The 57,127-nt window shown below is 42.1% G+C and carries 64 protein-coding genes and 1 riboswitch (2 of these 65 running past the window's edge); of the genes, 53 read left to right on the top strand and 11 right to left on the bottom strand.

Features of this window, described 5'->3' with window-relative positions; genetic code table 11:
- The 23 genes from AAHB15_RS10255 to AAHB15_RS10145 all read left to right on the top strand — a co-directional run.
- Positions 1–912: the 3' portion of an acyl-CoA dehydrogenase family protein gene (locus AAHB15_RS10255; protein WP_335573236.1), read on the top strand. It extends 267 nt beyond the left edge of the window; only the last 912 of its 1,179 coding nucleotides appear in the window; the start codon falls outside the window, past its left edge; its stop codon occupies positions 910–912.
- 51 nt (positions 913–963) lie between these two features.
- Positions 964–1,728: a 3-oxoacyl-ACP reductase FabG gene (fabG, locus tag AAHB15_RS10250; protein WP_342042333.1), complete on the top strand. Its 765-nt coding sequence runs from the start codon at positions 964–966 to the stop codon at positions 1,726–1,728.
- Positions 1,729–1,747: 19 nt separating this feature from the next.
- The gene (locus AAHB15_RS10245; protein WP_342042332.1) at positions 1,748–2,197 is read left to right on the top strand and encodes a MaoC family dehydratase N-terminal domain-containing protein; all 450 of its coding nucleotides are present in this window, start codon (positions 1,748–1,750) and stop codon (positions 2,195–2,197) included.
- Positions 2,194–2,601, top strand: a complete 408-nt coding sequence (locus AAHB15_RS10240; RefSeq protein WP_335573233.1) for a MaoC/PaaZ C-terminal domain-containing protein — start codon at positions 2,194–2,196, stop codon at positions 2,599–2,601. The genes AAHB15_RS10245 and AAHB15_RS10240 overlap by 4 nt, the downstream gene beginning before the upstream one ends.
- A gap of 126 nt (positions 2,602–2,727) precedes the next feature.
- On the top strand, positions 2,728–3,495 hold the full coding sequence (locus AAHB15_RS10235; RefSeq protein WP_342042330.1) for a class II aldolase/adducin family protein: 768 nt from the start codon (positions 2,728–2,730) through the stop codon (positions 3,493–3,495).
- A 59-nt stretch (positions 3,496–3,554) separates the two neighbouring features.
- Positions 3,555–3,806 (top strand): ketopantoate reductase family protein, encoded by a 252-nt coding sequence (locus AAHB15_RS10230; RefSeq protein WP_342042328.1) that lies wholly within the window; start codon positions 3,555–3,557, stop codon positions 3,804–3,806.
- 204 nt (positions 3,807–4,010) lie between these two features.
- Positions 4,011–5,216, top strand: coding sequence for an acyl-CoA dehydrogenase (locus AAHB15_RS10225; RefSeq protein ID WP_335573230.1), 1,206 nt, complete (start codon positions 4,011–4,013; stop codon positions 5,214–5,216).
- A gap of 22 nt (positions 5,217–5,238) precedes the next feature.
- Positions 5,239–6,012: an SDR family oxidoreductase gene (locus tag AAHB15_RS10220; protein ID WP_335573229.1), complete on the top strand. Its 774-nt coding sequence runs from the start codon at positions 5,239–5,241 to the stop codon at positions 6,010–6,012.
- A gap of 247 nt (positions 6,013–6,259) precedes the next feature.
- Complete coding sequence (locus AAHB15_RS10215; RefSeq protein ID WP_335573228.1) at positions 6,260–7,429, top strand: thiolase family protein; 1,170 nt, start codon at positions 6,260–6,262, stop codon at positions 7,427–7,429.
- Between the two features lie 87 nt (positions 7,430–7,516).
- Positions 7,517–7,684, top strand: a complete 168-nt coding sequence (locus tag AAHB15_RS10210) for a TetR/AcrR family transcriptional regulator (protein ID WP_335573227.1) — start codon at positions 7,517–7,519, stop codon at positions 7,682–7,684.
- Positions 7,632–8,102, top strand: a complete 471-nt coding sequence (locus tag AAHB15_RS10205) for a TetR family transcriptional regulator C-terminal domain-containing protein (RefSeq protein ID WP_335573256.1) — start codon at positions 7,632–7,634, stop codon at positions 8,100–8,102. Before AAHB15_RS10210 ends, AAHB15_RS10205 begins: the two co-directional genes overlap by 53 nt.
- A gap of 12 nt (positions 8,103–8,114) precedes the next feature.
- Positions 8,115–9,782, top strand: a complete 1,668-nt coding sequence (locus AAHB15_RS10200; RefSeq protein ID WP_335573255.1) for a long-chain fatty acid--CoA ligase — start codon at positions 8,115–8,117, stop codon at positions 9,780–9,782.
- 86 nt (positions 9,783–9,868) lie between these two features.
- The gene (locus AAHB15_RS10195; RefSeq protein ID WP_144562020.1) at positions 9,869–10,735 is read left to right on the top strand and encodes a branched-chain amino acid ABC transporter permease; all 867 of its coding nucleotides are present in this window, start codon (positions 9,869–9,871) and stop codon (positions 10,733–10,735) included.
- Positions 10,732–11,751 (top strand): branched-chain amino acid ABC transporter permease, encoded by a 1,020-nt coding sequence (locus AAHB15_RS10190; RefSeq protein WP_335573226.1) that lies wholly within the window; start codon positions 10,732–10,734, stop codon positions 11,749–11,751. Before AAHB15_RS10195 ends, AAHB15_RS10190 begins: the two co-directional genes overlap by 4 nt.
- A gap of 1 nt (position 11,752) precedes the next feature.
- Positions 11,753–12,520, top strand: a complete 768-nt coding sequence (locus AAHB15_RS10185; RefSeq protein WP_335573225.1) for an ABC transporter ATP-binding protein — start codon at positions 11,753–11,755, stop codon at positions 12,518–12,520.
- Entirely contained in the window at positions 12,513–13,220 is a 708-nt protein-coding gene (locus AAHB15_RS10180; RefSeq protein ID WP_335573224.1) for an ABC transporter ATP-binding protein, read from the top strand. Before AAHB15_RS10185 ends, AAHB15_RS10180 begins: the two co-directional genes overlap by 8 nt.
- 113 nt (positions 13,221–13,333) lie before the next feature.
- A complete protein-coding gene (locus AAHB15_RS10175) occupies positions 13,334–14,548 on the top strand; it encodes an ABC transporter substrate-binding protein (RefSeq protein ID WP_335573223.1) in 1,215 nt (404 codons plus the stop codon).
- 182 nt (positions 14,549–14,730) lie between these two features.
- Positions 14,731–15,675 carry an MBL fold metallo-hydrolase gene (locus AAHB15_RS10170; protein ID WP_335573222.1) on the top strand — a complete coding sequence of 315 codons (945 nt, stop codon included), beginning with the start codon at positions 14,731–14,733 and terminating at the stop codon, positions 15,673–15,675.
- A gap of 26 nt (positions 15,676–15,701) precedes the next feature.
- Positions 15,702–17,219 carry a long-chain-fatty-acid--CoA ligase gene (locus AAHB15_RS10165; protein WP_342042327.1) on the top strand — a complete coding sequence of 506 codons (1,518 nt, stop codon included), beginning with the start codon at positions 15,702–15,704 and terminating at the stop codon, positions 17,217–17,219.
- A 24-nt stretch (positions 17,220–17,243) separates the two neighbouring features.
- Entirely contained in the window at positions 17,244–18,137 is an 894-nt protein-coding gene (locus AAHB15_RS10160) for a R2-like ligand-binding oxidase (protein WP_335573220.1), read from the top strand.
- Between the two features lie 246 nt (positions 18,138–18,383).
- Positions 18,384–19,832 carry an aldehyde dehydrogenase family protein gene (locus AAHB15_RS10155; RefSeq protein ID WP_335573219.1) on the top strand — a complete coding sequence of 483 codons (1,449 nt, stop codon included), beginning with the start codon at positions 18,384–18,386 and terminating at the stop codon, positions 19,830–19,832.
- A 93-nt stretch (positions 19,833–19,925) separates the two neighbouring features.
- Entirely contained in the window at positions 19,926–21,134 is a 1,209-nt protein-coding gene (locus tag AAHB15_RS10150; RefSeq protein WP_335573218.1) for an iron-containing alcohol dehydrogenase, read from the top strand.
- A 158-nt stretch (positions 21,135–21,292) separates the two neighbouring features.
- Entirely contained in the window at positions 21,293–22,228 is a 936-nt protein-coding gene (locus tag AAHB15_RS10145; RefSeq protein ID WP_335573217.1) for a manganese-dependent inorganic pyrophosphatase, read from the top strand.
- 73 nt (positions 22,229–22,301) lie between these two features.
- Here the strand turns inward: AAHB15_RS10145 and AAHB15_RS10140 are convergent, their stop codons facing one another.
- The 4 genes from AAHB15_RS10140 to AAHB15_RS10125 all read right to left on the bottom strand — a co-directional run bounded on the left by AAHB15_RS10140 (position 22,302) and on the right by AAHB15_RS10125 (position 26,250).
- Complete coding sequence (locus AAHB15_RS10140; RefSeq protein ID WP_335573216.1) at positions 22,302–23,057, bottom strand: hypothetical protein; 756 nt, start codon at positions 23,055–23,057, stop codon at positions 22,302–22,304.
- A 142-nt stretch (positions 23,058–23,199) separates the two neighbouring features.
- Positions 23,200–24,021, bottom strand: coding sequence for a Cof-type HAD-IIB family hydrolase (locus tag AAHB15_RS10135; RefSeq protein WP_342042325.1), 822 nt, complete (start codon positions 24,019–24,021; stop codon positions 23,200–23,202).
- A 477-nt stretch (positions 24,022–24,498) separates the two neighbouring features.
- Positions 24,499–25,434 (bottom strand): amidohydrolase family protein, encoded by a 936-nt coding sequence (locus AAHB15_RS10130; protein WP_342042324.1) that lies wholly within the window; start codon positions 25,432–25,434, stop codon positions 24,499–24,501.
- Positions 25,435–25,473: 39 nt separating this feature from the next.
- The gene (locus AAHB15_RS10125; RefSeq protein ID WP_335573213.1) at positions 25,474–26,250 is read right to left on the bottom strand and encodes an IclR family transcriptional regulator; all 777 of its coding nucleotides are present in this window, start codon (positions 26,248–26,250) and stop codon (positions 25,474–25,476) included.
- 236 nt (positions 26,251–26,486) lie between these two features.
- Here AAHB15_RS10125 and AAHB15_RS10120 point away from each other — a divergent pair, with 236 nt between their 5' ends.
- The 6 genes from AAHB15_RS10120 to AAHB15_RS10095 all read left to right on the top strand — a co-directional run bounded on the left by AAHB15_RS10120 (position 26,487) and on the right by AAHB15_RS10095 (position 31,425).
- Positions 26,487–27,950 (top strand): aldehyde dehydrogenase, encoded by a 1,464-nt coding sequence (locus AAHB15_RS10120; protein WP_098531587.1) that lies wholly within the window; start codon positions 26,487–26,489, stop codon positions 27,948–27,950.
- Between the two features lie 17 nt (positions 27,951–27,967).
- The gene (locus AAHB15_RS10115; RefSeq protein ID WP_335573211.1) at positions 27,968–28,744 is read left to right on the top strand and encodes a 2-keto-4-pentenoate hydratase; all 777 of its coding nucleotides are present in this window, start codon (positions 27,968–27,970) and stop codon (positions 28,742–28,744) included.
- Positions 28,745–28,768: 24 nt separating this feature from the next.
- A complete protein-coding gene (locus AAHB15_RS10110) occupies positions 28,769–29,551 on the top strand; it encodes a 2-keto-4-pentenoate hydratase (protein WP_335573210.1) in 783 nt (260 codons plus the stop codon).
- 22 nt (positions 29,552–29,573) lie between these two features.
- The gene (locus AAHB15_RS10105) at positions 29,574–29,768 is read left to right on the top strand and encodes a 4-oxalocrotonate tautomerase (protein ID WP_144562003.1); all 195 of its coding nucleotides are present in this window, start codon (positions 29,574–29,576) and stop codon (positions 29,766–29,768) included.
- Positions 29,769–29,866: 98 nt separating this feature from the next.
- Positions 29,867–30,715: a DODA-type extradiol aromatic ring-opening family dioxygenase gene (locus tag AAHB15_RS10100; protein WP_335573209.1), complete on the top strand. Its 849-nt coding sequence runs from the start codon at positions 29,867–29,869 to the stop codon at positions 30,713–30,715.
- 122 nt (positions 30,716–30,837) lie between these two features.
- Entirely contained in the window at positions 30,838–31,425 is a 588-nt protein-coding gene (locus AAHB15_RS10095; RefSeq protein WP_342042320.1) for a DNA-3-methyladenine glycosylase I, read from the top strand.
- A gap of 44 nt (positions 31,426–31,469) precedes the next feature.
- Here AAHB15_RS10095 and AAHB15_RS10090 read toward each other — a convergent pair whose 3' ends face one another.
- A complete protein-coding gene (locus AAHB15_RS10090; RefSeq protein ID WP_176541287.1) occupies positions 31,470–31,631 on the bottom strand; it encodes a hypothetical protein in 162 nt (53 codons plus the stop codon).
- Positions 31,632–31,883: 252 nt separating this feature from the next.
- Between AAHB15_RS10090 and AAHB15_RS10085 the strand changes: the two genes are divergently transcribed.
- The 4 genes from AAHB15_RS10085 (at position 31,884) to copZ (ending at position 33,871) form a co-directional block, all read left to right on the top strand.
- A complete protein-coding gene (locus AAHB15_RS10085; RefSeq protein ID WP_335573207.1) occupies positions 31,884–32,534 on the top strand; it encodes a TetR/AcrR family transcriptional regulator in 651 nt (216 codons plus the stop codon).
- Positions 32,535–32,643: 109 nt separating this feature from the next.
- Complete coding sequence (locus AAHB15_RS10080; protein WP_261380533.1) at positions 32,644–33,150, top strand: CBS domain-containing protein; 507 nt, start codon at positions 32,644–32,646, stop codon at positions 33,148–33,150.
- A gap of 162 nt (positions 33,151–33,312) precedes the next feature.
- Positions 33,313–33,654, top strand: a complete 342-nt coding sequence (locus tag AAHB15_RS10075) for a metal-sensitive transcriptional regulator (RefSeq protein WP_335573205.1) — start codon at positions 33,313–33,315, stop codon at positions 33,652–33,654.
- A 10-nt stretch (positions 33,655–33,664) separates the two neighbouring features.
- The gene (copZ, locus tag AAHB15_RS10070; RefSeq protein WP_335573204.1) at positions 33,665–33,871 is read left to right on the top strand and encodes a copper chaperone CopZ; all 207 of its coding nucleotides are present in this window, start codon (positions 33,665–33,667) and stop codon (positions 33,869–33,871) included.
- A 39-nt stretch (positions 33,872–33,910) separates the two neighbouring features.
- Here copZ and AAHB15_RS10065 read toward each other — a convergent pair whose 3' ends face one another.
- A complete protein-coding gene (locus AAHB15_RS10065; protein WP_342042318.1) occupies positions 33,911–34,315 on the bottom strand; it encodes a VOC family protein in 405 nt (134 codons plus the stop codon).
- Between the two features lie 173 nt (positions 34,316–34,488).
- Between AAHB15_RS10065 and AAHB15_RS10060 the strand changes: the two genes are divergently transcribed.
- Positions 34,489–34,929 carry an SgcJ/EcaC family oxidoreductase gene (locus tag AAHB15_RS10060; protein WP_342042317.1) on the top strand — a complete coding sequence of 147 codons (441 nt, stop codon included), beginning with the start codon at positions 34,489–34,491 and terminating at the stop codon, positions 34,927–34,929.
- A 73-nt stretch (positions 34,930–35,002) separates the two neighbouring features.
- On the opposite strand, the gene AAHB15_RS10055 is transcribed toward AAHB15_RS10060, so the two are convergent.
- Both AAHB15_RS10055 and AAHB15_RS10050 read right to left on the bottom strand, forming a co-directional pair.
- On the bottom strand, positions 35,003–36,277 hold the full coding sequence (locus AAHB15_RS10055) for an MFS transporter (protein ID WP_342042316.1): 1,275 nt from the start codon (positions 36,275–36,277) through the stop codon (positions 35,003–35,005).
- Entirely contained in the window at positions 36,274–37,596 is a 1,323-nt protein-coding gene (locus AAHB15_RS10050; RefSeq protein ID WP_342042315.1) for an alkaline phosphatase family protein, read from the bottom strand. Before AAHB15_RS10050 ends, AAHB15_RS10055 begins: the two co-directional genes overlap by 4 nt.
- Positions 37,597–37,762: 166 nt before the next feature.
- Here AAHB15_RS10050 and AAHB15_RS10045 point away from each other — a divergent pair, with 166 nt between their 5' ends.
- The 3 genes from AAHB15_RS10045 to AAHB15_RS10035 all read left to right on the top strand — a co-directional run bounded on the left by AAHB15_RS10045 (position 37,763) and on the right by AAHB15_RS10035 (position 40,596).
- A complete protein-coding gene (locus AAHB15_RS10045) occupies positions 37,763–38,677 on the top strand; it encodes an alpha/beta hydrolase (RefSeq protein ID WP_342042314.1) in 915 nt (304 codons plus the stop codon).
- Between the two features lie 261 nt (positions 38,678–38,938).
- A complete protein-coding gene (locus tag AAHB15_RS10040) occupies positions 38,939–39,433 on the top strand; it encodes a flavodoxin domain-containing protein (protein WP_335573198.1) in 495 nt (164 codons plus the stop codon).
- Positions 39,434–39,567: 134 nt separating this feature from the next.
- Entirely contained in the window at positions 39,568–40,596 is a 1,029-nt protein-coding gene (locus AAHB15_RS10035) for an ATP-grasp domain-containing protein (RefSeq protein WP_342042312.1), read from the top strand.
- 47 nt (positions 40,597–40,643) lie between these two features.
- Here the strand turns inward: AAHB15_RS10035 and AAHB15_RS10030 are convergent, their stop codons facing one another.
- Positions 40,644–41,018 carry a nucleotide excision repair endonuclease gene (locus AAHB15_RS10030; RefSeq protein ID WP_144561991.1) on the bottom strand — a complete coding sequence of 125 codons (375 nt, stop codon included), beginning with the start codon at positions 41,016–41,018 and terminating at the stop codon, positions 40,644–40,646.
- Between the two features lie 267 nt (positions 41,019–41,285).
- On the opposite strand from AAHB15_RS10030, the gene AAHB15_RS10025 reads away from it, so the two are divergent.
- The 16 genes from AAHB15_RS10025 (at position 41,286) to AAHB15_RS09950 (ending at position 55,734) form a co-directional block, all read left to right on the top strand.
- Positions 41,286–41,867: a TerD family protein gene (locus tag AAHB15_RS10025; RefSeq protein ID WP_098527522.1), complete on the top strand. Its 582-nt coding sequence runs from the start codon at positions 41,286–41,288 to the stop codon at positions 41,865–41,867.
- Positions 41,868–42,380: 513 nt separating this feature from the next.
- Complete coding sequence (locus AAHB15_RS10020; RefSeq protein ID WP_335573195.1) at positions 42,381–42,776, top strand: hypothetical protein; 396 nt, start codon at positions 42,381–42,383, stop codon at positions 42,774–42,776.
- A 217-nt stretch (positions 42,777–42,993) separates the two neighbouring features.
- Complete coding sequence (gene hutU, locus AAHB15_RS10015) at positions 42,994–44,667, top strand: urocanate hydratase (protein WP_342042311.1); 1,674 nt, start codon at positions 42,994–42,996, stop codon at positions 44,665–44,667.
- Positions 44,668–44,689: 22 nt separating this feature from the next.
- Complete coding sequence (hutI, locus tag AAHB15_RS10010; RefSeq protein WP_335573193.1) at positions 44,690–45,982, top strand: imidazolonepropionase; 1,293 nt, start codon at positions 44,690–44,692, stop codon at positions 45,980–45,982.
- Positions 45,960–46,997: an agmatinase family protein gene (locus AAHB15_RS10005; protein ID WP_342042309.1), complete on the top strand. Its 1,038-nt coding sequence runs from the start codon at positions 45,960–45,962 to the stop codon at positions 46,995–46,997. Before hutI ends, AAHB15_RS10005 begins: the two co-directional genes overlap by 23 nt.
- A 253-nt stretch (positions 46,998–47,250) precedes the next feature.
- Complete coding sequence (locus tag AAHB15_RS10000; RefSeq protein WP_335573254.1) at positions 47,251–47,751, top strand: metallophosphoesterase family protein; 501 nt, start codon at positions 47,251–47,253, stop codon at positions 47,749–47,751.
- Positions 47,744–47,983: a glutaredoxin family protein gene (locus tag AAHB15_RS09995; RefSeq protein WP_342042308.1), complete on the top strand. Its 240-nt coding sequence runs from the start codon at positions 47,744–47,746 to the stop codon at positions 47,981–47,983. Before AAHB15_RS10000 ends, AAHB15_RS09995 begins: the two co-directional genes overlap by 8 nt.
- 65 nt (positions 47,984–48,048) lie before the next feature.
- A riboswitch (TPP riboswitch) is annotated at positions 48,049–48,159 on the top strand.
- Between the two features lie 280 nt (positions 48,160–48,439).
- Entirely contained in the window at positions 48,440–49,246 is an 807-nt protein-coding gene (thiM, locus tag AAHB15_RS09990) for a hydroxyethylthiazole kinase (RefSeq protein WP_342042307.1), read from the top strand.
- A 14-nt stretch (positions 49,247–49,260) separates the two neighbouring features.
- Positions 49,261–50,070 carry a bifunctional hydroxymethylpyrimidine kinase/phosphomethylpyrimidine kinase gene (gene thiD / locus AAHB15_RS09985; protein WP_342042306.1) on the top strand — a complete coding sequence of 270 codons (810 nt, stop codon included), beginning with the start codon at positions 49,261–49,263 and terminating at the stop codon, positions 50,068–50,070.
- Complete coding sequence (gene thiE, locus AAHB15_RS09980) at positions 50,067–50,711, top strand: thiamine phosphate synthase (protein WP_335573188.1); 645 nt, start codon at positions 50,067–50,069, stop codon at positions 50,709–50,711. The genes thiD and thiE overlap by 4 nt, the downstream gene beginning before the upstream one ends.
- Before the next feature lies 1 nt (position 50,712).
- Positions 50,713–51,228, top strand: coding sequence for an energy coupling factor transporter S component ThiW (gene thiW / locus AAHB15_RS09975; protein ID WP_098527540.1), 516 nt, complete (start codon positions 50,713–50,715; stop codon positions 51,226–51,228).
- A gap of 12 nt (positions 51,229–51,240) precedes the next feature.
- On the top strand, positions 51,241–52,542 hold the full coding sequence (locus tag AAHB15_RS09970; protein ID WP_335573187.1) for an acetylornithine deacetylase: 1,302 nt from the start codon (positions 51,241–51,243) through the stop codon (positions 52,540–52,542).
- Entirely contained in the window at positions 52,529–53,200 is a 672-nt protein-coding gene (tenA, locus tag AAHB15_RS09965; RefSeq protein ID WP_342042305.1) for a thiaminase II, read from the top strand. Before AAHB15_RS09970 ends, tenA begins: the two co-directional genes overlap by 14 nt.
- Positions 53,201–53,207: 7 nt before the next feature.
- Positions 53,208–53,948: an ABC transporter ATP-binding protein gene (locus tag AAHB15_RS09960; RefSeq protein ID WP_335573185.1), complete on the top strand. Its 741-nt coding sequence runs from the start codon at positions 53,208–53,210 to the stop codon at positions 53,946–53,948.
- Positions 53,935–54,708 carry an ABC transporter permease gene (locus tag AAHB15_RS09955; protein ID WP_335573184.1) on the top strand — a complete coding sequence of 258 codons (774 nt, stop codon included), beginning with the start codon at positions 53,935–53,937 and terminating at the stop codon, positions 54,706–54,708. The genes AAHB15_RS09960 and AAHB15_RS09955 overlap by 14 nt, the downstream gene beginning before the upstream one ends.
- Positions 54,709–54,726: 18 nt before the next feature.
- Complete coding sequence (locus AAHB15_RS09950) at positions 54,727–55,734, top strand: ABC transporter substrate-binding protein (RefSeq protein ID WP_342042302.1); 1,008 nt, start codon at positions 54,727–54,729, stop codon at positions 55,732–55,734.
- A gap of 91 nt (positions 55,735–55,825) precedes the next feature.
- Here AAHB15_RS09950 and AAHB15_RS09945 read toward each other — a convergent pair whose 3' ends face one another.
- Entirely contained in the window at positions 55,826–56,554 is a 729-nt protein-coding gene (locus AAHB15_RS09945; protein ID WP_342042300.1) for a protein-glutamine gamma-glutamyltransferase, read from the bottom strand.
- 127 nt (positions 56,555–56,681) lie between these two features.
- On the bottom strand, positions 56,682–57,127 hold the 3' end of the coding sequence (locus AAHB15_RS09940; protein WP_342042299.1) for an MFS transporter. Its footprint extends 793 nt past the window's final position; only the last 446 of its 1,239 coding nucleotides appear in the window; its start codon lies beyond the right edge, outside the window; the stop codon is at positions 56,682–56,684.

Here is a 57,127-nt window from a genome sequence, read left to right as displayed (position 1 = left end):
GTGCCATTTTCATTTGGAGGCTCAGCAGATAATATTCTCTACTATGGCAATGAAGAACAAAAACAAAAATATTTAATTCCAACAATAAATGGCGAGAAAAAATCCTGCTTTGCGATGACAGAGCCAGGGGCTGGCTCTGATACGAGAAATATCAAAATGACGGCGGTAAAAGACGGAAATGACTGGGTGCTAAATGGAGAGAAAACCTTCATAACTGGTGGAAACGAAGCCGATTTTGTTATGGTAATCGCAATTACCGATAAGGAGAGGCATCAAGCCACACAAGGCCGTGAAGGTGTGACTTGTTTTATTGCTGACCGGGATATGGGCTGGAAATCCGAGTATATACATACGATGGGTGATTGGGGTCCAGCCGGGTTAGTATTCGATAATGTTCGTGTCCCTGAGGAAAACATTCTAGGTGAATTACACAAAGGATACAATCTTGGGTTGGAATGGATTGGTTTTGCAAGATGGATCGTCGGAGCCAGAGCAGTGGGGTCTGCCGAACGCTTATTACAAATGGCGATTGATTATTCCAGAGAACGGATTACATTTGGTAAACCGATTGCCGAACGGCAAGCCATTCAATGGCAAATTGCCGATTCTGCGGTTGAAATTGAGGCTGCCAGATGGCTTGTCTTGAACGCTGCGTTTACGCTCGACGAAGGTGAAGATAACCGGCATCTTGCATCCATGGCTAAATTATATGGTTCTAATATGGGCAATCGAGTGGTCGACCGGGTTCTGCAAATTCATGGCGGGATGGGGTATACAAAGGAATTGCCAATTGAACGTTGGTACCGTGAAGCAAGATTATGGAGAATTTACGACGGAACAGATGAAATTCAACGTATGATTATTGCCCGAAATTTAATCAAAGGTCATGTCAAGGTTGGTCAATACGTATAGAAAAAATGTAAGCGTTATCCATTAAACTTTTTAAAAATAGGAGGAAGAGGGATGGCAGGAAGATTTTCAGGACGAGTCGTATTTGTAACAGGTGGAAGCAGGGGGATTGGCAAAGGAATTGTCGAACTTTTTGCTGAAGAGGGCGCAAAAGTTGCATTAATTGATTTAAATGAAGAAGCATTGAATGAAACAACCAGTGAATTAAGAGAAAAAGGGTATGAAGTGTATTCAAAAGTTGCGAATGTAGTGGATGCTGAACAAGTAGAGAATGCTTTTAAAGAGGTTTATGAAACGTTTGGATCGGTGGATATTTTAGTCAATAACGCCGGGGTTATCCGAGATAATTTGTTATTTAAAATGACAGATTCCGATTGGCAAACGGTCATGGATGTCCATTTAAAAGGATCGTTTAATGCCGCACGTGCAGCGCAAAAATACATGGTTGAGCAAAAATATGGGCGGATTATCAATATTTCGTCTACTTCTGCGCTCGGCAATCGCGGCCAGGCCAATTATGCTGCTGCCAAAGCCGGCTTGCAAGGCTTTACCAAAACACTAGCCATTGAGTTAGGAAGATACGGCATCACCGCTAATTCCGTAGCACCGGGCTTTATTGAGACAGAAATGACGAAAGAAACAGCGGCTCGAATTGGAATCACATTCGATCAGATAATTCAAGCAAGTGTGGCCAATATTCCGGTTGGCCGAAGCGGAAAACCTGCCGATATTGCCAATGCCGTAGCTTTCTTTGCTGATGAAAAATCTTCGTTTGTTAATGGCCAGGTGATCTATGTCGCAGGCGGACCAAAATGCTAAAAAGGTGAGGTGAAGATCGTTGTTTAACGACCAAATCGGTAAGCAATCAAACAAAGTGAAAAATGCGGTGGAAAGAGGAGCCGTTAAGAAATTTGCGGAAGCCATCGGTGACCTTCATCCGATTTATTTTGATGAAGAAACAGGGCGGCTTTCCCGATACAGAAACAATATTGCTCCGCCAACCTTCCCAAGGGTATTTGATTATGGTGTGATTGAAGGGTTAAATTTGCCCAATAAAGGCTTGATACACGGGGAACAAACCTTCCATTACCAGCGGCCGTTATTAGTGGGTGAAGAGGTTTACTGTTACTCAAAGGTAAAAAATTACTTTGAGAAAAAAGGGAGCTTTGGTCAGATGGGGTTCTTGGTATTGGAAAGCTTTGGGGAGGATAAAGCCGGAAATATCATTTTCAGCTCAACCTCTACGATTGTGATTTCCGAAGCAGTAAGGAAGGTGTTGGTAAAATGAGTACACTAACACAATTACAAGTAGGAGAGTCACTGCCAGAGGTGCAGCTTGAACCTGTATCTAGGATGGACCTGATTAAATATTCAGGAGCTTCCGGTGATTTTAACCCGATTCATACCATTGACGATGAGGCGAAAAAAGCAGGGCTGACTGGGATTATTGCTCATGGGATGTGGACAATGGGCAACTTGGCAAAGCTGTTTACTGCTTACTATGAAGAAGGGTTTATTCAGGATTACTCGATTCGTTTTAAAGGGATGGTTTTTTTAAATGATGTAGTGACCCTGAGAGCAACCTTGACTGAAAAGCAGGAGCCACTTCTTCGTTTTAAGGTTCAAGCGGTGAATCAGCAGGGAAATGAAGTACTAAAGGGTGAAGTGGTCTATCACCAATATGGTAATTAACAATTGAAATATGCCCGGCGTGTGGGAAGATTCCGTTCTTCATGCTGGGTTATTTCTATCAGTATGTTAGAAACCTCGAAATGAAGTTCGATATAAATACTTTAAGCATTAAAGAAGGGTGATGCCATGTCCACGAAATTGAAAGCCAGCTATAATCCGCCCGTTTTTTCTTCATTTGAGGAGGAAAGGCGCCATTTAAAACAAAAATTAGCTGCATCCTTTCGCTTGTTTTCTAAGTTTGGCTTTGATGAGGGAGTGGCAGGTCACATCACTGCACGTGATCCAAAGTTGAAGAACCACTTCTGGGTGAATCCGTTTGGTGTACACTTCAGTCAAATTTCTGCCTCCGATTTAATACTTTGTAACCATGACGGGATGGTCGTGGAAGGGAAGTATCCTGTTAACCGAGCTGCCTTTGCCATCCATTCCCAAGTTCACGCTGCACGTCCTGATGTTATCGCCGCAGCTCATTCACATTCTGTTTATGGAAAATCATGGTCCGCCCTTGGCCGCCTCCTTGATCCCATCACCCAAGATGCTTGTGCGTTTTATCAAGATCATTCTCTATATGATGATTTTACCGGTGTCGTTTTAGAAATTGAGGAAGGAAAACGGATAGGTAAAGCTCTCGGGAACAATAAAGCATGTATCTTAAGAAATCATGGCTTGCTGACAGTTGGAAAGTCTGTGGACGAAGCAGCTTGGTGGTTTATTACGATGGAGCGTTCATGTCAGGCACAGCTTCTGGCTGAAGCAGCAGGGAAGCCTGTTTTAATCGATGCTGAAAATGCACGAACAACCTATGAAACCGTGGGAGTTTCAAATGCGGGCTGGTTTCAATTCCAGCCATTATGGAATCGGATTGTGAAAGAACAGCCGGACCTTTTGGATTAATAGAGCTGTATGGAAGGATGAGGGATTCCTCTTATCAGATTCATACATAACCGGGAGGAATGGGAAAGAAAAATGGTGTCGCAGGTACCGGAGCAGTCGGCGGTTATTTTGGTGCCTTATTGGATAAGGCAGGAAATGAGGTCACCTTTCTAGCAGGGGGTAAGAGGCTGGAAAGAATGCGGGCAGAAGGACTAACAGTTGAAAGTGAAGCAGGGAATTTTACGGTAAGTGGGACTTTCACGGAATATTACGAGTCATTTCAAGATATTGACCTGCTTTTGTTTTGTGTGAAATCAACCGATACAACCTAGGTTGCAGAGAGATTTACACCATTTCTAAAAGAATCATGTCTCTATGTGTCGGAGGCAGCAAAGGTATGGCCATGATGATAGAGTTAATTTAAATAGCTTAAGTGAGGAAATTGTCGGAAAGTTGCCTGTTGAGTATTCTGAAAATTTACATTATGATGAGGTTAACAACATACTGACTAGTAGGTATGTGTAGGAGGGATATGGATGAATTTTAGTTATTCCGAAAAGGTCCAAGCGCTTCAAAATAAGCTGACAGAATTTATGGATGAGTATGTGTACCCAAATGAAAAGCTCTATCACGAGCAAATCGATAAAAATGACCCTTTTTCGAAAATACCGCCAATCATGGAGGAGCTCAAGGAAAAGGCGAAACAATACGGATTATGGAATTTATTTTTACCAGAAAGTGAATTTGGCGCCGGTCTTACAAACTTGGAATACGCACCGCTTTGTGAAATTATGGGACGTTCAGCGATTGCCCCGGAAGTGTTCAATTGTGCCGCACCAGACACCGGTAATATGGAGGTCCTTGTTCGCTATGGGACCGAAGCCCATAAAGAACAATGGCTTAAGCCGCTTTTAGCCGGAGAAATCCGTTCCTGTTTTTCGATGACGGAACCTGACGTCGCTTCATCTGATGCGACCAATATTCAAGCAAGCATTGTACGTGATGGGGATGATTATGTCATCAACGGAACGAAATGGTGGTCATCAGGTGCAGGAGATCCCCGCTGTAAGATCGCGATTGTCATGGGAAAAAATGATCCATCAGCGCCGACCCATGAACAGCAATCGATGATTTTAGTTCCTTTAGATGCTCCAGGTGTAACGATTAAAAGAATTTTACCAGTGTTTGGATATGACCACGCTCCACATGGTCATGCCGAAATCGAATACAAAAATGTCCGGGTACCAGCTTCTAATATGCTTTGGGGAGAAGGAAAGGGCTTTGCGATTGCCCAGGGACGTCTTGGACCAGGGAGAATCCACCATTGTATGAGAACGATTGGTGCAGCTGAAAGGGCGCTCGAGGAATTGTGTAAGCGCGTACAAAATCGAGTTGCTTTCGGAAAAAGACTTTCTGATCAAGGTGTTATCCAGGAATGGATTGCCGAGGCAAGAATCGAAATTGAACAGGCTAGATTGCTAACGCTGAAAGCAGCGTACATGATGGATACAGTTGGGAATAAAGAGGCTAAAGCCGAGATTGCGATGATTAAGGTGATTGCCCCTAATATGGCGCTGAAAATTATTGACCGTGCGATTCAAGCATTTGGCGCTGCCGGTGTAAGTGAGGATACACCGCTTGCTGCAAGCTGGGCGAATATCCGGACATTACGATTAGCTGATGGTCCGGATGAAGTCCATAAGCGGGCGATTGCCAGATATGAATTAAAGAAATATCGATGATATTTAATTAGGGGGATAAACGATGCATATAAAACAACTGTTTGATTTAACAGGAAAAGTGGCCATTGTAACAGGCGGCGGCAGGGGACTTGGCCAACAGATTGCCGAAGGATTTGCGGAGGCAGGGGCACATGTCGTGGTCTGTTCCCGTAAATTGGAGGCGTGTGAGGAAGTTAGTGAAGGGTTGAAAAAGCTTGGCGTGGAAAGCCTTGCTTTGAAATGCGATGTCTCCAACCCCGAGGATGTCCGGAATGTTGTCGAGCGGACGGTTGAAAAGTTTGGCCGGATTGACATTCTCGTTAATAACAGCGGTGCTTCGTGGGGGGCACCTGTTGAGGAGATGCCGCTTGAGGCGTGGCAAAAGGTAATGAATGTGAATGTGACGGGCACGTTCTTGATGTCCCAGGCGGTTGGGAAAGTTATGCTCGAACAGAACTCTGGAAAAATCATTAATATCGCCTCTGTTGCCGGATTAAAGGGCAGCAATCCAAAGGTGATGAATGCGATAGGCTATAACACCAGTAAAGGGGCCGTTATTACGTTTACGAAGGATTTGGCGGTGAAATGGGGACCAAAAGGAATTTATGTGAATGCGATTGCGCCAGGTTTCTTCCCAACGAAGATGTCGAAAGGGCTCTTGGATTTAGGCGGGGAGGCAATTCTCGAAGGGACACCGTTACGAAAGTTTGGCTCTGATACGGATATGAAGGGGGTAGCGTTGTTTTTAGCATCGCCTGCTTCGGATTTTGTGACCGGAGATGTTTTAGTGGTGGATGGCGGAGCGCATGCAATGTAATTTGCGGATGTAGTGAGATAACTTGCGAGAGAGGCGCCAATTTGTGGATAAGCGTCTCTATATTGCGGATAAGATAAGCCAATTTGTGGATAAAGCACTCCGATTTGCGAGAGACGATTTAATTTTTGAAAAAGATACTTAATTGAGCGGAAAAGAGAAAAAAGGTCTTCGGAGGTCGCTTAGAAGTTAGTATAAAAACATTCTGGCGGAGGTCAAAACAACTTATTATAAGGGGGAGAACAGCTAAATGAAAAGAGATGCAGTCATCGTTTCAGCGGTCAGGACTGCCATTGGCAGACAAGGAAGCGCCTTAGCAAGTGTGCCTGCCCATATACTTGGGGCGGAAGCGATCAAGGAAGCGGTAAAAAGAGCAAATATAAATCCGGAAATCATTGATGATGTTATTTTTGGCAACGTCCTTTCCGGCGGAGGGAATATTGCTAGATTAACAGCTTTACAGACAGGGCTATCTATCGATTTACCGGGACTAACCGTTGATAGACAGTGCGGCTCGGGAATCAACGCAATCAATCTTGCTGCTCAAGCAATCCGTGCGGGAGACGGGGATGTGTATATTGCCGGGGGAACTGAAAGCATGAGCAGGGCGCCGTATTTAATGGACCGTCCTGAAAAACCATACAGTCCGATGCCGCCGAACTTTCGCAGATCGCAGCTCTCCCCAAAAGAAGTTGGCGACCCGCCAATGGGGATTACCGCCGAAAACCTGGTTGAAAAATACGGAATTACCAGAGAAGAACAAGATCAATTTGCCTATCACAGCCAACAGCGGATGGCTCGGGCCATGAGCGAGGGTCGCTTTGATGAACAAATCGTTCCCATCACCATCCCGGTCAAAAGGGGCGAGCCGATTTTGTTTAAAACAGACGAACATCCAAGGCCGCAAACCACTTTAGAAGCATTATCGACACTCCCGTCCGCATTTAAAAAAGGTGGAACAGTGACAGCAGGCAATAGCTCAGGCTTAAATGATGCCGCATCAGCCCTTGTCATTATGTCGAGGGAAAAGGCCGAAGAGTTAAATCTAACACCGCTGGCAGTTATCCGCGACTATGCTGTTGCTGGAGTTGACCCGAACATTATGGGAATTGGACCTGTACCTGCCGTTAAAAAGGTGCTGAAAAAATCCGGCCTAACTCTAGCAGAGATGGATGTAATTGAAATTAATGAAGCCTTCGCCGCCCAAGTTCTAGCCTGTAACCGAGAACTAGAAATGGATCTAGCAAAGGTCAATGTTAACGGCGGAGCAATCGCCCACGGACACCCGCTCGGGGCAACCGGTGCAATCCTCGTTACCAAAGCTGTCTATGAATTACAGAGATCCTGTGGTCGATTTGCCCTGATAACAGCTTGTATCGGCGGCGGTCAGGGAATCGCCACCATCATTGAACGCGAATAGCTATTCTATCCAAAAGGCACCTAAAAAGCGCTTTACAGGAGGACACGGTGGTGCTCCTCCAGGCGCATAGCCGAAAGGAACAATCCTATGAAGCAAAAATTAATAGAAACAGGGATCCAGTTGTTTGATCAAAATGGATTTAAATCAACATCTGTGCAGGATATTGTTCAATTGCTGGGGGTGACGAAGGGGACCTTTTACTATTATTTTAACAGTAAAGAAGAGCTGCTTAAGGATATCCATCTTATCTATTGAAGGACTTGTACAGCAGCAGGGAAAAAACAAACAAAACCATAAGACTACTTATACTCAAAAACTTTATGAAATTGTCCGGCTGTTGATTCGAAATATAAGAACCGAGCGGCAGAGTGCACGAATTTTTACAAGAGAAATGCGGCATTTAAGTGATAAATATATTAATGAAATAAAGGAAAAAAGAAGTGAGTTTCGCAAAAATACCCAAAAATTAATCGAAGATGGCATACAGCAGGGTGAATTCAAACAAGGATTACATCCCGATATTATAACAATGGGGATTCTCGGGATTACGAATTGGAGTTATTACTGGTTTAACCCCGATGGTGAGCAATCTGAGGAACAGGTTGTCGAGATATTCGTCAATATGATTCTAAACGGCATTTATAAAATGGCAGCGTTTACAACTGAAAAATAAGGAGATATGTCAATGGTAACTCTTCATTATGAATTCTGGCCTAAAATCCCTAAATCTTTAAAAGTTCCCTCCACTTCTCTGTATGACAACCTCAAAGTAAGTGCAAACCGTTATCCGGATCAGGCTGCTATTTTTTACTATGGCAACAAAATAACATATGAGCAGTTGGATGCAGAGGTAAATGCGCTCGCAGGATACCTAGAGCACAAGCTTGGCGTGCGTCCTGGTGATAAGGTCTTGCTCTTCATGCAGAACTCACCGCAATTTGTGATTGGTTATTATGCAATCCTCAGAGCCAATGCAGTTGTCGTCCCGATTAATCCCATGCTGGTTGCTGATGAACTAGAATTTTATGTGCGTGATTGTGGAATCAAGACGGCACTAGCCGGCCAAGAATTATTCGACCGTGTCGGTCCACTGTTTGGGAAAACTTCCTTGAAAAATTTGGTAATCGCAGCATATTCCGATTATGCAGGTGATGGGTTTGAGGGAATGCTGCCAAAAGAAGTGGAAGCACCTAGATTCAATTTTACGCAGCATGGACACTATCTTTGGAATCAGGCAATTGCTGCCGACCTAACCCCTTCTGTACATACAGCCAAGGGAGACGACCTTGCCTGCCTGCCATACACTTCCGGAACCACGGGATTGCCAAAAGGTTGTATGCATACAAGCCGGACAGTTAATGCCAACACGGTGGGGGCATATCACTGGTCTTCAACCACTCCTAATGCCGTGCATTTAATGACACTGCCGCTCTTCCACGTAACCGGTATGGTCCATAGTATGCACATGCCAATTTTTAGCGGCAGTACCATGGTCATTTTAACAAGATGGAACCGTGATGCAGCTGTGGAATTGATTAAAAATTTAGGCTGTACCCATTGGGTGACAATTGCCACAATGATCGTCGACTTTCTGGCCAATCCTAATCTGAAGAAGGAGGATATTGCTACATTAACCTCTATTTCAGGTGGGGGCGCAGCTTTACCTGAGGCAGTTGGCGAAAAATTGTTTAAACTATCAGGATTACGGTTTGTCGAAGGGTATGGCCTATCTGAAACCATTGCCCAGACCCATTTCAATCCACCTGATCGACCAAAAATGCAATGTCTTGGGATTCCTTCCTTTGATGTGGATGCCAGAGTCATAGAACCAGCCACAGGGAAAGAACTTGGTGTAGGAGAAGTCGGGGAAATCATCGTGAACGGGCCACAGGTAATGGTCGGTTATTATAACCGCGATGACGAAAATAGAAACTCGTTTATTGATATCGATGGGAAAAAGTTTTTTAGAACGGGCGATATTGGCCGTTATGACGAAGAGGGATATTTCTTCATTGTGGACCGGGTAAAAAGAATGATTAATGCCTCCGGTTTCAAAGTTTGGCCAACAGAAGTAGAATCCTACCTTTATAAACATCCGGCGATTCAACAGGCATGTGTTGTGGGTGTCCCTGATCCAAGAAGAGGCGAAACTGTAAAAGCATTTGTTATTTTAAATGAGGGATTTGAAGGGGAAATTAGCGAGGATGAAATAATTAAATGGGCAAAACAGAATATGGCCGCTTATAAATACCCTAGGCAGATTGAATTTAGAAAGCAATTCCTAATGACATCAAGCGGTAAGATTTTATGGCGCACCCTTCAGGAAGAGGAGAAAGTGAAAGCGCAAAATTAACGTAAATAGTTTCCTCATCATGTGGGGAGCAGGCCGCATTAGTAAGGCTCCTCACAAGCTGTTTAATAATACAAAGGGGGAGAGCTATGGAGATTTTTATTCAGCAGCTGTTTAATGGATTAACGATTGGAAGTGTTTATGCACTCGTAGCACTTGGTTTAACGTTAGTTTATGGAATTTTACATATTCCAAATTTTGCTCACGGCGCATTATACATGATGGGCGGATACATAACCCTCATGATGATGACTAAATTCGGTCTCCATTATTGGATCGCCATTTTCATCTCGATCATTTTGGTTGGCCTCATCGGTGTATTAATGGAACGATTAGTTTTTCATCCCCTTCGGGAGGCACCGCCCATCCATGATAAGATAGCTGCCATTGGAATTCTATTATTTTTGGAAGCTTTTGCTCAGTATTATTGGGGGGCTGAATACCAAAGTATGTCGACACCATACGGGCAGGTTGTACAAATTCTTGGATTAACGATAACGATGCAGCGAATCCTCATTGTTATGGCAGCGCTGGTCGTCATGCTTCTACTATACGTGTTCTTAAAAAAGACCTTTACTGGTTCGACAATAATTGCCATGTCACAAAACCGAGAAGGAGCGAATCTTGTTGGCATCAACACCAACAAAGTAGCAATGCTCACCTTTATGATTTCAGGTGGGTTAGCGGCGATTGCTGCCTCTCTCTCAGCCCCTATTAACCTAGTATTTCCGGGAATGGGTCAGCTGGTTATTTTAAAAGCCTTTGTAATTATCATCCTTGGGGGGATGGGAAGTATTCCGGGAGCCATTGTGGGCGGTTATATATTAGGCTTTAGTGAAAGCCTAGGGGCGACCTATATTTCCAACGACTATAAGGACATTATTGCGTTCGTAATCCTTGTCATTATATTAACAGTCAAGCCAACCGGTCTGTTTTCAAAGGGGGGCTATTCATGATAAAAGCATTGACGAAAAGAAATATTATTATTGCATGCATTCTACTTACCATCATTTTTCCACTACTAAGTGACAACAATTATTTGATCCACATCATGACGACATCCTTCATCTGGATGATAGGTGTATATGGTTTAAACCTGTTAGCAGGTTATACCGGTTATCTATCATTGGCACATGCTGGTTTCTTTGCAATTGGCGCGTATTCATTAGGCATCTTAACGGTTAAAGCTGGAATGAATTTCTGGCTTGCGTTTCTATTATCACTGTTGATTACGAGTTTAATAGGACTGTTCGTCGGATTAATCGCATTAAGGACAAAGGAACATTTTTTTGCCATCTATACACTCTGCCTCGGATATATTATCTATCTTGTTATTGATAAATGGGAAAGTTTAACGGAAGGAGTTCGAGGTCTGATTGGAATACCGGCACCTGCGGGTATTGGACCGATTACCTTTGAAACCGAGGTTTCCTATTATTATCTAGTCCTGTTTTTTCTGCTCCTGGTTGTTCTCATAATGTACCGAATTATTCATTCCTTATCAGGAAGGACCTATATTGCCATAAGAAATAGCGAAGAATTGGCCCAGACGATCGGGATATCAACGATGAAAAACAAATTGACGGTATTCGTTTTATCCACCTTGTTTGCTGGCCTGTCAGGAGCCCTTTATGCTTCATTTGTCCGGTTTATCGGGCCGGATATAGGCTCCATTTCTATTACCTTCGATTTACTTACCTACTTACTAGTAGGAGGAATCGGAACGTTGAGTGGTCCGATTGTGGGAACACTGATTATTGTGTGGCTCTCACAATACCTGCAAGATTTCCAAGAGAACAGGATGCTTATCTTTGGTCCTGTGTTAACATTGCTGATTATTTTTTATCCACGCGGACTTGTCGGGGCAGTTTCAACCTGGAATACAAATCGGAAGGCAAAGAAAGAACGGGTAAGGGGAAAATCATATCTCCAGACGGAGCTCCTTCCTGAAAAGCAGGTTAAGGAGGGATAGAATGAATTTTTTGGAAACAAGGAATTTAACCAAACGGTTCGGTGGTTTAGTCGCGGTAAATAATGTCGATTTTACAATTGAACAAGGGAAAATTAATGCCATTATTGGTCCAAATGGTGCAGGTAAGTCCACTTTTTTCAATTTAATTAGCGGATTTCATCGCCCAAGTTCAGGCAAGGTTATTTATAAGGGGCAGGATATTTCTAGTTTGCCTTCCAATAAAATAGCGGAGATGGGTGTGGCCAGGACATTTCAAACTACTAATCTATTTGAGCAATCAACAGTACTAGATAATGTTATTGTCGGCCACCGCCTACGGACTAAATCCAACCTATTAGACGCCATTTTACGTACCCCGCGTTTAACTAGGGAGGAGGCCCAATGTCGTGAAAAAGCTATGGAAGTGCTGGAATTTGTTGAATTAAAAAATGCAGCGAATAAATTGGTCGGTAATTTAACACAAGAGGAGAAAAAACGGACAGCATTTGCGCTAGCCTTAGCAACCGATCCGGATATTGTTTTTCTCGATGAACCCGCGGCAGGAGTCAACCCTGATGAAACAGAAGGGCTGGCCGAGCTAATGAAAAAAATGGCTGGTAAGGGGATTACGGTTTGTTTGATTGAACACAAGATGCAAATGATTATGAAGATTGCCGATAAAATTATGGTACTTAACTACGGAGAGAAGATTGCAGAAGGAAGACCGGAAGAAATCCGCAGTAATGAAACGGTGATAAAAGCATATTTAGGGGGAAGCGCCATTGCTTAGTTTAAAACATATCACTGTTAAATATGGCAGCTTTACAGCCGTTCATGATGTGAATATAGAAGTCAAGGCCGGGGAAATCGTTGTACTGCTGGGTGCAAATGGCGCCGGAAAAAGCACAGTATTTCGTACGATAAGCGGTCTTAACAAGCCGTCTGCGGGGGAGATTGTTTTTGACTCTAGAAAAATAAACAGGCACTCTGCAGATCAAATTGTCCAGCTTGGAATTGGTCAATGTCCGGAAGGAAGGAAATTGTTTTCGGCCATGTCGGTGCAGGAAAACCTGAAAATGGGTGCTTTTGTTCACCGCCGTAAAAAAGAGGAATTGAAACAGTCACTTGAACATGTATATGAACTATTTCCTATTTTAAAGGAAAAAAGAAATGATGCAGCTGGTTTGCTTAGCGGCGGCCAGCAGCAGATGCTCGCTATTGGCAGAACGCTGATGTCAAAACCTAAGCTGATGCTCCTTGATGAGCCATCGGTGGGGCTTGCTCCTTTGATTGTCGAGCAGATGTTTGAGGTGATTCAGCGGATTAATCAGGAGGGAACCACCATTCTTTTGGCTGAACAAAACGCGAATGCCGCCTTAAAAATTGCCGATAAAGGGTATGTTTTTGAAAGCGGTACAATTGTACTGAATGGTACATCTGAGGAATTGTTCGCGAATGATGAGGTGAGAAAAGCTTACATTGGTGCCTAAGGATTTGGTGTATTACTAGTTCGCAATAAACACTGCCTAGTAAAAGGGGGTGATGAAGACTTTTCATCACTTAACTGTTTGGCAAGATTGAAAAAGTAGAAGGGGGAAAATGAATGGGAAGAATGAAGTCTCTTTTTATGATGACAGTATTCTTTATCGTGATTTTCAGTTTGGCAGCTTGCAGCAGCAAAGATGAGCAAACAGCTAACACCAAACAATCTAGTGCTGATGGCAGTAAAACAGAAGGTGCAGGAACGGTAAACATTGGTTATACGGGGCCACTAAGCGGACCTGCAGCCTTCTATGGAAAGCGCACTTTAAATGGCGTAAAGATGGCGGCCGAGGAGATTAACAGCGAAGGCGGATTTGAAGTCGGCGGAAAAAAATACAAATTAAATATCGTTTCATTGGACGATAAATATTTACCAAATGAAGCCGGTGCAAACGCCAAGAGACTTATTCAGGAAAATAAAACACCGATTATTTTCACCCCGCACTCAGGCGGTGTATTTGCCCTCCAGGTTTTTAACCAACAAGATAAATTTTTAATAGGAGCATATACAAGTGAGCCTAAGGTGTCAGAAGTTGGCAACAATCTGACCGTTCGCATTCCACCTCGGTATGATGGCTATTTAAAACCATTTACAGACTATTCCATGAAAAAGTTTGGAAAGAAGATTGCCTTTCTTCCAACCTCCTCCCAATACGGAAAAGATTGGTCTACTAAACTGAAGGCCTACTGGGAAAAACAAGGCGGTAAGGTCGTTTACAATAGCTCGATTGATTTTGCTAAGGAAACAGATTTCTTTACAACCGTTACGAATGCCTTAAAAGGAAAGCCGGATGTATTATTTATTGGTGGTGCTTCTGAACCAACCGCCAAAGTAGCGAAGCAGGCAAGGGAACTTGGATTTAAAGGCGGTTTCATTGTTATGGACCAGGCAAAATTTGACGAAATGAAGGCGGTAACTGGTTCTTATGATCTCTTAAATGGCTCAATTGGTGTTATGCCGTTAGTAGAATCAACTAATAGTGAGGCGATTCCTGATTTCGTGAAAAAGTATAAGGAAGAATATGGTGAGAACCCAGGTTCGGAAGCTGGACTCAATTATATTGCTACGTACATCTTTGTCGAGGCAATGAAAGCTGCCGGTTCGGTAGACGACGCTGAAAAGATTCAAGCTCATATGCAGGATGGCGTGAGTAATATACCTGAGAATGTAAGAATCTATCAATTTAGTAAATTTGCCGGCGGCGGTTTTGATGGTGATCTAGAGGTTGCCGCAATTGAAGATGGAAAAATTGTTCCTATTAAAGTAACAAAATAGTAGATTGGCTTTTGCCACAATGAACGGTATGACCGTTTCTGCCCCTCGTGTCAAGTAAAGGCCGGGGGGCAGAAATGAATGTCACAGGCCGATTTAACCTAATCATAATAGTAGCTCAATTGACATATATAATTTTGTTAGCAGACAGGGCCTTAAGTGGTTACAGAAGGGAGGGGCATCTTTTGTTAGAAATTATTCCTCTTGTATTGGATACCGACTTCGCCGAAGGAACAGTTAATGCCTTTTTAGCTATTGGCGATACCATCACTTTAATCGATACAGGGAATCCCGGCAAAGAGTCCTTTCAACAACTAAAGACAAAACTACATAAACATGGCGTAACCTTGCGTGACCTAGACAAAATCGTTCTTACCCACATCCATATCGATCATGCGGGAGGCATTCCTTATATTCAAGCTGAAACAGATCTTCCTATCTTTGTTCACGAACAAGGGAAGGGATGGATCAATTCAAGTCTCGATAAGTTTGAAAAAGACCAGCAGTTTTTTCAGGATTTTCTCCAGTCATGTGGGGCAGATCCATCTAAACATATTGTTCAGCGACATTTTAAAGAAGAAAACTGGGGAAATGTTAGCTATGTAAAGGAAGGTGATACAGTTTTAATTGGAGGTAAACGGTTTGAAGTGATTCATGTTCCGGGGCACAGCCAATCTGACATATTAATGTGGAACCATGAAACGGGTGATTCGTTTGCAGGTGATCATTTAATAAAAGCGTTTTCTGTTAATGCCTTTATTGAACCACCGCTTTTAGACGGAGAAAGTCGGCCTAAGCCGTTATTACAATATCGGAACTCTTTAGAAAAAGTTAGCCGTCTTCCGCTCAACACCATTTACCCTGGACATGGAGATCACTTTACGAACCATAAAGAGTTAATTCAGACAAGATTGCAAGAGCAAGAAAAACGCTGTGAGCAGATATTAGCTATCCTTGCTGATAATCGAAAAAGTATTTTTGAGATTTGCCAGGAAATGTATCCTCGTTTGAAGGGGAAAACCGTCTTTTTAGGGTTATCGCAAATCCAAGGTCATTTAGACTTACTGGAAACAAGGCAAAAAGTCAGCTTTAACCGCAATGGTTCGCTGGTAGAGTATTTTTCGTTATAAATTCTTCTATAAAAGGAGTGGATTTCGTGAAGCTAAGAGATCTACTGGAAAGAAATATCACGGATTTTGGTGAATATCCGTTTCTATTTTTCAAGGAAAAAACCTACACAAACGTAGAAACTAAGCGATATGCAGACCAATTGGCAGCAGGATTGCGAAGAATCGGGATTGAAAAGGGTGACCGGGTCATCGTTTGTATGCCAAACAGCCCGGAAGTCCTTTTCGCCTATCAAGGAATAACCAGGGCAGGGGCCATCATCGTACCAGTCATGTTCACACTACACCCAAAGGAACTTCACTATATTGCCCGAAACTCCCTTGCTAAAGCAGTCATAACCTCATCATATGTCCTTCAAAATGTCGAAAAATCAATGGAAGCTCTGCCGGAAAGACCAGCCGTCATTTTATCCGATCTCCCATCAAATGAGCATATAACCAACTTTTACGATTTGTTGGTCCCTGTTGAAAAAGAATTTATAGACGACGGAAAAGCCGACGATACAGCGGTTATCTTGTACACTTCAGGGACAACGGGAAATCCAAAAGGAGTGCTGTTAACTCATAAAAACTTATTTTCCAATGCGCAAAATTCAGCGAAGCACAATGAAACAGAGCGGGGCACCACCTTGGGGGTCCTGCCGCTTGCCCATGTCTATGGCTTAACAGTTTCTAATGTATGCTACCTCACAGGCAGTGCGATTGTTGTTTTTTCAAGTTTTGAAGTCAAAGAGGTTTTTAAAGCGATAGACACCTTTCGGGTAAGGACATTTTCTGCGGTACCAGCGATGATTCATGCCATGGTTTCCTATCCCAATACCGATAACTATGATACTTCGAGTCTGGAATCAGTAGGATCGGGTTCTGCACCGCTGCCGGTTGCCCTGTTATATGCCTTTGAGCAAAAGTTCGGTGCAAAGGTGCTTGAGGGCTACGGATTATCGGAGGCCGCCCCGGTTGTGACCGCACATAGCAAACGAATCGAAATTAAACCGGGATCTGTCGGTGTACCCATCCCAGGGGTCGAAATCAAAATTGTGGATGGAAACGGTTTAGAAGTTCCAGCGGGTGAAGTAGGTGAATTAGTCGTCCGCGGTGATAATGTTACGCCTGGATACTATCAAAATCAGCAAGAAACAAACCGTGTGTTAAAAGATTCCTGGTTATATACCGGAGACATGGCGCGGGTGGATGACGAAGGTTACGTGTATATTGTCGACCGTAAAAAGGATCTGATTATTCGCGGCGGTTTTAATGTTTACCCGCGCGATGTGGAAGAAATCTTAAATGGTCATGAAGAAGTGTTTGAAGCCGCTGTGGTCGGTATCCCCGATGAACGAATGGGTGAGGAATTGGTCGCCTGTGTTGTGAAGAGACCAGGTTCTAATGTGACAGAGGAGGAGTTAATTCAATTTTGTCAGGATCATTTGGCAAAAAACAAAACACCGAGAAAAGTCATTTTTCTTGAGGCATTGCCGCGAAACGGGGTTGGTAAGATTTTAAAGACCCATTTGCGTCAAACCGCTTCTGATATTGTAATCAGTTAAAAAATAGTGGGGGGAGATTTTAGGATGGAAAGAAGGACTATTTTAACAACAAGTACTAGGGGATTGCTCGAGGATTCTTTTCCATATCGCCTTTATCAAAAAGCAAAACGGGTAGGAAATTGGAATCCGGCAGATATCGATTTTACCCTGGACCAAAAGGATTGGAAGGCGATGACGGCTGAGCAGCAGGAGGATATTCTCCGCTTAATTTCTCAATTCCAAGCTGGCGAGGAGGCCGTAACCTTAGATTTGCTCCCGCTTATCATGGCGATTGCCAAAGAAGGCCGGTTAGAAGAGGAGATGTTTTTAACGACCTTTTTGTATGAGGAAGCGAAACACACGGAGTTTTTCAGGCTTGTATTGAATGCGATCGGCGAGAAAGGAGATTTGTCTCATTTTCATACGGAAACCTATCAAAAGATTTTTTATGAAATCCTGCCAACGACGATGGCCCGGCTAGTAACCGATCAGTCCCCTGAGGCGATCGCAGAAGCATCGGTGGTATATAACATGTTTGTTGAAGGAGTTTTAGCAGAGACTGGTTATTTTTCTTTCTATAACGCTCTTGAAACAGCTGGAATCATGCCTGGTTTGTTAGAGGGAATTGGAAATTTAAAGAGAGATGAGTCGCGCCATATTGGTTACGGGACATTTCTTTTGCAGCGGTTGATTTGTGAACATCCGCATCTGTTCGATTTTGTAGCCGCCAAAATGGGGGAGCTGACCCCATTAGCCATTAGACTCAATCAAGAGGGCATCGCAGGAAGGGAGGTAAGTGCATTCGGTGGGAATCCAGATGACATTATGAATTTTACGCTCAAACAGTTATCTGTCCGAATGGAAATATTAGCGAGAGCGAAGGGCAAAAAAATCGAAGAGATTTATAGATATACAGATAGTGAGTTAGGTGTGTTGTAGGATGCATGAGATTAGGTAATTATGACCGTCTTAGGAAGAAAAAGCTCGTTGACGGTCACAAAAAGAAATAATTGTGCCCGTTGGGACAAGGTAGAGGGCATCGACGGTCAAAAAAAAAGATTATTGTGCCCATATAGTGGTCACAGGGGGGCACTTCGGTCAAAAAAACTTCAATTTTGCCTAAAGATGTTCATTTCCTAAAGGACTCGTCATAAAAATCAAAGTTTAGCAGAGGAGTAAGAAATCATGACAGTAAATGTAGACTTTCAAACCTATCCCCACTTTATCAATGGAAAGTGGGAGCAAGCGGGCAGCGGGGAAACTTTTGATGTGTTCAATCCTGCAACCGGAGAGCTTGTCGCTAAAGTAGCAAAAGGAACCCAGGAGGATGTCGATCGTGCAGTCAAAGCAGCCCGTGCCGCTTTTGACAAGAGCGACTGGAAAAACATGAAGCCAAAGGACCGGGCAAAAGTACTATCTGCGATTTCTTATAATATTGCCGAGCACGCCCAAGAACTAGCCTATTTAGAAGCGATTAGTTCAGGCGGAACCGTCCGGCGCATTGGCAATAGTGATATTTTACAAATGGTCGACCTGTTCCAGACACTAGCAAACTTTACATTAGAGTATCCATTCTCAGAAACGCTTCCAGTCCCGCCATTCCCGGGACCTGCTCACAACTTCATATGGCGTGAACCTATCGGCGTTTGTGCGGCGATTACCCCTTGGAACCTGCCAATGGTGATTGCGACTTGGAAAATTGCGCCAGCTCTCGCGATGGGGAACACGATTGTGATTAAACCGGCCAGCTACACCCCGCTATCCACACTGAAATTAGCAGAAATTATTTCAGAGGTGGTCCTGCCAGGTGTCATTAATGTGGTAACCGGAGCAGGTGCAGAAGTAGGGGAAGCATTAGTGAATCATCCACAGGTTGATAAGGTTGCCTTTACCGGTTCAACAGAGGTTGGCCGAAGAATTATGGGTCTTGCCGCCGGCACGATTAAAAATACAACCTTAGAACTTGGCGGAAAGTCACCAAACATCCTGCTAGAAGATGCAGACTTAAATATTGCTTTACCGGGAAGCCTTTTCGGCGTATTCCTTCACTCCGGCCAGCTGTGCGAATCAGGAACACGGCTGTTTGTACCGGATAAACTTTATGATCAAGTGGTTACTGGTCTCGTTGCGCTTGCCAGTAAACTAAAAGTTGGCAATCCGCTTGACCCAACAACAGATGTCGGACCAATAATATCGAAAAAACAAAAGGAAACGATTCTCTCTTATATTGAGTCCGGTAAGCAAGAAGGGGCGACCCTTGTCTGCGGCGGGAAGGCAGTCACAGTCCCAGGCTGTGAGCAAGGTCATTTTATCGAACCAACGATTTTAACTAATGTCAGCAACGATATGAAAATTGCCCAAGAGGAAATCTTTGGACCTGTCCTATGTGTGATTCGTTATTCAGACCTAGATGAAGCCATTCAAATGGCAAATGATACGATTTATGGATTAGCAGCAGGTGTCTGGACACGTGATGTGAATAAAGCCTATGAGGTTGCAAGGAAACTTCAAGCGGGTGTGGTCTGGATTAACGATTGGCATATGCTCCGCAGTGATGCACCGTTTGGCGGCTACAAGCAAAGCGGCATCGGCCGGGGTATGGCAGGCATTCACTTGATGCCTATACACAAGTAAAGCATGTTCATACCTCCATGTCCCCTGAATTGGAAAGACGCAACTGGTATGGAATTCTGTTTGGTCAAAATTAATGAAGAGGTGAAGAAGATTATGAAAACAACTCTATCACAGTTTATGTTACGTACTGGTATTTACAGCGGATCAAATTCTCGGGCAATAGTGCCAAGTTTATTTGCCGGCCTTGGCGCAAAACGGGTCCTGCTCTTAAGTGACCGCGGTTTAGAAAAAGCCGGGATTGTTGAAAAAGTAGCGTCGATTTTTGAATTGACTGGTCACGGGTCTGGGCCGCAGCTTGTCGGAATCTATTTGGACATTGCTCAGGATGCAGAAAGCCGCTGCATTAATGATGCGGTCCACTATGCGAAGGAAGTGGGAGCGGATAGTTTACTAGCTGTAGGCGGCGGTAGTGTACTAGATACTGTAAAAGGGGTTAAGTATGCACTTTATAAAGGCTTATCGGATATAAAAGAAGCTAACCCTGGAGGCTTATTATATGAGCAATTTCCGAAAGCAAACTATATCCCCATCCCGCATATTGCAATCCCAACAACTGCGGGAACTGGATCCGAAGTTTCGCCGATTGCCGTTATTTTTAATGAAGACATTCAAATGAAGACGAACATCATTAATCCATTTATAAATGCCGATATGGCGATATTGGATCCTGATTTAACCGTTGGCCTGCCACCTGTGATTACCGCCTTTACAGGTTTTGATGCTTTAACACATGCGATTGAAGCACTAGCATCACCAACAGCGACTGGTCTAACGGATGCTTATGCCCAACATGCGATCAGATTGATTGAAAAAAATCTTCCGGTGGCTGTAAATGATGGCGGCAATTTAGATGCCCGAATGGATTTATTGCAGGCAAGTCTAATGGGAATTACCGCGTTTAGCTTTGCTCTAAATGCGATTCCGGTTCATAATATGGCCCATGCCTACGGTGCCTTGTTCCGAATCCCACATGGATTAGCGAATGCCGTTTTTTTACCAGTGGTGATGGAGCTTGTTCCTCAATTGTATTTGCCAAAGGCTGCTGAACTGGCTCAGGCATTGGATGTCGATGTGAAGGATGATACACCTGAAAATGCACTTGCTAGAGTAATTGAAAAAATCAGATTGTTACAGCAAAGCGTCGGCCTACCTGCCGACTTCAAGCAATATAATATAAGTGAAGAGGCATTAGCGGCAACGATTCCGGCGGTTATGAAGGACCCTGCAGCGCTCAGTTTCCCAATGCCGCAAGAATTAATAGCGACGATCGGACAGAGGGTTGTTCCTGTCACTGTAAAGTAAGTAATAATTAGAAACAAAGGTACTCAGAGAGAATGCCTTTGTTTCTTTTTGTATTTTTTGTTTTGTATCCATAAACATCTTGATATATAATTTCAAATAGGGTCATTTTAGTTTTGGATTGATCTACATAAAATTTTTGATGAGTAGGAGTAGTAAAAATGGAAAAAGTACTTATTTTCGGTCATAAAAATCCAGACACCGATACAATCTGTTCTGCGATCGCTTATGCAGATTTGAAAAAACAATTAGGCTATGATGTTGAACCAGTTCGTCTCGGTCAAATCAATGGCGAAACACAATTTGCGCTTACAACTTTCAACGCTGAAGTTCCTCGCTTAGTGGAAGCAGTTGCGTCTGAAGTAAATTCTGTAATCTTAGTTGACCACAACGAGCGCCAGCAAAGTGCAAATGATATTGCGGATGTTCGTGTATTGGAGGTTATCGACCACCACCGTATCGCTAACTTTGAAACAAGCGATCCATTGTATTACCGCTGCGAGCCTGTTGGCTGTACTGCAACCATTTTAAACAAGATGTATAAAGAAAACGGCAAAGAAATTAAGAAAGAAATCGCTGGTCTAATGTTATCTGCGATTATTTCCGACTCTTTATTGTTCAAATCCCCAACCTGCACACCTGAAGATGTTGCGGCAGCGAAGGAATTAGCAGCAATTGCCGGTGTTGAGGCTGAAACTTATGGCTTGGAAATGTTAAAAGCAGGTGCTGACGTTCGTGATAAATCGATTGCTGACCTTTTAAGCCTTGATGCTAAAGAATTCGAAATGGGTTCAAGCAAAGTTGAAATTGCGCAAGTAAACGTAGTGGACACAGCTGATGTTCTAGAACGTCAAGCTGAATTAGAAGCGGCAATTTCTAACATCGTGGCAGAAAAGAACTTAGATTTATTCTTGTTTGTTGTTACAGATATCTTAACAAATGATTCTGTTGGTTTAGCAATCGGAAGCAAAACAGCTGCAGTTGAAAAAGCCTACAATGTTTCACTAGAAAATAATACAGCTACTTTAAATGGTGTTGTATCACGTAAAAAACAAATCGTACCAGTATTAACTGATATCTTTAATCAAGGTATCTAATAGAGTACAATACTAAAAACCGTTCATGCTTAGCATGGACGGTTTTTAGGTTGATAACCAAAGTTTACACAACTTATTCAACTTCCTGATTTTCTTCTTTCTTTTGATTCATTAAGAAAAAAGTAAGCGGCTGTTCGGAGCCGGTCATTAATTTGTACACATAGGAAGACGTGAGCTTATAGCCGTCATCTATTTTTCCTGCCAAGTAATTGGTCCGTTCAAATAGGATGGAACGGATATGGTTTAGCTGTCTGGAAAATTTATCTAATAATGCCTCTTGATTATCGAGCCGTTTTAACATCCCGCCGTGGATTTCTTCTTGTTTAGTTAATTTTTCTGCTGCCTGTTTTTGCATTTCAAGTTGTTCTTTCATTTGCAAGGCAATTTGCTGTTGTGTTTCTTCATTCTTATCTAAACGATCCGCAATACTGTGACAGGTCTTACTAATTTGATTGATTTGTGCAGTCAGGGTTTCCTTTGCCTGTGTTTCTTTTTCAACCATAGCCTCTAATTGGACATTCTTCTCTTGTAAGGAATGGAGGTTTGTAACCATTTCGTTTTCAAATTTCTGCTGCCTAATTGTACTATTTTTTAAGTCACTCAGCTGATAATCTACCTGTTTCCAATGGGTGGTCTGAGCATCTGTTTGCTGCTGATATCGCGTTTGCAGTTCTGCTAATGCATGGTTCAGAGCGATATTAGCTTTTTGCTGCTCCTTCATTAGTTCGGTGAGGAAATCCTGCCTTGATTCGACCTGATTCGATTCCTTCAATTGCCTGTTATTTTTGAATAAATTCGGATGTTCCTTTTTATTAATGAATAGTCCCATACCTCTCTCCGCCTTTTATTTGTTTGATTGTGATAGTTTATGCAAAGAGATTGAAACTGGAGACATGATTGGGCTAGGGAACATTATGTGATTGCTTTAATAAAAAAACAAAAAACCGCTTGGAATATCCAAGCGGTTGGAATCAAACAATTACTGGCGTATTCAAAACAAATTTTTCAACAACCTTTGCTACGCCATCATTCATATTTGTGTCAGTCACATAATTTGCTTTTTCCTTAATATCTTGAGGTGCATTACCCATAGCAACACCAAGTCCAGCGAACTCAATCATCGCTAAATCATTATAGCTATCGCCGATGGCAATCACTTCTTCGCGAGTTATGCCAAGTTGTCCAATCAAATGATTTAGGCTGGTTCCTTTTGTAACCCCTTTTTCCGTAAACTCTAAGAAAAATGGTTTAGAACGCATCACGCTAAGTTCTTCGGCTAATTCTTGCTGAAGCTTACTTTCTACTTCGACAAGTTTTTCCGGAGCATCGACCATTAATACTTTAACAACCGGTTCATTGACTGACTCAATAAAACTGTCAACCTCAAACACATCTAGGCCTGTAATTTCCGCTTCAATATTGGTATATTGATTTCCTGCCTCGGTAACAATCAAATCACCAACATAGGTATGAATAAACACATCTTCACGACGGCTTAAATTATATAGGCGGTGCGCGGTTTCAGGTGATAACGTGCTGCTAAAAAGCTCTTCACCTGTATGGCAGTTAGTAATTTTTGCACCATTAAAAGAAAGAATAAAGCTTCCATATTTCTTTAACTCTAGCTCATCAGCAATTTCATACATAGCGGACGTTGGGCGCCCAGAAGCTAGTACAACCTTTACACCTGCCTTTTGAGCATCCATTAATGACTGTTTCGTACGAGGGGAAATGGTGTGGTCGTCTTGTAGCAGGGTATCATCTAAATCTAGTACAATCATTTTATATGACATTTTTCTGTTCCTTTCTCTAGTTAGTTTCTTATCCCATCTTACTATAATTCTAGGAAAAAAAACTATTACAAATGAATCCAATTACCAAAAACACTAATAAAATAGGGTAAAAACGAAATTGAAGGTGACTATAAATGTTTATTTTTAATATTTTTAAAAATAAATGTGCGATTTGTAAAAGGAAGGTTAATCCTTTGAGGAAATATATAAATGATAAAGGTGAAGTGGTGAAGGTTTGTATCCCTTGCTCAGAATATGCCGAGAGAAGAGCATTTCGGAGGGGAAAGTAATGGGAACTCATTTTAAGAGACACCGGATGCAAGGCATTTAAGAAAAGTTCTAAAGAAAATTTCTAACGCAGCCCGATTGAAGGGCTAGGAAAGCATTAAAACCCCTGAATGAGAAGTAAACCAGTAACCAAAGAAGCAGGGAATTCCCAGCTTCATTGGTTGTTTCAAGTAACTATTTGAAAAATTTTTAATCAAGTAATGAACGAACGGCCAATTCCTGTTTTCCTGTGGGAGGCCAAACAGATAGGTCAAATGGATAATCAGAACCGGGGACAACTCGATCCTCACCAACTGTTTTGATTAGGAAATCCAGGCTATCTTGGTTCCATAACACTGTATCATACCAAAAGCGATTCAAGTATTCTGATGGTTTGGCCTTTAACTTTGATGAAACTAGTGGCCATTGGTCAAAACCCTTGTCTAGCCTGCCAATCTGATAGGGAAGGAAACCGCCGCCATGGGCAAATAATATTTTTACATTAGGAAATTGATCAATCAAACCGCTTAACAAGAGGTCCGTAGCACAAACTGTAGTTTCCCAAGGAACTCCAATCAAATTAGGCATCATTCTTCTCTTTAAGCGCGGGTCTTCACATAATAAAGGATGAATAAACACGATGGCTTTTAGGCGATTAGCTTCTTCAAAAAAGGGCCTGAAAAATTCATCCGATAACATTTGATTTTCTAGTCCAGGCCCGATAATAACCCCTTTAAGTCCCATTTCCATAGCATCTTTTAAGACCTCGGCAGCTTTTAGCGGATTGGTAAGAGGCACTGTACCTAAAGCTGAAAGGCGTTCTGGTGCGGAATTAGACCATTCTGCCAAAGAACGGTTGTATACACTTGAAATCTCAGTCGTGATCTCGTCAGGAAAATCATACATAAACAGCTGTGGAATTGGTGAAATAACCGAATGAGTTACACCGGCCTTTTCTTGATCCGCTAAAAATTGGTTTCCATCGATAAAAGCCTGCTTTAATTCAAAACCCCATTTTTCATTTACTACTAAAAAATCATTCTTGTTTTCTTCTTTTTTAATCCATTTTGCATTAACTTTTCTTTGATTGTCTTTCAACCATGTTAAAACATCAGATGGGATAAAATGAGTGTGAAAATCATACAACCGGAACAGCCCCTTTTCATGGTTTAAACTACTAGACTATTAACCTCTATACCCCATTCGTGTTGAGACCTCTCTAGCCGCGCTCATCACTTTTTTTGCAAGGCCTTGAATTTTATGCTGCTGTATTCGTTGATTGGGCCCCACGACAGAAAGCGCAGCAATGACCTTGCCTCTGTAATCAAAAATAGGGGCGGCAATCGAGGTTACCCCTTCTAAGATTTCTTCTGTACTATTTGCGTAACCGTTTTCTTTCACTTGATTTAAATGAATCCGAAGTTTTTGCGGATTTGTGATGGTGTTTTTGGTTAACCTTTCCAGACCTTTTTCAATGACCTGATTAACGACATCTTCCGCTGCATGAGCAAGCAGAACCTTGCCGGAACTCGTACAGTATGGTGGATTTCTCTTACCTATATGGGTTAGGAAACGAACCGGATGGTTACATTCGACCTTTTGAAGATAGATAACGTCTAAATGATCCAAAACCGAAATATGTGCTGTTTCCCCAATATTTTCTACTAACCGATTTAAGACTGGCTGCGATTCCCGGTAGATATCCATCTGACTGCTGACAATTCCGCTTAACGACAGAATGGAGAGGCCTAACCGATATTTTTTCGTTTCTGGATCTTTATAAACAAACCCTTCACTCGCAAGCGTTGTCATTGTTCGACTGACCGTACTCTTGTTAAGTCCGAGCTCAGCGGATAGTTCACTAATCTTTTTTTCCGGTTCGTCCATCGTGAAACATTGTAAAATCCGAAGTGCATTTTTTACCGAAGAAAGATGACTATCTTTCTCGACATTTACGCTCAAATGAAATCCCTCCTTTTGAAGTGTTTCATTATGTAAAACAAAGTTGCTCTATAGTCGGCAATATACCAGAAAAAACAAAAAATGAAAACAGTATTTTTAAATATTATGAATTATTTAAAAAAAACGTCTTTTGTTGCATATAGAGCAACGATGGAGTTGTATGTGAAATTCGGAAGCGTTACCATGTAGTTAAGAAAATATTAAATTATCATTTATTTATTAGGAGGAATATCGATATGCAAGTAGAAACTAGAGTAAGAGCCATTAATTGTTTGCACTTTATCAACGGCCAATTTGTCGAATCACAAAATCACAAGACCTTTGAAAATATTAACCCAGCAACAGAAGAAGTGTTAGGAACCGTGGCCGAAGGGGGGAAGGAAGAAGTTAATTTTGCAGTAGCTGCTGCACGTAGAGCACTAAATGGAAAATGGAAAACTATGCCAATTGTTGAGCGTTCAAAAATTATCCGCCGGATTGGCGATTTAATTCTTGAAAGACAGGAAGAGCTGGCACATCTTGAATCCATGGATACGGGGAAGCCATTTTCATTAGCAAACAGTGTAGATATTCCGCGTGCAGCCTTCAACTTTCACTTTTTCGCTGATTATATGATTTCTGTTAATACCGATTCGAATATGCAGGATGATATCGCCCTTCATTATTCTTATCGCCGCCCTGTCGGTGTGGTTGGGATTATTAAACCTTGGAACCTGCCGTTACTATTGTTGACTTGGAAATTAGCGCCATGTTTAGCAATGGGTAATACGGCTGTTATTAAACCGGCCGAGTGGACGCCAATGACCGCAACTGTATTAATGGAGATTTGTAAAGAAGCAGGGGTACCTGATGGTGTAGTAAACCTTGTCCATGGTTTTGGCCCTAATTCTGCTGGTGCAGCGATTTCAGAACATCCGGATGTGGATGCGATTTCATTTATTGGTGAGCCAAGAACAGGTACCGCGATTATGAAATCGGCAGCCGATTCCTTGAAAAAGCTTTCCTTTGAACTAGGCGGGAAAAATCCAAACATTATCTTTGCAGACTCTGATTTAGATGAAGTGATTGAAACCACAATTAAATCCAGCTTTGTGAACCAAGGGGAAGTTTGTTTGTGCGGTTCACGGATTTACGTGGAACGTCCGGTTTACGAAGAATTTTTAACAAGGTTTGCGGAACGGGTTAGAACATTAAAGGTCGGCCACCCGCTTGAAGCAGATACGAATGTTGGTGCATTAGTCAGTAAAGAACATTATGACAGGGTAAACAGCTATATTGATATCGCCCGCCAAGAAGGTGCCACCATCCTGACAGGCGGCAAACGTCCAGATGGATATGAAAAAGGTTACTATTTAGAACCTACCATATTAGTTGGGCTTGATCGAAATTCTCGCTGTGTTCGTGAAGAAATCTTTGGACCAGTGGTTACGGTTATGCCGTTTGATATGGAAGAAGAAGTGGTTATGCAGGCAAATGATACCCATTATGGCTTAAGTGCAACGATTTGGACAAATGATTTACGAAGAGCGCATCGGGTTGCACACCAGCTAGAGGCAGGAATTATTTGGGTAAATACTTGGTTCTTACGCGATTTAAGAACACCATTTGGCGGTATGAAGCATAGTGGAATCGGAAGAACAGGCGGCATGCATAGTATCGATTTTTACTCCGAACTTTCCAATGTTACGATCAAACTATAAGAAGGGAAGTAAATAATTTGACTAGTAAAGTAACACAATTTGCAGAACAATTATCCGAAGCAGAAGCGACGAAAGTCGGGATTGCTCCTTTAACATCCGTTGATCCCGAACTTACAGTAGAAGAAGCTTATTATATCCAGCTTGAAAATATTAATAAAAAAATAGCACAAGGACGAAAAATCGTTGGAAAGAAGATAGGCTTAACTTCTATAGCGATGCAAAACTTGCTCGGAGTTGATGAGCCGGATTACGGGCATTTACTAGATTGTATGGTAGTGGAAAATGGCGGATCCATTTCAATAGAATCGGTCCTACAGCCAAAGGTAGAAGCCGAGATTGCTTTTATTTTAAAAAAGGATTTACGCGGACCAAATGTGACCACTCTTGATGTTCTTCAAGCAACAGACTATGTCGTTCCAGCACTTGAAATTGTTGATAGCAGAGTTCAAGATTGGAAAATTAAACTGCAGGACACGGTTGCTGACAATGGCTCTTCTAAGTCTTTCGTGTTAGGTGGAAAACCTACTAAAATAGAAGATATTGATCTTGAATTAATCGGCATGGTCTTAACAAAAAATGGTGAACTCGTGAATACTGGCGTCGGCGCAGCAGCGTTAGGAAATCCAGCCACATGTGTGGCATGGTTAGCCAATAAATTATCAGAATTTGATATCCCGCTTCGAGCAGGAGAAGTGATTTTGTCTGGTGCGTTATCCGCAGCAGAAGTGGCCAATAAAGGAGATTCCTTCACTGCAAGGTTTGCTCATCTCGGTCAGGTCAATGTGCACTTTTAATTTGAAGAAAAAGAGGGGAACAGCGTGAGTCAAATTAAGGAAATAGCTAATTATCTTGTTGCAGCCGAGCTTGAAAAACGTGAGGTTGTAAAGGTAACTGCCAACCTAAAGCCTGATTTAACCGTGGAGGAAGCATATCAGGTTCAAGAAGAAATCGTCCAAATGAAATTACAAGAAGGCAGAAGAATTGTTGGTCCCAAGATGGGTTTAACTAGTTTTGCCAAAATGAAACAAATGGGAATTGATGATCCCATCTACGGATATGTGTTTGATTATATGCTGATTGAAAATGGTGGAAAACTGCCATTACATGAGATGATCCATCCGAAGGTGGAAGCGGAAATTGCCTTTGTGATTGGTGAAGATATCGAAGGCCCGGGTGTGACCGGTGCTCAGGTTCTTGCAAAAACGGAATATGTTCTGCCTGCATTAGAAATCATCGACAGCCGTTATGAAAACTTCAATTTTACCTTACCGGATGTTATTGCTGACAATGCCTCAACCTCAAGGGTTGTGTTTGGCACGACTTTAAAAAAGCCAGAGCAATTTGAATTAGATTTACTTGGTTCAACTCTATCTATTAATGGTGAAATCAAGGAACTGGGGGCAGGGGCGGCAGTATTGGGGCACCCAGCACATTCCGTTGCAATGCTTGCGAATATGCTAGCGAGAAAGGGAGAAAAGGTTCGTAAGGGTGATGTTATTTTAACAGGTGGGATTACCAGTGCCGTTATGTTGAAATACGGCGACATCGTCAGTGGAAAATTTGATGGGCTTGGTGAAGTCACCTTTACGGTAACGGATTAGAGAAATACTTATAAAACGAAGGATGATAAGCATGCCATTAATTAATGTGCAAATAATGGAAGGAAGACCTCCTGAGAAAGTAACCGAACTAATCAAGAATCTTACCAATACAGTAGAGGAAACCTTAAACGCACCGAAAGAAAGTATTAGAGTTATCGTGACAGAAGTTCCAAAGACCCATTGGGGGATTGCAGGCATACCTGCTTCGGAACGATAGGAATTCATAAATGGGAGCATGGGGAATATCAATGCTCCCCACAATTTTTCTGTTTTGTAAGCGTTAACTTGGTTTATTAAATTTTATAGGAGGATATTATGACGATTGAATTTAGTATGATAGTTCCCCATGTCCCTAGTATGTGTCATGAAGATCAAGTACCGGATTTTCAAATGGATATGGCTTCATCCATGAAAGTAGTAGCCAAACAAATAAAAGAGATAAACCCAGACGTGATTGTTTTAGTATCTTGTCATTGGCCATCGACGTTTTTCCATTATGTTGACTGTACACCCGTTCATAAAGGGATATTAACTGCCTTCGAAGCTCCAGACCTAATTAAAGACCTCCCGTACAACTACCCAGGTGATGAAGAATTAGCGAACAAGCTCGTAAAGGCAGGAGAAGAGGCTGGCCTCCAGGTCCAGGGGGTAAATGATCCATATTACCTGTGGGATTACGGAAGTGTGGTTCCATTGCGTTACCTAAATCCAGATGAAGAAATACCGGTTATTAATTTATCGGTTACATTGGCAGCCAGTATCGAAGAGACCTATAAATGGGGTCAGCAAATTGCAAAGGTATTACAAGAAACAAGTAAAAGGGTTGTCTTTATTTCAAGTGGTGCCTTGTCACATAATTTAGTGAGGGGCAGACATAATAAACCAACCATTACAGAGCATGCAATGGATAAGCAATTTCTCGAATTTGTGATGAAAAAGGATTATCAATCCGCGTATGATATGCTTCCGGAGTATGCTAGGCTGGCTAGAGTCGAATCAGGCGGCCGCCATCTTGCCATGCTTTTAAGTATGCTTGACGAAGAATGTAAACCAACTTTCTATGCAGATGGGCAGTCTTCAGGCAGCTGGAACGTGCTGATCACCTTCCAAAAAGTCACAGTACAAGCCGCCAATTTTATTGCTGAGAATGAATTCGCCAAATAAAATTTTCAGAGCCGGAAACCTGCCGCTGGGGGGTCCGGTTTTTTGATTGTAAGGATACCTTTTTTCGGAAAAATATGTGATACTTAAAGGATAATGATGACATCTATTTAGGAGAATTTGCAATGAATGATAAAGAAATAAGATGCGGATGGGTGAATCAGGATCCACTCTATATCGATTACCATGACCATGAATGGGGGGTACCAGTATATGATGACCGCCAGCTTTTTGAATATTTAAATCTTGAAGGCGCACAAGCGGGACTCAGCTGGTATACGATTTTAAAAAAGCGGGAGAACTATCGTCAAGCTTTCGATCATTTTGAGCCCGCAAAAATTATCCGCTATGATGAGGACAAAATTGCTGAACTGTTACAGAATGAAGGAATTGTTAGAAATAAGCTTAAAATAAATGCGGTTATTACAAATGCAAAGGCTTTTTTTTGCGTAGTTGAGGAATTCGGATCATTTCAAACGTATATTTGGGCTTTTGTGGACGGAAAGCCGATACAAAATCATTTTAGGGAAATGAGTGAGGTCCCTGCAACGACGGAAATCAGTGATCGGCTCAGTAAAGATTTAAAGAAACGAGGCTTTAAATTTGTTGGTTCGACCATTTGTTATGCCTTTATGCAGGCAGTGGGGATGGTAAATGACCATATTACTACATGTATGTGTTATAAACGCTTAAGCGCTGATGATAATAAGTGATAAAGAGCCCATCACAATTTGTGACGGGCCTTTTTAAATAAGGCTTATTTGGTTGGTTTCTCCATCATAAAATCAGAGGATGGAATGGGGATAATTTTTCCACCGATTTGGACATGAACGGTATCGTTGAAAATGGCTTTGACAATTCCTTTTAATGAAATAGTGGAATTTACAGATATTTTCTTAGATTCAGATTGGTTTGCCAAATTAATCAACACCTTCCAATTGTTATAAAACTGTATGGTCCTTTAGAAAATTAAAAATTGATACTTTAAATTATTCGCATAAAAACGGTAAATTCCTGCTTAGCAGAATAACTTTTCTTTTTATAGTGGTAGTGATAAAATGATAACATGAACTCTGGTTCAAGTATCACACAAAGCATCATTTCTGTCAATTTAAAATTGAACTGTGGTTCAAATTCCTGGTTAGTGGTATGATAAATTCGAGGTGAAAGCATGTCAGATGATGAAAAACTGGTAGGTGAATTTCCATTTTTGCCAAAACAGGAACGGGCTCAAGCTAAAAGAAATGCGTTAATTGAAAGTGGATATGCGTTGTTTCATAAAAAGGGTTATGAGCAGACAACGGCAAAGGAAATCGCTGCTCATGCAGGGGTTGCAACAGGAACTTTTTATCGATATTTTTCCGATAAACGGCAGCTGTTGATGTCGCTGCTTGAGGATAAGATTGAGACTTTTCTCCCACCGGAAATAAGCTGGTTATCTAGCGATCCAGTGGACGCATTGGCGTCTTCTTTAGAACTTCATTATAACCGAATCCATGAGTTCGGACTCCGTCATGTTCTGCCTGAGCTGTTATCGAAGGATTCCGAGCTTGCAGCCGTTCTGGACAATGCTAGAAAAAGAATCCATGCTAGGATTTTTAACGGATTAAAAAAAGCGGGAGAAAAAGGGCTAACTTGGAACGATTTGGATTTAGATACTCTTTCTTGGGCGATTATGATGATTGTCGAGAACGGACTTGATAAAACAAGCGAGTCTGAGAAACCGTCTGCGTATCAGGACATTGCCAAGTTGATTTGCCGGTTGGTGTTCCCTCCTAGAGTTTTAGAGCAGTTATCCAAAAATGATGCCGAAGCCGAATAATTAATAATTTCTCATTAATCATTAAAAATTTGAAAATAATATCTTGAAAGATGGAATTTATTATATTCAAGATAACCAGACAATAGTACAAAAAATAAAGGAAATGAGCATGATTTATTTTGGAATCGATCCAAAGAAAGCGGTGACCATGATGAAAGTAAGAGATTTTATGGTTAGAGACGTTATAACTGTTAGTCCAGAGAATTCAGTTAGAGAGGTCATGTCTGTATTTGTAGAAAAGAAAATTGGCGGGGTTCCCATTACAAAAAAAGATGGGACATTATGCGGCATGGTAACAGATGGGGATATTATTCGGGCTATAAAGCCATTAGATAAACGAATTCATGATTATTTTAGTTTCATCACCTATATAGCAGTGGAGGAACGGGATGTCCACCTAAGTGAAGTTATTAATAGGGAGATTATTAAAATTGCGAAAACACATGGACTCGTAACGGTCCATCCTGAAGATGATATGGAAAAAGTGGTCGATCTGTTATCAAAACATCACTTTAAAAAACTGCCTGTCGTCAATGGAGTAAATCGTGTAGTAGGTGTCATCAGCCGTGGCGATGTGATTCGCAATATCCAGCAAACGATGGTTGAAAATATGTAACTTCTCTAGAGAAGGAAAGAATGGGCTGTTGATTTATTAATAATCATCTGCCTATTTTTTGTTTTTAGAAAGGGTAAACTGTACTAGTTGAATCCTCTAGTTTGCCCTTCGCTTTACTATACGGGGGTATGATATAATATTTCTAAAAAGGGAGGCGTGTTAATGTCTCATGAATTAGATCAGGAGTTAACCGAAGATTCCTGCTGTGAAGATGGGGGAAGCCAACGGAAAAGTCACCATCCAGATAAAGTAAAGAATAATCTTGTCACGAGGTTAAACCGAATTGAGGGGCAGATCCGTGGGATTAAAGGTTTAATTGAAAAAGATACGTATTGTGATGACGTCATTAACCAGATTGCTGCAACACAATCGGCGTTAAACAGTGTAGCGAAAATATTGCTTGAAGGTCATATGAAAAGCTGTGTCGTTAAAAGAATCCAAGAAGGAGATTTCGAAGTCTTGGATGAGGTTCTTGTGACGATCCAAAAGTTGATGAAAAAGTGAGGAATTTATAATGGAACATGTTACTTTAAATGTAAGTGGAATGTCTTGTGAACATTGTGTCAAAGCAGTGGAAGGCAGTGTCGGTGAACTGCAAGGTGTAAAAAAGGTGTCGGTTAACCTTGCAAAAGGTAAAGTGGATGTAGAGTATGATACCAACCTGGTTTCACTCGATGAGATTAAAGAAACAATTGATGACCAAGGATACGATGTGAAATAAGAGAAGGCACCCAGGTTTAACCACCTGGGTGTTTTGATTCTAGCTGACTGTAAACATCCAAGTGACTCCATATTTGTCCTGTACAGAACCGTGCAGCTTGGCAAAAAACGTTGGTTGCATGTCCATATAAACGGATCCGCCTTCTTTAAGGACTTCCCATGCTTTCAAAGCACGATCTTCAGAGTTAAGCTCCACGCTGATTGACACTTTCGCACCGTCTGGTAAGTCTCGATTCGAATCTGAACCATAAATAAAGCCTGATTCTGTTAATTTTAATTGAGCATGTAAAACAAGGTCTTTTTCGCTGTCAGACACAGGGAATTCAGGATTTGGAGGCATGTCCCCATATTTCTGAATTGATACGACTTCTCCATCAAAGGCCTTTTGATACATTTTAAAGGCCTCATCACATTCTCTGTTAAACATTAAATATGGTGTAATCATATAATCTACTCCTTTATTTTTCCTTGTTTTATGTATTTTCCTAGAACAAAGATGTTATACTTTCATTATAACCGAACATTAGTTCTATATACAATAAAAACTTTTTAATTTATTTGAACAAGGTCTCAAATTGTTTTACGATTAATAATAGAGTCAAAGAGGAGTGAAAACTCATGGATCAAATCGTAGGAGTAGAAGGAATTTATAGACAGCTATTAGAGGCTTGGAATATTCGCAGTGCTCGTGGAATGGCCGATTTATTTACATCTAATGGTGAGATGATTGGGTTCGATGGGAGTCTTTCAGTTGGAAGTGAGGAAATATTTTCGCATCTTAAACCAATCTTTGAACACCATCCAACAGCTCGCTTCATAAGCAAAGTAAAAAATCTGCATTTTCTGAGTCGAGATATAGCTATATTGCGCGCAATTGCTGGTATGCTCCCTCCAGGACAATCAGATATTAATCCAAATGTAAACACGCATCAAACGCTTGTTGCTGTTAAAATTGATGGAGATTGGCAAATTAAACTGTTTCAGAATACTCCGGCCCAGTTTCATGGAAGGCCTGAACTAGTAGAACAGATGTCCAATGAGCTTAGGGAATTATTATAGTAAACACTTAGTCACCAAAATAAAAAACAGTGCGAATTTACCTGCTAATCGCACTGTTTTTTCAAATATAAATCTATTGTGAAATTGAATTAGATTTGATAATCGCCTCATGCTCCGGCACCCTGATCAGAAGCAGGCCGCCGATTATAAACAATACTATCAGGCTAAAAACACCGCTATTGGTATTCCCGGTTATTTGGGCCGTGAATCCGACAAGAAATGGACCTAAGATTGCCGCAAACTTATAAAAAATACTATAGAACCCAAAGAATTCGTTTGCACTTTCCTTTGGGACCAGTTTAGCAAAATAGGAACGGCTTAATGCCTGAATACCTCCCTGTGAGGAGGCGACTAGCATGGCGAGAATCCAAAAATCCAGTGTGGTTTTTAAAAAATAAGCATAAAAACATATTACGATATAAACAAAGATTCCCACTAACAGCATCGTTTTCCCCTTAAACCGGTCAGCCAGCTTTCCATATAGCACAGCAAACGGTGCGGCCACCACTTGCGTCGCAAACAAGATGATTAAGAGATTGGTTGAGGTGATACCAAGATCAGAGCCGTAGGCAGTAGACATCGTAATAATGGTATTAACGCCATCAATGTAGAAGAAATACGCAACTAAAAATAAAAAGAGTGGACGGAAAAGTCTTATTTTTTTAAAGGTCAAAAAAAGCTGTCGAAACCCATTGGTGACTGGATTTGAGACCTGTTCCTTATAATAAATCTGCTTGACGTTTTTCAACATCGGAATTGTAAACAACCCCCACCATAGGGCAGTGATAGCAAATGCTGCTTGACTTGCGACTGTAACAGAGATTGCAAGGATACCTTGCTGCGATAAAATGATAAGCGCTATTCCTAATATAAACGGGATCGTACTGCCGATATAGCCCATTGCATAGCCTTTAGAGGAAACTTGATTCATTCGGTCTTCAGTCGTGACATCGACAAGAAAGGCATCGTAGAAAATATTTGTTCCGCCAAAACCAATGACAGTCACCATATAACAAATTAAGAGAATCATCCACTGGTTACTAGGAACAACGGCAAGTAATAGGGTGAAGATAATTCCGAGTGCAAAGAAAAAGGTAAAGAATCGTTTTTTGAAGCCCTTGAAATCGGCGATGCTACCTAAAATAGGGGCGCAAAGAGAGATTAACAGAGTGGCTAACGAGTTGGCATAACCCCAGTAGGCCGTAGAGGTAGAAGCGGCAATTCCTGCTTCCTTTGCTGCTGCCTTGAAATATAACGGAAAAATGGCAGTGGTAATCAGGATGGAATAAGCAGAGTTTGCCCAATCATAAAAAACCCAGCTCTTTTCTTGCTTCGTCATCCGACTCATGTAACATCCTCCTTTAAAGTTAACAACCCTTCGATCACTTTTCCATCGGTGTTACCTAAGCTGACACCTAGAAGCCTAGCAAATGTGGGGCCTTCATCGATGAGACGGATGGAAGGCAGGGTGACCTGCTGAATTCCTTTACCGGCTGCCATCAAAATCGTTCCATAGTTTTCTTTTTCGGGTGAATAGCCATGGCAAGCAAATGTAAATTTTTTATCTGCCCTAGCATCTTCTTTTGTAATGGTCTTGATCAAATCTCCCCTGTAGTCTTCTAAAAAGAAAAATCCACGACTTGCTTCAATCATAAAGGCACAGGCAGGATCTGCTCCACTTGCTGCTGCTTCTTCTCCGGTAATGAATTTCTCAATCCCGAAGTCCGGTTCCTCCAATAGTAAATTTAAGAGATTGCGAACCGTTTTAAAAGTGTCCACATCTTCAGGATCTTTAAGATAAATATATGCGGAGCCATCACAACTTTTACAATAGGCCTTCCAATCTATTAGTTTTCCGGATGCGTTTGTAGTGATTAAGTTTTGTTTAGTAAAAAGGACATTGAGGTTAATCGCCTTCTGTTCGTCAAGTGCACTGTGATCGCCTAAAGCGATGATGGTGGATTGTTCAAGGATCTGAGCTTCTTTTAAAGCTTCGAGTATTCTCCCAAGACGTTGATTATGACGATGAATGGAGAGTATTGCTTCTTCTGAAGAAAAACCATGTTCATGGCGCTGTGTATCTAAATCGGTAAAGTGGACCAATAATAGGTTAGGTTTCTTAGATTTTATCGTATCGACAGCTGCCTCCAGGACAAAATCATCCAATTCCGGCTGCTGAATACCTTTGCGGATATGACCGTAGCGTTTGTTCATCTTCCATTGAAAGCGGGGCGTTCCGTTCAGTAAGGAAACTAGTATTTGATTCTGCCATGCGCGGTTTGCGAAGATTTCCGGCATGTTGTAGTCTATGTCAGCTTTTGCTGTGACGGGCCATAACAGGGCCGCGGTTGTCATGTTGGCCTTTTTTACTTCATCATAAAGGGTCGTACCCCGGATACATTTTCGGTACCAGTTCCAATCTGGTGACGCTTTACCAGGCTGGAGGAGGGTATTATTGATGACCCCATGCCGGTTTGGATAGTTTCCAGTAATGATCGTCGCATGACAAGGATAGGTGAGGGAAGGATAAATGGATTCGACACGTTCCACGAGTGCCCCGTTGGTAAGAATGGTTTCAAAGTGTGGCAGTTCTTTTAGGATGGGAAGATCTAAAGCCGAAAGACAGTCAAAGGAAATAATGATTAAATGCTCGGTGAGACGGTTCATGGAACACCTCCTGTTGACTTAATTGTACTATAGGCAGGATCAATTGTTACAGTTTATTTACAAAATATTCGAAAATTAGTTGAATTTACTGAATGTATGCTTCAAGATTATTCTTTTTTAGTATAATGAAACTAGCAGATATTGGATGAAGAGGTGGAGTGGAATCATGCCAAGTTTCCAAAGTTATTTTTTTGAAAAAGCAATTAAGCTTTCGGTGAAACGGGCCGTCAAAAAAGGCGTACGCCAAAAAGGTATAGAGGAACAGCGGGAGATGCTGGATACCGCTGCCAGTAAAATCGGCAAACTCCCGAAAAATTGTCAGGTAGTCCCGCTGAAATTAGATGGGTTATATGCAGAATGGTTAATGACTGGCACTACTTTGCCGGATAAGGTGATTCTTTATCTCCATGGTGGTGGTTATGCTCTTTGTTCTGCGAACACGCATCGGCCGCTTGCTGCTAGAATTGGTAAACAAGCTGGTATGAAGGTGTTGTTCCCTGAGTACCGCTTGGCACCCGAACATCCTTTTCCGGCAGCGATAGAAGATGCTGTTAACGTTTATCAATGGCTTTTGAAGCAGGGGTATGCAGGTAAGGACATTATTTTTGCAGGCGATTCGGCCGGAGGAGGCTTGTGTCTAGCAACGGCACTAGTCTTAAGAGATCAAAATGAACCGCTTCCGGCTGGGATCGTTTGTCTATCTCCATGGGTTGATTTAACCAGCAGCGGGGAAAGTTATCAAAAAAATGGAGAAGTGGATCCTTATTTAAGTGTAAGGGCTGTAAAGGAAGCGGCCCGAATGTATGCTGGAACGGAATCTCTTGACCATCCGCTGATTTCACCTTTGTTTGCAGACCTTACCGGATTGCCGCCCATCATGATTCAATCAGGGACACATGAAATTTTGCAAAGTGATGCCGTATCGCTCGCCATTAAAGCAAAGGATGCAGGTGTGAAGGTATCATTTAAGGCATGGGATGGCATGTGGCATGTATGGCAAATTAGTGGTGATCACTTGCCGGAAGCTAGAAGGGCAACTAAGGAAATCGGTCAATTTATAAAGCGGATAATCCAAACGTGAAGGTCAATGCAGACCTTCACGTTATTTTTTTATGAGATCATTTTTAAAAGGACTTCTTATAAATTTCATATGAAAACCATACTAAATCACTTCACTAGATGGTAAATGGTGACAGGCACTACTTAAATAGTTGTAATAATATTGCCAATATTTTTACGGGCATTTGGCTTTGAAGGAATTATAATGAAATTAGTATATTCGCATCTTGGTTCCAGCATGTCATTACGGCTGTTTTCTTGAAAAAAAGGAGGGCTAATACTCATGAAAAGTTTAATTGTTTATTGCTCGTCCCATGGGACTACTGAAAAAGTGGTTGGAATTTTAAGCGATTATCTTGCAGGAGAAGTGGTATCGGTAGATTTAAAGAAGGATAACAATATTATTGATTTAGAAAATTATGATATCGTTATCATAGGCGGTTCGATTCATGCCGGCATGATTCAACGAAGAATTAAAAAGTTTATTCAAACCTATCATGATGAACTAGTAGACAAGGAACTTGGTCTATTTCTAGTTTGTATGCGTGAGGGTGATTTGGCCGTGGAGCAATTTAACAATGCCTATCCGCAGGATTTGCGGAAGAATTCGGCTGCCCTCGGTCTTTTTGGCGGCGAATTCCTTGTATCGAAAATGAATTTTTTTGAAAGACAAGTGGTGAAAAAGGTGGATGGGATTACAACTGATCAGTACAAATTGGATTTGGAAGCCATAAGGGAATTTGCTTCACGGTTTAATAATTTGAAGTTGATGGTATAGGTTATTGAAGCAGATTGTTGATAGAAAATGTTCTTGCAAATGGCGAGAACATTTTTTTTTGCAGAAATTAATTATAAAATGTTTTCTTTTTGTCCATAATGGAAAGGTCAATTTTAATGTAAGAGAGGTTTACAATGAAGATTTGGTTTAATCGATGGTTTACCACAGTTACGCATTATATGGATATGATTCGCGATAATGAAGACCATCGGAAATTTACGATTTATGGAACAAGCCCGAATAAAGATGCTCTATATTTACAAAATTGTGATTATGCCTTTGTTGAACCTGACATTTCAGGGGATGAATATATTGAATTCTGTCTCGATTTTTGCCAAAGACACGGAATTGATATTTTTATACCCCGTAAAGAAAATGTACTGATTTCGAGGCGATTGGTGGAATTTACGGAGTTAGGAGTGAAGGTCCTAGTATGTCCTGATGCAGCCCTAATGGAAACCATGGATAACAAGGCAGCTGCCTATCAAACCTTAACAAACGGAACTCCCATTTTTTCGATCCCGGATTATTATGTCGTTAATAATATTAATGATTTTAAGCTGGCATACACATCGCTTAAGGAAAAAGGGCACACGGTTTGCTTTAAACCAGCAATTGGGGAAGGAGCAATGGGTTTTCGGGTCATCAAGGAAGAAATGGAGTCCATCCATCATCTTTTCCACAGCGGGGGTGGTTATCGAATCTCATATGATCATGCCTGCGAGATTTTAGGGCAGCAGGAGACATTTCCTGATTTAATGTTGTTGGAGTATTTAGAAGGCAGAGAATATAGTATTGATTGCGTGGCATCACAGGACCAATTGTACGCAGCCATTCCGAGGATGAAAGGGGATGGACGTGTCCGGGAACTTGTTGAAAGTGTCGAGCTGATTGATTTGGCACACAAGTTTCACCAGGAGTATCGATTACCATATGTATTTAATATTCAGGTGAAATACAGCAAGGGGGTGCCGAAGCTGCTCGAGATCAATCCGCGGATGAGCGGAGGCTTGCATTTCAGCTGTCTTTCTGGGATCAATTTTCCATACATGGCTATTAAGATCTTATTAGGGGAGAAGATTCGTCCATTAAAGCCACGGTTTGGTATCCGTGCAAGTCATCTTGAAAAAGAAATGATTTTAAAATTGGACGATATTAGTTAAAACAAAGAGCAGGTCCTGCTTAAAAAGCGTGAACCTGCTCTATTTGTTTATTTATAGAAAACTTTCTCGATATTGTATTTAGCGTGAAGTGTATTAATGATGTAGGTTTCATATATTTCTCGGTCCATTGGCTCTTCAACCACTAATACGGCGATCTTATAAACTTCATCGCGATGCTCCTTAATCGGTGAAACGGTATCCTCAAAGTGACGCTTTACCCGAGGCCGCAGCTTTCTTGCTTTTCCTACAAAAAGCAAGTCGTCATTGGCGTTAAAAAATAAGATAATCCCACCCTTGTCACGGGGGATTTTATTATAATCAGTAAAACCATAGATACTGCTTAAAGGGGCTTCGACTTTTTCGCCGACTTGTCTGCTTTTTGTAATGACGATATCTGGATTTGGAATTTCAATTTTTATCATAAAATGATTCGCTCCCTGCTTAAATATAACGGCTAAACAAGTTTAGCCAAGAGTTCATTATAGCATATCCTGCCAGTTTAGGTTGGACTTTCTTAATTTAACCATTTTTCTCAATTTGAAACCGATTTTTTGCTGCGGTTGTATATGAGTTAAAAGTAGTAAAATAAATTAAATTTTTGTAGAATAAAGGAAGGTATTGGAACTTTCTATGGTTCTAGTCGTTTTGTTTTGTGTAGTTACATAATAAATAGTGGAAAGGGTGTTAGTATGGCAATTTCATTGTCTAAAGGTCAAAAGGTCGATTTAACGAAAACGAATCCTGGTTTGTCCAAGGTTATTGTGGGTCTGGGCTGGGATACGAACCGTTATGATGGCGGGAACGATTTCGATTTGGATTGCAGTATCTTTCTTTTAAATGCTAACGGTAAGTGTGCATCTGAAAAGGATTTTGTTTTCTATAATCAGCTAGAAGGCGGAAATGGCTCCGTTGTACATACAGGTGATAATCGTACTGGAGCAGGAGACGGCGACGATGAGCAGGTGAAAGTAGATTTGGCCGCTGTGCCGGCTCAAGTGGAACGGATTTCGTTTGTTATTACGATTCATGATGCGGAAGCAAGAGGCCAAAATTTTGGACAGGTTTCAAATGCCTTCTGTCGTGTTGTAAATGAAGAAACAAATCAAGAAATTATTCGTTATGATTTAGGCGAGGATTTCTCCATCGAAACAGCCATTATCGTAGGTGAACTATACCGTCACAACGGTGAATGGAAGTTCTCAGCAGTCGGATCAGGCTACCAAGGCGGACTCGCCCGGATTGCTACCGACTTTGGCCTCGACGTAGGCTAATACGAAAAGCGCAAGGCGCCCGTCTATCAGCGACAAGCACAAGCCGAGCCGGCCGAAATGTTGTTCTTTAACCTTTTGGACGGATTGGCTTGTGACCTCGAGCCTATATCGCCTGGAGCTGGACAATTCTCGAAGTCAAACCTTATATACTTTCTTATCTCACAAAAAAGGACGAGAAGAAAAATTCTTCTTGTCCTTTTTAACGTTTGTTTTCACTTGCTTTATAGTGTAAATGGTGACAGGCATCATTCAAACTTGCTTGTTTAGAAAGTCCTGTTTATGTTTGTTGGCACTTAGTTCTAGGTAGACGGGAATCCGATTAGGGTGACTGCTTTGGATAGGACCGCGTCTAATGGCTTGGTGATTAAGGTATTACCAAGGATATAGAGGCCTCCAATGATCGCCACAATTGGTGTTATCGGATATAATGGCCTTTATAGTTATTAGTCATTTTGTGTCATATTGTGGTATGGTAAATAGGTTAGTGAATCAGCTGTTAGAGGTGACTGTTTGATGAAGTATTTACTTAAGACACAAATATTTGCAATATTATTAACGTTATCCTGGATTATTTACTTGGTTGTTTTAGCTTTCCTAGACCAGCCCGACCATGCTCTCCGATACATAAATTCATTTGTGTTTGGATTGGCTATTTTTTTAGCCATAATATATTTTGTTTTAACAAGGTATCTGCTGGGGAGAAACTGGCCTGCTCTTCTATTAGTCCTAATCTCTTATTTTCTTCTATATAAGCCAATCTTTCAGGAAATTATATTAAGAATAACCAATGAAAGATATGGAAGTATCATCAAATTTCTTTCAATATCAACTGGAACAGTTCATTTACTCGCCACCCTCATTGGAATGGGGTTTGGTATACTCTTTTCCAGGCCGCAGCCTAAAAACTAAAACAGCAAAAGGATGAATACCCGATCACTTAGCGGGCATTTATCCTTTTTTATTTTGGATCGAGGGCTTTCCCTTCTTTCGAGTCATGTGTACATAGGGAATGGACAGTGTCCACGTTTGGTGTCAGGCACCAAAAATTGTAGAAATTTATCCGTATTTTTCAGAACGTTTTATTTTTATAATGAAGATAGATTGATATGTAGAGGGAGTGATGAGAATGGAGACGAATACGGGGAAACATCGAGTGATTCAGAACTTTACGGGAACACAGTTGCATGCGAAGGGCTGGATTCAGGAAGCAGCCCTTAGGATGCTGATGAACAATCTTAATCCGGAGGTAGCGGAACGGCCTCTGGATTTGGTGGTTTACGGAGGGATCGGCAAGGCGGCACGAAACTGGAAATCCTTTGATGCAATCGTTAAAACACTATTAGAATTAGAAAATGATGAAACATTGCTCATTCAATCTGGTAAACCTGTAGCTGTATGGAAATCTCACAGGGATGCACCGCGTGTTTTACTTGCTAACTCCAATCTTGTCCCAGCATGGGCTACATGGGAGCATTTTCATGAACTCGATCAAAAGGGGTTAATGATGTACGGCCAGATGACTGCAGGAAGCTGGATTTATATCGGCAGCCAAGGAATCGTCCAGGGAACCTATGAAACTTTCGCAGAATTAGCGCGGCAGTCATTTGGCGGTTCATTAAAACATACGATTACATTAACGGCCGGTCTTGGGGGGATGGGGGGCGCACAGCCGCTCGCGGTGACGATGAATGAAGGAGTCTGTATAGCGATTGATGTCGATGAGTCCAGAATCGACCGGCGAATCGAAACCGCTTACCTTGACATAAAGTCTAAAGACCTTGATGAGGCATTAAAATTGGCGTGTGATGCCAAGACAGCAGGAAAGGTCATTTCCATCGGGCTACTTGGTAACGCTGCTGAGATCTTGCCTCTAATCATTGAAAAGGGATTCACTCCCGACGTATTAACTGACCAAACCTCGGCACACGACCCATTAAACGGATATATCCCTGCAGGCTTGACACTCGAAACCGCGGCAACTTTACGAGTCCAAGAACCTGCCAAATATGTGAAGCTTGCTAAGCAAAGTATGGCGGCACATGTGAAGGCGATGTTAAAAATGCAGGAAAAAGGCGCCTTTACATTCGATTATGGAAACAACATCCGCCAGGTGGCCAAAGATGAAGGAGTTGAAAATGCCTTTGATTTCCCTGGCTTCGTGCCAGCCTATATTCGCCCACTTTTCTGTGAAGGGAAAGGACCTTTCCGCTGGGCCGCACTATCCGGCGATCCCGAAGATATTCGAAAAATTGATGAAGTTCTCTTACGTGAATTTAAAGGGGATCAACATTTATGCAAATGGATTATGATGGCACGAGAAAAAATCAGCTTCCAGGGACTTCCCGCCCGGATTTGCTGGTTGGGCTACGGCGATCGTGCCAAATTTGGAAAGATCATCAATGATATGGTGGCATCGGGAGAAGTTACCGCACCAATCGTGATTGGACGCGATCATTTAGATGCAGGTTCTGTTGCGTCACCAAACCGGGAAACGGAAGGTATGAAGGATGGAAGTGACGCTGTGTCGGACTGGCCGATTTTAAATGCCCTAATAAATGCTGTTGGCGGTGCCAGCTGGGTTTCGGTTCACCATGGCGGAGGGGTTGGAATGGGCTATTCACAGCATGCGGGGATGGTTATTGTCGCAGACGGCACCAAGGAGGCAGAAGTTCGCCTGCAACGGGTTTTAACCACCGATCCAGGGATGGGTGTCGTCCGACATGCAGATGCCGGTTATGAATTAGCCATCAAAACTGCAAAAGAAAAGGGCATCAAAATGCCCATGCTCGACCAGGACTAACGAAAGAGAGTGGGGGAAGCAGATGGGCAAGGCAATTTTTATAAGGAATGCAGCTCAGCTTATAACACTAAAGGGTAGTTCCACTGCTCCCCTTGTTAAAGAGGGAATGTCTGAGCTAGGCATCATTGAAAACAGCAGCGTTTGGGTCGAGGACGGAATCATCCAAGCAGTTGGCAAGGACGAAGTGCTTTTTGAAAAATTTGCCGCGCATATCGAACAGGCAGAAGTGCTTGATGCAACAGGCAAACTTGTTACACCAGGCCTCGTAGACCCTCACACACATTTAGTTTTTGCCGGAAGCAGAGAAACTGAATTCAACATGCGCCTCAAGGGTGCAACTTATATGGAGATTATGAATGCCGGCGGAGGCATTCATGCAACGACAAAGCGGACAAAGCAGGCCACCCATGAGGAACTTTTCCAAGAAAGCTTTGATCGGTTAAATCATTTCCTACTCCATGGCGTTACAACGGTTGAAGCGAAGAGCGGCTACGGAATGGAATGGGAAACAGAACGCAAACAGCTGGAAGTGGCAAAACAGCTGAACGAGCTGCATCCAATAGATGTTGTGTCCACGTTTATGGGAGCACATGCGGTACCGAAAGAATATAAGGACAATTCGGATGATTTTGTGAAACTGTTGGTGAAAGAAATGATTCCAAAGGTGTCTGAACTCAGACTCGCGGAGTTCAATGATGTTTTCTGTGAAAAGGGTGTGTTTACTCCCGAACAAGCACGAACGATTCTCGAGACAGGAAAGGTTTACGGGTTAACACCGAAAATACATGCAGATGAGATCGAACCCTTTGAAGGGGCGGAACTGGCCGCCGAAGTGGGGGCGATTTCCGCGGACCATTTATTAAAAGCCTCTGAAAAAGGACTACGGGCGATGGCGGATAAAGGGGTCGTCGGGGTCCTGCTTCCGGGAACCGCTTATTTTTTAATGGCGGAGTCGGCAAATGGACGTCACATGGTCGATTTAGGGGTATCGGTAGCTCTATCGACCGATTGTAATCCTGGCTCTTCTCCAACCGTTTCGTTACCATTTATGATGAATCTAGCATGTTTAAAAATGGGGCTGACACCAGCAGAGGTAATCACTGCAGCAACTATTAATGCAGCTCATGCCATTGGGCGCGCCAGCAATATCGGCAGTTTAGAGGAAGGGAAAAAAGGCGATGTTACGATATTTAATGTAGAGAATTATATGAAACTCCAATACTTATATGGGATAAATCATATTGATACCGTAATTAAAAATGGCAGAGTTGTAGTAAAGGGAGGTCAACTGGTTGAAAAGCTTTCTCTATCCTAAATTAAATCCACCGAGTTTTGTCTGGGTCAGGCCTGAAGGGAACACCCAAATAACAAAGGTTCATGAATGGATTCAGCCGCTCTCAACCAATTCCAATCCAGAACAGACCAGGAACACGGACGTTGTGGTCGTAGGTGTCCCGCTCTCTCGTTCATCGATTAGTCCCTCCGGGGCATCAGAATTTCCTGATGCCTTCAGGCGTGCCTGGAAGGGATTCACTACTTATAACATAGATGAAGATTTGGATTTAGCAGATATGACGGCTCTGGATGTGGGGGATGTCCCGATGCATGTAACCGATATCCGCCGCTGTCAGGACAATATTGTCGAGGCATCGGCTACCATCCATCGGAATTTTACTACTTCGATAGTGGCGGCAATTGGCGGAGATCACTCGATTACGGCGATGATGGTTAAAGGATTACACTGGGCCAAACCGCGCGAGAAAATCGGCATTCTTCAATTTGACACCCACTTCGATTTAAGGAGTCTGGCCGATAATGGACCGTCTAATGGAACACCGATGCGGAATTTGATCGAAAGTGGTGTGATAGAAGGCTCGAATTTATACAACATCGGTTTGCATGGTTTTTTTAACACCAAAGATTTGAAGCAGTATGCAGATGAAAAGGGTGTTAATTATTATACACTTCGCCAGTCCAGAAAGAGGGGTATTGAAGAAACGGTCAGTCAGTGTCTTAAAGAGCTGGATGAAAAGGTCGATACTATTTATTTGACTGTAGACATGGATGTTCTCGATATTGCCTATGCCCCGGGGGTCCCCGTCGGAACGCCAGGCGGAATGACTACAGCAGAACTCTTCGATGCAGTACTCACTGCTGCTATGCATCCAAAAGTCAAAGCCATCGACATCGTCTGCCTCGACCCATTAAGAGACACCCAAGTTCATACAACCGTAAAACTCGGCACCCACGTCTTTTTAACCTTTCTAACAGGAGTAATGCTACGAAAGGTGACAGGCACCGAAAAGGATTTAAATAAGTTAGATAACTGATAAATAAACAAGAATGGTCAATAGCATTCGTTAAAAAGTTGCATAAAACCTTGAATTATTCTCAAGGTTTTTTATTTTTTGACATTTTGTTTTATAACAGTTAATTTCCGACATCATTATGCGAAAAATGTCTGTTTGTGCGCTTTCCCGAGGAATAAAACGCATTAATCACTATGATTCAACATGCAGCGCCCATTGTTATATAATAGATATATTGGACATTATATTGAACGAGGGATGAAATTTGAAAATTGTGATTATTTCCGACACCCATATGCCTAGGCGAGCCAAGGGACTTCCAGCCAGATTGAAAGAGGAATTATCGGACACGGATTTGATCATCCATGCTGGCGACTGGCAGACCATAGATGTTTTACATGAGCTTCAATCCTATGCGAAAGTGGAAGGGGTCTTTGGGAATGTCGACGATGACAACATTCAGGAACAATTCCCCGAAAAAAGGATTCTAGAGCTAGGCGGGTTTAAGATAGGTATTACCCATGGGCATGGTAAAGGGAAAACCACTGAAAAGCGGGCCACTCTAGCATTCAACGGGGAAGCAGTAGATTGTATCATTTTTGGTCACTCTCATATCCCGATAAAACGCTATGAAGACGGTGTGCTTCTTTTTAACCCTGGCTCACCCACAGATAAACGGCGTCAGAAGATGTATTCCTTTGGACTTTTTCATATTGGTGATACGATAAAGGCAGAGCATATCTTTTTTTCAGATAAAGGAGAAACAAATGAATAAAACAGTGATCGTCTATACAACCAAAGACTGCATTGAATGTACAATGGTTAAAAAAGTACTAACGGAGGAAGGAATACCGTTTGAGGTCAGGGACATTTCAAAAAATGCTTCCTTCCAAAAAGAAGTCGAACAATACGGCTTCCTAGGGGTTCCAGTAACTGTACTAAATGACCGGGCAATAAAGGGATTTACAAATGAATTAAAGGAAATTATTGACTTAGCGAAATGTTAAGGTGTCAATAAAAATTCTTTACATTGTAGAAAATTAGCGTTAATATGAGTGTAATTTAATAACCAAAGATCTACTAGGGGTGCCCTGTGTATCAGGCTGAGAGAAAACAATAAAGTTTTTAACCCTTTGGACCTGATCTGGGTAATACCAGCGTAGGAAAGTAGCTAAACGAGATATTTTTTTGCGTTTTTCTTTCAGAACACTAACCAGGTCCATTTTATGGGTCTGGTTTTTTTATTTTTGGCTGTGTTAAACTTGGTTGTTGACTTCCGCTCCAGGCGCTTCGCTTTCCGCAGGCGGTCCGGGGAGCCTCCTCGGCGCTATGCGCCTGTGGGGTCTCCCCAGCCCCGTACTCCCGCTGGAGTCTTCGCGCCTTCAGCTCCAATCAACACCGTTATAAAATCAATAATAACCTTTAACACAGCCTTATTTTAAAAAAGAAAAGGGGAGTTTAGAATGGAACCAAATTTCATCTATGAAACATTACAGAAAGTAAGAGAGGTTAGCCCGCTTGTACATAATATTACGAATGTCGTTGTGACTAATTTTACTGCAAATGGTCTGCTTGCCTTGGGTGCATCGCCTGTTATGGCTTATGCCAGTGAAGAAGTAGCGGATATGGCGAGGATTTCCAGTTCACTGGTTTTAAATATCGGTACGTTAAATGCCCAGAATGTTAATAGCATGGTGATAGCGGGGAAAGCGGCTAATGAGCAGGGCGTTCCTGTCATTTTTGACCCAGTGGGAGCCGGAGCAACCACATATCGAACCGATACAGCCCACAAAATCATGAGCGAAATCAAAGTTTCAGTGGTTCGAGGAAATGCCGCTGAGATTGCCAATGTAATTGGTGAAAAGTGGCAAATAAAAGGTGTTGATGCAGGTGCGGGAAATGGAGACAAAGTCGAACTTGCGATCAAAACAGCTAAGATAAGTGGATGTGTTGTTGTCATAACCGGAAAAGAGGATATTGTATCAAACGGTGAAACCACTTATGTCGTATCGGGCGGACATCCAATTTTAACAAAAGTGACTGGTACGGGCTGCCTATTAACTTCCGTTATCGGTGCCTTTGCTGGAGTGGAAAAGGATGTACTTCGAGCAGCGGTTGCTGCGTTAGCCTATTACGGGATTGCTGCGGAGAAGGCGGCAAAGAAAACAGCTGAAGCGGGACCGGGCAGCTTTCAAATTGAATTTTTAAACCAATTAGCATTAGTCACAGAAGAGGATATTAAAGCAAATGCTTCAATTAAAAAGATTTAACGGAGGTTTGTAAGATGAATAAAGCATTAACGATTGCCGGCTCAGACAGCGGAGGAGGCGCCGGAATTCAAGCGGATTTAAAGACCTTTCAAGAATTAGAGGTCTTCGGTATGTCCGTCATAACTGCAGTCACCGCACAAAACACCTTGGGCGTTCATGGGGTTTATCCGATGACACCGGAAGCGATCATTCAACAAATTCAAGCGATTGGGGAAGATATCGGTACGGATGCGGTGAAAACGGGGATGCTGTTTAGCTCAGATATTATTGAAGCTGTTTCTGAGCAAGTGCGGAAATATAGATGGGAGAATCTCGTCGTTGATCCTGTGATGATAGCTAAAGGCGGTGCATCATTACTGCAGCAGGAAGCTATTTTCGCGATGAAAACCTATTTATTACCGATCGCAAAGGTGATTACACCGAATATTCCGGAGGCGGAGGTTCTAACGGGATTGACCATTAAAAGCGCCGAAGATAAAAAGGAAGCTGCCTTAAGATTGGTTGAGCTGGGTGTTCAAACGGTCGTCATCAAAGGCGGTCATGATGAAGATGATTCAGAGTCAACGGATTTACTATATGATGGTAGAGAGTTTCATACCTTTACCAATAAACGAATTCCGACAAAAAATACACATGGAACCGGGTGTACGTTCTCGGCGGCGCTAACGGCTGAACTTGCGAAAGGTGCTTCAGTTTATGATGCAGTCTTAACAGCCAAGGAGTTTATTCAAGCGGCAATCGAGGATGGCATTGAGGTCGGCCATGGTCATGGGCCGACAAACCATGGAGCGTTTCGGAAGAAAAGGGAGCTGGGAAATCGATGATAAACCTGAGCGAGGCTTTAAAGGTATATTTTATCATGGGCAGTCCTAACTGCCTCAAAGAACCGGTCGAGGTTTTAAAAGAAGCAATCGCTGGTGGAGTTACCATTTTTCAATTCCGTGAAAAAGGAAAGGGTGCTTTAATTGGGGCAGAAAAATACGAACTGGCTAGACGGTTACAAAGTATCTGCAAAGAACATCAAATTCCCTTCATAGTTAATGATGACATTGAATTGGCAATTGAGCTCGATGCGGACGGTGTACATATCGGGCAAGAAGATGAACCAGTAAAGGTGGTACGTGAAAGGATTGGTGACAGTAAAATCCTTGGTGTATCCGTCCATACCCCGGAAGAAGCCGAGACGGCACTCAACGATGGTGCTGATTATTTCGGAATTGGACCCATCTACCCTACTAGCTCAAAGGATGACGCGAAGCCTGTCAGGGGAACAGAGCTAATCGAAATTCTCCGCCAACAAGGCTATACCATTCCAATGGTCGGAATAGGCGGTATTACTAGTGAAAATGCAGCGCCAGTCGTAAAGGCCGGAGCAGATGGTGTTTCCGTTATTACGGCCATCAGTCATGCAGATTCACCACTCGAAGCAGCGAAGGCATTAATAAATAGTGTGGAGGGACGATAACGTGAATAAAACGTATAAGCTGACACTAACGGCGATGATGGTCGCGATAGGCACGATTACTAGTAATCTCGTAGCTATACCAATCGGGTTTACAAAGGTATTCCCCATGCAGCATTTTTTAAATGTTTTATCTGCTGTCTTACTAGGGCCCTATTACGCCGTTGCCCAGGCCTTTTTGGTCTCATTGATCCGCAATTTAATGGGTACAGGCTCTATTTTTGCCTTTCCTGGCAGTATGGTCGGTGCCCTACTCGCATCGCTTTTATTTTTAAAAACAAAAAAGATGTACCTTGCATTTGCCGGTGAAGTAATAGGAACAGGGATCCTTGGTGCGCTTCTATCCTATCCGATCGCCACGTTAATCCTTGGACAAAAAGCAACACTATTTGGATTTATTCCGTTATTTATCTTCAGCTCGTTTGCAGGTGCACTGCTTGGATTTGTGGTCTTAGTCGTATTTTTAAGAAAGAAAGTATTAGTAATGAATGATAGTAAGTCTCCAGCAATAAAAAACTAGGGTGTGTGAAAATTGAACGAGGAATTGATTGCAAAAATCACGAGTGAAATTGAGGCGAGAAAAGGGGAATTGTTAGACCTTTTATCTGATATTGTTGCCTTTCCAACAGTCAGCCCTCCCGCCCGTAATACGAATGAGGTTCAGGAATTTATTAAAGGATATCTTGAAGAGTTAGGTTTTAACACTGATAAATGGGATGTCTATCCTAATGACCCAAACGTGGTTGGAATTTTACAAGGTAAATCTTCTGGTCAGTTTAATAGTTTAATCATAAACGGCCATGTAGATGTTGCCGAGGTTGGCGACACAAAAGAATGGAGCTCCTCCCCATTTGAGGCTTACCAAAAGGATGACTATATATATGGACGGGGTGTCGCGGATATGAAAGGCGGAATTGCTGCATCACTCTTTGCCATAAAACTATTAAAAGAATTAGGTGTCACCTTACAAGGCGATCTTCAATTCCAATCCGTCATTGGCGAAGAGGTCGGGGAGGCCGGAACTCAAGACTGTGTCGAGCGCGGATATAGTGCAGACTATGCCGTAGTGGTTGATACAAGCGACTTACATATCCAAGGACAAGGCGGCGTCATTACCGGCTGGATTACCATTCAAAGCAAGGAAACCTATCACGATGGCATTCGCCGGAAAATGATTCATGCCGGCGGTGGTGTTAAAGGGGCTAGTGCGATTGAGAAAATGATGAAGGTTATCGCTGGCCTCCAAGAACTTGAACGCCACTGGGCTGTAACCAAAAGCTATGAAGGTTTCCCGCCAGGTACTAATACTATTAATCCTGCGGTAATCGAAGGTGGCAGACATGCGGCGTTTGTTGCGGATCGCTGTGCATTATGGGTAACGGTTCATTTTTATCCGAATGAAGATTTCGAAGAAGTGATTACGGAAATTGAACAGCATATCAATGCCGTTGCCGCTGCTGATCCGTGGCTCAGAGAAAATCCTCCACAGTTTGTCTGGGGAGGGAAATCTATGATTGTCGACCGCGGTGAAATTTTTCCTTCATTAGAAATAGACCCGGAGCATCCAGGTACAAAACTGTTAACGAACTCCTTTGAAAAAATGTTACACCAACAGCCGAACGTAGGCATGTCAACAACGGTGACTGATGCAGGCTGGCTAGGTCGTGCCGGGATTCCGACTGCTATTTTTGGACCTGGAAAATTAGAGGATGCACATGCAGTGAATGAAAAGCTGCAAATCCAGCAGCTGCTGGATTTTACCAAGGTATTAGCTATTTTTATCGCGGAATGGTGTAACACCAAGAAGGAGGAAAAACACCATGACATTTTCTGAGCGCCTTTTTCAAAAAGTAAGTGATATTTGGGAGAAAACCCATCAGCATCCATTCGTTGTCGGGATGGGGAAGGGGGACCTTCCGGTTGAATCATTTATTCGCTACATGAAGCAAGATTACGTGTTTTTAATCGATTATTCGAAGCTGTTTGCTTTTGGAACTGTGAAAGCAAGAGACATTGAAACAATGGCAGCCTTTGCCAAGCTACTTCATGAGACATTGCACGGGGAAATGGATTTGCATCGCCAATATGCGGAGAAATTTGGGATAACACAAGAACAGCTTGAAGAGACAAAACCAACTCCGATGAATTTAGCCTATACCCGTTACATGTTAAATGTCGCACAAAATGGTTCATTAGAAGAATTGATTTCAGCATTATTGCCTTGTATGTGGAGCTATTGGGAGATTGGCAAGATGCTAGCAAATGAATATCAAGGTGCTAGTAACCACTATCTTTATGGTGAGTGGGTAAAAATGTACTCTTCTGATGAATTTGGTGCCCTAGCCCAGTGGCTGATCGATTTATTGAATCAATTGACTGAAGGAAAGCCAGAATGGGAGTTAACCATCCTAGAAGAACACTTCCTGACGACATCCCGTTTTGAATATATGTTCTGGGATATGGTCTATCAGGGGGGCGAGTGGCCTGTCTAATTCATCAATGTTACAGATCAGCGAACTATCTTATACCTTTGGTGCCGAAAAACCGATTTTTGAAAAAATTTCACTCGACGTAAAAGCTGGGGAATTTGTTTCCGTTATCGGGGCGAGTGGTTCTGGTAAAAGCACTCTCTTTAAGTTGGTAACCGGGTTAATGGAACCTCAACAAGGAGAAATTCTGATTAATGGGGAGCAGGGTGCCGGAAAGAGACTAGGAAGTGTGGGCTATATGCCGCAAAAGGACTTGCTTTTACCTTGGAGAACCGTTTTAGACAATGTTCTACTTCCGCTCGAGGTAACAAAGGAAAATAAGAAAGCGAAATTACCAGAAGTGCGGGAGTGGCTGGCTCGCTTTGGACTTGCCGATTATGAAAATGCTTATTCCAATGAACTGTCGGGAGGAATGCGGCAGCGGGTCGCTTTTTTACGAACTCTTATGACTGGGAAAGACCTATTATTGTTAGATGAACCGTTTGGTGCACTGGATTCGATGACGAAGCGTAATATGCATAGCTGGTTATTGGGATTGTGGGGAGATTTACAAAAGACGGTCCTGTTTATCACCCATGATTTAGAGGAAGCCATACTGCTCAGCGACAGGATTTATGTGCTAAAAGTGGATGGAATGGAAGAATGGAAGGTTAACCTGCCCAGACCGAGAAGTTCAGAATTAATCTATGAAGCTGATTTTATTAGGATGAGAAAAGAACTGGAGTGGCTGATTCAACATGAAAACAACTAGATTAAAAAAATGGACGAGTGATTACGGTTTATTTATTATCGTCGTCATTCTTCTGGTCAGCTTATGGGAAATGGTTGTAAAGCGGGGAATCATTCCAGCCTTTATCTTGCCGTCACCTTCAGCTATCTGGAGCTCATTAATAGACAACCGTGAGCTTCTGTTTGAAGAGCATTTGCCAGCCACTCTGAATGAGGTGCTGATTGGGTTTGCGATTTCCGTTACTGCCGGAACCTTACTCGGAGTTGGCATGCACTTTTCTCGTACATTAGAGAAAGTACTTTATCCGTTTCTAGTGATTTCACAAACGATCCCGCTGATCGCGATTTCGCCAATATTTATTATGTGGTTTGGCTATTCGATTTGGAGCAAAATTGCCGTCACGATTTTAACGGCATTCTTTCCGATTGTCGTTAGTACTTATGATGGGTTGAAGTCGGGGGGGCAGGAATATCGTGAATTATTGTTAACAATGGGGGCAAACCGCTGGGCGATTTTTAGGAAAATACAGGTGCCAATGGCCCTGCCAGCGTTTTTGACAGGTTTGAAAATGTCGGTTGTCTATTGTGTTGTCGGGGCGACGATCGGAGAATGGCTCGGTGCCAGTGAGGGGCTGGGGTACTTCAGCCGCCGGATGTCAGGAAGCTTAAAGGCAGATGCCGTGTTTGCCGCGATATTTTTATTATCATTACTTGGAATTATTCTGTTTTTATTGATTAGTTTCATCGAAAAACAATTATTGAAAAATAAATACCACATCTAAGAGGGGAAGTAGAAATCAATGAAGAAAACTGCTTTAATCCTGTTTAGCCTTTTGCTGCTAATATTAAGTGCATGCGGGAAAAACGACGAAAAGGCAACCGAAAAGAACGCAACAAGTGGGGACAAGAAGCTTGAGAAAGTGACCTTAATGTTAGACTGGTATCCAAACGCCGTTCACTCTTTCCTTTATACAGCACAGGAAAAGGGCTACTTTAAAGAGCAAGGCTTGGATGTAGAGATTCAAATGCCGGCAGATACAAATGATCCGTTAAAACTTGTCGCTGCCGACCAAATTGATATGGCGCTCAGCTATCAGCCGCAGGTATTGGTGGCACGTGGGGAAGATATCCCTGTTCAATCGTTTGGAGCGATTGTACGTCACCCTCTTAATCAACTAATGGTGCCAGCAGATAGTTCAATCAAATCCCCTAAGGACTTAGCAGGTAAGACAATCGGCTATCCATCGATTCCTTTGGATGAAGCAATCGTCCAATCCATGGTTAAGTCTGACGGTGGAGATGCTTCTAAGATTAAAATGGTTGACGTGGGTTGGGACTTAATTCCGGCGATGGCAACTAAGAAAACAAACGCTCTAATTGGCGGTTATATTAATCATGAGAAGTTATTGCTGGACAAAGAAGGTCATCCAATGCGCACTTTAAATCCTGCTGACTACGAGGTACCAGATTACTATGAATTAGTATTGGTCGGAAGTGAAAAGGAACTAAAAGCAAAGCCGGAAGTATTTAAGAAGTTTATGACTGCGATTGGAAAAGGACAAAAATATGTTCAGGACCACCCAGAAGCAGGCTTGTCCGTTTTATTAAAGCATGAAGACAAATCATCTCCATTAGAGAAGGACATTGAGACAAAGAGCTTACAAATCCTCTTGCCGCTCATGGACGCAAAAGACAAATCATTCGGCTACCAAGACCCACAAACATGGGAACAAGTTGCAGAGTGGTTAAAAGAAAACAAAGTAATTAAGAACAACGTAAAAGCAGAAGATGCATTTATTAACTTTTAGTATATAAATAGAGTAAAAAAGGTGACAGGCACCGCCCGTGGACAATGTCCACGAGCGGTGCCTGTCACCAATTTCACTATTTCTACATTCATCAGTTTGTCAATGATGGGTAGTAGGGTCGTGTAATCATATTCATGAGGTATGCTGAATTCTTTGGATTCGGCATTCTTTTTTTGTTTAGGAAGTTGATGATCGTACTGGCTGGCTGGATGCCAACGCCATGACCGTAATACTTGTCATCGCCAAAATAGACCACATTTTCGGCGCGCCAATGTGGCTGTTTCGGGTCAAAATCAGGATTGTTAAAATGTAAGATATCGCCAGGCAGGAAATCATCCGAATATATATTATAAACCGGCAGATCCTCATCGAATTGCCAACCCATTAAGTAAATCCTGGTAAATAACACATCAAACCTCTGGCGTCCAATGGAATAAAGAGTGGCAATATATAAAACGATCGCAATGGCAGTGGAACATTCAAACGCATAAAGTTTGCCGTTTTTTAGGATGTCCAGGATCGCAACAGACGGGCTAACATTTGATTTTAACAAAAAACCACCATTTCCTAATCTGTCCCAGTACGTCTTATTGCAAAATGCATACGTGAATGTCGTAAACTTTGCCCCGCTCTTGTTAAGTTCTTGAGCTGCTTTCATGGTGTTGATACGAAACAAGAGTTCAAATTCCAGCTGATTTATGGATCCATATTCAAACGTCGAATGATAACCCGCCATAAGTTTAATAATATTTCTTTCACCTGGTTTGATAATTCCCTTTAGGTCTCCCGGCTCAACAACCTGATGATTGATTTTAATCATTGGCCCCTCCCGTTTTCAGAAATCAACTCCTTCTAAAAATATGAAACTTTTTTAAATATATTAGCCAGTTTAAAAATTTACTGGTGTCTCACCACAACTTTGCTGTAAAAAAAACGCCCCATCAAAATTAAGATGATGGGGACGCTTTTTTGGAAGAAATCATTTTAGTTGATCTTTTGTTTCTCATGAATTTTACATACATCAAGAAAAAGACAAAGGCGCTGATACCTCGCAAGATCGTGCAGATCTCCATCGATATCCGCATGTTGGAGATTTCTAAAAACCAAATGCCAATTTGTGGAGCAATAAAAGCGACAATGGATAAGAGGACATTATAGGTAGTTATACAATAGGTTCGCTTTTCTTCTGGTGATTGCTCCAACAATAGATTAAACAATAAAAGAGTTGTACCAGAAACAAAAAATCCCGAGGTCATCGAAACAAAGGTTATATAGAATACATTTGTCGACAAAATGTTTAACACAGGGGCTGTAGCCATCCCCACTGCTACCCATACGAGCATTAAAGTGTTAGACCTTTGCTCCGCCCATTTCTTCCACAAGGGAAACGAGA

The organism is Bacillus sp. OTU2372 (genome assembly GCF_038440275.1).
GTDB classification, from domain to species: Bacteria; Bacillota; Bacilli; order Bacillales; family Cytobacillaceae; genus Neobacillus; species Neobacillus bataviensis_B.
Note: the sequence above shows the minus strand (reverse complement) of the source record. Positions and strands in the feature narration are given on the sequence as shown.

What these genes read in the sequence shown, in the direction of transcription:
- thiD (WP_342042306.1), top strand. Translation starts at nt 49,261, where the DNA reads ATGAATAAAGCATTAACGATTGCCGGCTCAGACAGCGGAGGAGGCGCC.
- AAHB15_RS10105 (WP_144562003.1), top strand. Translation starts at nt 29,574, where the DNA reads ATGATAAGCATGCCATTAATTAATGTGCAAATAATGGAAGGAAGACCT.
- AAHB15_RS10080 (WP_261380533.1), top strand. Translation starts at nt 32,644, where the DNA reads ATGATTTATTTTGGAATCGATCCAAAGAAAGCGGTGACCATGATGAAA.
- AAHB15_RS10025 (WP_098527522.1), top strand. Translation starts at nt 41,286, where the DNA reads ATGGCAATTTCATTGTCTAAAGGTCAAAAGGTCGATTTAACGAAAACG.
- AAHB15_RS10230 (WP_342042328.1), top strand. Translation starts at nt 3,555, where the DNA reads ATGGGAAAGAAAAATGGTGTCGCAGGTACCGGAGCAGTCGGCGGTTAT.
- AAHB15_RS10045 (WP_342042314.1), top strand. Translation starts at nt 37,763, where the DNA reads ATGCCAAGTTTCCAAAGTTATTTTTTTGAAAAAGCAATTAAGCTTTCG.
- AAHB15_RS10100 (WP_335573209.1), top strand. Translation starts at nt 29,867, where the DNA reads ATGACGATTGAATTTAGTATGATAGTTCCCCATGTCCCTAGTATGTGT.
- AAHB15_RS10075 (WP_335573205.1), top strand. Translation starts at nt 33,313, where the DNA reads ATGTCTCATGAATTAGATCAGGAGTTAACCGAAGATTCCTGCTGTGAA.
- AAHB15_RS10140 (WP_335573216.1), bottom strand. Translation starts at nt 23,057, where the DNA reads ATGGGACTATTCATTAATAAAAAGGAACATCCGAATTTATTCAAAAAT.
- AAHB15_RS10185 (WP_335573225.1), top strand. Translation starts at nt 11,753, where the DNA reads ATGAATTTTTTGGAAACAAGGAATTTAACCAAACGGTTCGGTGGTTTA.
- AAHB15_RS10145 (WP_335573217.1), top strand. Translation starts at nt 21,293, where the DNA reads ATGGAAAAAGTACTTATTTTCGGTCATAAAAATCCAGACACCGATACA.
- AAHB15_RS10155 (WP_335573219.1), top strand. Translation starts at nt 18,384, where the DNA reads ATGACAGTAAATGTAGACTTTCAAACCTATCCCCACTTTATCAATGGA.
- AAHB15_RS10095 (WP_342042320.1), top strand. Translation starts at nt 30,838, where the DNA reads ATGAATGATAAAGAAATAAGATGCGGATGGGTGAATCAGGATCCACTC.
- AAHB15_RS10085 (WP_335573207.1), top strand. Translation starts at nt 31,884, where the DNA reads ATGTCAGATGATGAAAAACTGGTAGGTGAATTTCCATTTTTGCCAAAA.
- AAHB15_RS10020 (WP_335573195.1), top strand. Translation starts at nt 42,381, where the DNA reads ATGAAGTATTTACTTAAGACACAAATATTTGCAATATTATTAACGTTA.
- AAHB15_RS10210 (WP_335573227.1), top strand. Translation starts at nt 7,517, where the DNA reads ATGAAGCAAAAATTAATAGAAACAGGGATCCAGTTGTTTGATCAAAAT.
- AAHB15_RS09945 (WP_342042300.1), bottom strand. Translation starts at nt 56,554, where the DNA reads ATGATTAAAATCAATCATCAGGTTGTTGAGCCGGGAGACCTAAAGGGA.
- AAHB15_RS10160 (WP_335573220.1), top strand. Translation starts at nt 17,244, where the DNA reads ATGGAAAGAAGGACTATTTTAACAACAAGTACTAGGGGATTGCTCGAG.
- AAHB15_RS09950 (WP_342042302.1), top strand. Translation starts at nt 54,727, where the DNA reads ATGAAGAAAACTGCTTTAATCCTGTTTAGCCTTTTGCTGCTAATATTA.
- AAHB15_RS10035 (WP_342042312.1), top strand. Translation starts at nt 39,568, where the DNA reads ATGAAGATTTGGTTTAATCGATGGTTTACCACAGTTACGCATTATATG.
- AAHB15_RS10215 (WP_335573228.1), top strand. Translation starts at nt 6,260, where the DNA reads ATGAAAAGAGATGCAGTCATCGTTTCAGCGGTCAGGACTGCCATTGGC.
- AAHB15_RS10135 (WP_342042325.1), bottom strand. Translation starts at nt 24,021, where the DNA reads ATGTCATATAAAATGATTGTACTAGATTTAGATGATACCCTGCTACAA.
- copZ (WP_335573204.1), top strand. Translation starts at nt 33,665, where the DNA reads ATGGAACATGTTACTTTAAATGTAAGTGGAATGTCTTGTGAACATTGT.
- AAHB15_RS10240 (WP_335573233.1), top strand. Translation starts at nt 2,194, where the DNA reads ATGAGTACACTAACACAATTACAAGTAGGAGAGTCACTGCCAGAGGTG.
- hutI (WP_335573193.1), top strand. Translation starts at nt 44,690, where the DNA reads ATGGGCAAGGCAATTTTTATAAGGAATGCAGCTCAGCTTATAACACTA.
- AAHB15_RS10060 (WP_342042317.1), top strand. Translation starts at nt 34,489, where the DNA reads ATGGATCAAATCGTAGGAGTAGAAGGAATTTATAGACAGCTATTAGAG.
- AAHB15_RS10225 (WP_335573230.1), top strand. Translation starts at nt 4,011, where the DNA reads ATGAATTTTAGTTATTCCGAAAAGGTCCAAGCGCTTCAAAATAAGCTG.
- thiM (WP_342042307.1), top strand. Translation starts at nt 48,440, where the DNA reads ATGGAACCAAATTTCATCTATGAAACATTACAGAAAGTAAGAGAGGTT.
- AAHB15_RS10040 (WP_335573198.1), top strand. Translation starts at nt 38,939, where the DNA reads ATGAAAAGTTTAATTGTTTATTGCTCGTCCCATGGGACTACTGAAAAA.
- hutU (WP_342042311.1), top strand. Translation starts at nt 42,994, where the DNA reads ATGGAGACGAATACGGGGAAACATCGAGTGATTCAGAACTTTACGGGA.
- AAHB15_RS10190 (WP_335573226.1), top strand. Translation starts at nt 10,732, where the DNA reads ATGATAAAAGCATTGACGAAAAGAAATATTATTATTGCATGCATTCTA.
- AAHB15_RS09995 (WP_342042308.1), top strand. Translation starts at nt 47,744, where the DNA reads ATGAATAAAACAGTGATCGTCTATACAACCAAAGACTGCATTGAATGT.
- tenA (WP_342042305.1), top strand. Translation starts at nt 52,529, where the DNA reads ATGACATTTTCTGAGCGCCTTTTTCAAAAAGTAAGTGATATTTGGGAG.
- AAHB15_RS10120 (WP_098531587.1), top strand. Translation starts at nt 26,487, where the DNA reads ATGCAAGTAGAAACTAGAGTAAGAGCCATTAATTGTTTGCACTTTATC.
- AAHB15_RS10150 (WP_335573218.1), top strand. Translation starts at nt 19,926, where the DNA reads ATGAAAACAACTCTATCACAGTTTATGTTACGTACTGGTATTTACAGC.
- AAHB15_RS10065 (WP_342042318.1), bottom strand. Translation starts at nt 34,315, where the DNA reads ATGATTACACCATATTTAATGTTTAACAGAGAATGTGATGAGGCCTTT.
- AAHB15_RS10175 (WP_335573223.1), top strand. Translation starts at nt 13,334, where the DNA reads ATGGGAAGAATGAAGTCTCTTTTTATGATGACAGTATTCTTTATCGTG.
- AAHB15_RS09955 (WP_335573184.1), top strand. Translation starts at nt 53,935, where the DNA reads ATGAAAACAACTAGATTAAAAAAATGGACGAGTGATTACGGTTTATTT.
- AAHB15_RS10220 (WP_335573229.1), top strand. Translation starts at nt 5,239, where the DNA reads ATGCATATAAAACAACTGTTTGATTTAACAGGAAAAGTGGCCATTGTA.
- AAHB15_RS09960 (WP_335573185.1), top strand. Translation starts at nt 53,208, where the DNA reads ATGTTACAGATCAGCGAACTATCTTATACCTTTGGTGCCGAAAAACCG.
- AAHB15_RS10200 (WP_335573255.1), top strand. Translation starts at nt 8,115, where the DNA reads ATGGTAACTCTTCATTATGAATTCTGGCCTAAAATCCCTAAATCTTTA.
- AAHB15_RS10050 (WP_342042315.1), bottom strand. Translation starts at nt 37,596, where the DNA reads ATGAACCGTCTCACCGAGCATTTAATCATTATTTCCTTTGACTGTCTT.
- AAHB15_RS10235 (WP_342042330.1), top strand. Translation starts at nt 2,728, where the DNA reads ATGTCCACGAAATTGAAAGCCAGCTATAATCCGCCCGTTTTTTCTTCA.
- AAHB15_RS10030 (WP_144561991.1), bottom strand. Translation starts at nt 41,018, where the DNA reads ATGATAAAAATTGAAATTCCAAATCCAGATATCGTCATTACAAAAAGC.
- thiE (WP_335573188.1), top strand. Translation starts at nt 50,067, where the DNA reads ATGATAAACCTGAGCGAGGCTTTAAAGGTATATTTTATCATGGGCAGT.
- fabG (WP_342042333.1), top strand. Translation starts at nt 964, where the DNA reads ATGGCAGGAAGATTTTCAGGACGAGTCGTATTTGTAACAGGTGGAAGC.
- AAHB15_RS10195 (WP_144562020.1), top strand. Translation starts at nt 9,869, where the DNA reads ATGGAGATTTTTATTCAGCAGCTGTTTAATGGATTAACGATTGGAAGT.
- AAHB15_RS10055 (WP_342042316.1), bottom strand. Translation starts at nt 36,277, where the DNA reads ATGAGTCGGATGACGAAGCAAGAAAAGAGCTGGGTTTTTTATGATTGG.